General features: G+C 70.5%; 50 protein-coding genes and 1 pseudogene. 29 read left to right on the forward strand and 22 right to left on the reverse strand.

Annotated elements, in window-relative coordinates; translation table 11 throughout:
* Window positions 1–137 precede the first annotated feature (137 nt).
* From ABD366_RS04890 to ABD366_RS04935, 11 genes are all read right to left on the reverse strand, one after another.
* The gene (locus tag ABD366_RS04890; protein ID WP_324767061.1) at window positions 138–1,067 is read right to left on the reverse strand and encodes a hypothetical protein; all 930 of its coding nucleotides are present in this window, start codon (window positions 1,065–1,067) and stop codon (window positions 138–140) included.
* Window positions 1,064–1,912 (reverse strand): hypothetical protein, encoded by an 849-nt coding sequence (locus ABD366_RS04895; RefSeq protein ID WP_324767059.1) that lies wholly within the window; start codon window positions 1,910–1,912, stop codon window positions 1,064–1,066. Before ABD366_RS04895 ends, ABD366_RS04890 begins: the two co-directional genes overlap by 4 nt.
* The gene (locus ABD366_RS04900; protein WP_324767058.1) at window positions 1,909–2,646 is read right to left on the reverse strand and encodes a hypothetical protein; all 738 of its coding nucleotides are present in this window, start codon (window positions 2,644–2,646) and stop codon (window positions 1,909–1,911) included. Before ABD366_RS04900 ends, ABD366_RS04895 begins: the two co-directional genes overlap by 4 nt.
* A 246-nt stretch (window positions 2,647–2,892) precedes the next feature.
* Window positions 2,893–3,156 carry a DUF3099 domain-containing protein gene (locus ABD366_RS04905; protein WP_324767056.1) on the reverse strand — a complete coding sequence of 88 codons (264 nt, stop codon included), beginning with the start codon at window positions 3,154–3,156 and terminating at the stop codon, window positions 2,893–2,895.
* A 134-nt stretch (window positions 3,157–3,290) separates the two neighbouring features.
* Window positions 3,291–3,578, reverse strand: coding sequence for a DUF1416 domain-containing protein (locus ABD366_RS04910; protein WP_127832476.1), 288 nt, complete (start codon window positions 3,576–3,578; stop codon window positions 3,291–3,293).
* Between the two features lie 32 nt (window positions 3,579–3,610).
* A complete protein-coding gene (locus ABD366_RS04915; RefSeq protein ID WP_324767055.1) occupies window positions 3,611–4,456 on the reverse strand; it encodes a sulfurtransferase in 846 nt (281 codons plus the stop codon).
* A 144-nt stretch (window positions 4,457–4,600) separates the two neighbouring features.
* Window positions 4,601–4,681, reverse strand: a complete 81-nt coding sequence (locus tag ABD366_RS43435; protein ID WP_350203226.1) for a putative leader peptide — start codon at window positions 4,679–4,681, stop codon at window positions 4,601–4,603.
* A gap of 261 nt (window positions 4,682–4,942) precedes the next feature.
* Window positions 4,943–5,671 carry an LmeA family phospholipid-binding protein gene (locus ABD366_RS04920; RefSeq protein ID WP_324767054.1) on the reverse strand — a complete coding sequence of 243 codons (729 nt, stop codon included), beginning with the start codon at window positions 5,669–5,671 and terminating at the stop codon, window positions 4,943–4,945.
* A 522-nt stretch (window positions 5,672–6,193) separates the two neighbouring features.
* Complete coding sequence (locus tag ABD366_RS04925; RefSeq protein WP_324767053.1) at window positions 6,194–7,450, reverse strand: hypothetical protein; 1,257 nt, start codon at window positions 7,448–7,450, stop codon at window positions 6,194–6,196.
* A 5-nt stretch (window positions 7,451–7,455) separates the two neighbouring features.
* Entirely contained in the window at window positions 7,456–7,710 is a 255-nt protein-coding gene (locus ABD366_RS04930; RefSeq protein WP_324767052.1) for a MoaD/ThiS family protein, read from the reverse strand.
* A 35-nt stretch (window positions 7,711–7,745) separates the two neighbouring features.
* Window positions 7,746–8,570, reverse strand: coding sequence for an alpha/beta hydrolase (locus ABD366_RS04935; RefSeq protein WP_411293644.1), 825 nt, complete (start codon window positions 8,568–8,570; stop codon window positions 7,746–7,748).
* A 251-nt stretch (window positions 8,571–8,821) separates the two neighbouring features.
* Here ABD366_RS04935 and ABD366_RS04940 point away from each other — a divergent pair, with 251 nt between their 5' ends.
* From ABD366_RS04940 to ABD366_RS04965, 6 genes are all read left to right on the forward strand, one after another.
* Window positions 8,822–9,634, forward strand: a complete 813-nt coding sequence (locus tag ABD366_RS04940) for a winged helix-turn-helix transcriptional regulator (protein ID WP_324767050.1) — start codon at window positions 8,822–8,824, stop codon at window positions 9,632–9,634.
* Window positions 9,635–9,687: 53 nt separating this feature from the next.
* A complete protein-coding gene (locus ABD366_RS04945) occupies window positions 9,688–10,710 on the forward strand; it encodes a LacI family DNA-binding transcriptional regulator (RefSeq protein ID WP_324767049.1) in 1,023 nt (340 codons plus the stop codon).
* Between the two features lie 92 nt (window positions 10,711–10,802).
* On the forward strand, window positions 10,803–11,960 hold the full coding sequence (locus ABD366_RS04950; protein ID WP_324767048.1) for a S1C family serine protease: 1,158 nt from the start codon (window positions 10,803–10,805) through the stop codon (window positions 11,958–11,960).
* A 36-nt stretch (window positions 11,961–11,996) separates the two neighbouring features.
* Window positions 11,997–12,164 (forward strand): hypothetical protein, encoded by a 168-nt coding sequence (locus ABD366_RS04955; RefSeq protein WP_324767047.1) that lies wholly within the window; start codon window positions 11,997–11,999, stop codon window positions 12,162–12,164.
* Between the two features lie 46 nt (window positions 12,165–12,210).
* Window positions 12,211–12,945 (forward strand): response regulator transcription factor, encoded by a 735-nt coding sequence (locus ABD366_RS04960; RefSeq protein ID WP_324767046.1) that lies wholly within the window; start codon window positions 12,211–12,213, stop codon window positions 12,943–12,945.
* Window positions 12,942–14,360 carry a HAMP domain-containing sensor histidine kinase gene (locus tag ABD366_RS04965; RefSeq protein WP_324767044.1) on the forward strand — a complete coding sequence of 473 codons (1,419 nt, stop codon included), beginning with the start codon at window positions 12,942–12,944 and terminating at the stop codon, window positions 14,358–14,360. The genes ABD366_RS04960 and ABD366_RS04965 overlap by 4 nt, the downstream gene beginning before the upstream one ends.
* A 13-nt stretch (window positions 14,361–14,373) precedes the next feature.
* Here the strand turns inward: ABD366_RS04965 and ABD366_RS04970 are convergent, their stop codons facing one another.
* A complete protein-coding gene (locus tag ABD366_RS04970) occupies window positions 14,374–15,600 on the reverse strand; it encodes an LmeA family phospholipid-binding protein (RefSeq protein ID WP_324767043.1) in 1,227 nt (408 codons plus the stop codon).
* A 119-nt stretch (window positions 15,601–15,719) separates the two neighbouring features.
* Complete coding sequence (locus ABD366_RS04975) at window positions 15,720–17,645, reverse strand: 5'-nucleotidase C-terminal domain-containing protein (RefSeq protein ID WP_324767042.1); 1,926 nt, start codon at window positions 17,643–17,645, stop codon at window positions 15,720–15,722.
* A gap of 142 nt (window positions 17,646–17,787) precedes the next feature.
* Between ABD366_RS04975 and mshD the strand changes: the two genes are divergently transcribed.
* The 8 genes from mshD (at window position 17,788) to ABD366_RS05015 (ending at window position 26,260) form a co-directional block, all read left to right on the forward strand.
* Window positions 17,788–18,723: a mycothiol synthase gene (gene mshD, locus ABD366_RS04980; RefSeq protein WP_324767041.1), complete on the forward strand. Its 936-nt coding sequence runs from the start codon at window positions 17,788–17,790 to the stop codon at window positions 18,721–18,723.
* A 135-nt stretch (window positions 18,724–18,858) separates the two neighbouring features.
* Window positions 18,859–19,254, forward strand: a complete 396-nt coding sequence (locus ABD366_RS04985) for a GntR family transcriptional regulator (RefSeq protein ID WP_324767132.1) — start codon at window positions 18,859–18,861, stop codon at window positions 19,252–19,254.
* Window positions 19,251–20,147 (forward strand): ABC transporter ATP-binding protein, encoded by an 897-nt coding sequence (locus ABD366_RS04990; protein ID WP_324767040.1) that lies wholly within the window; start codon window positions 19,251–19,253, stop codon window positions 20,145–20,147. Before ABD366_RS04985 ends, ABD366_RS04990 begins: the two co-directional genes overlap by 4 nt.
* On the forward strand, window positions 20,144–21,145 hold the full coding sequence (locus tag ABD366_RS04995; RefSeq protein ID WP_324767039.1) for a hypothetical protein: 1,002 nt from the start codon (window positions 20,144–20,146) through the stop codon (window positions 21,143–21,145). The genes ABD366_RS04990 and ABD366_RS04995 overlap by 4 nt, the downstream gene beginning before the upstream one ends.
* 165 nt (window positions 21,146–21,310) lie before the next feature.
* On the forward strand, window positions 21,311–22,081 hold the full coding sequence (locus ABD366_RS05000) for an ABC transporter permease (RefSeq protein ID WP_324767037.1): 771 nt from the start codon (window positions 21,311–21,313) through the stop codon (window positions 22,079–22,081).
* Window positions 22,082–22,426: 345 nt separating this feature from the next.
* Window positions 22,427–24,874 (forward strand): RNA degradosome polyphosphate kinase, encoded by a 2,448-nt coding sequence (locus ABD366_RS05005; protein ID WP_324767035.1) that lies wholly within the window; start codon window positions 22,427–22,429, stop codon window positions 24,872–24,874.
* The gene (locus ABD366_RS05010) at window positions 24,855–25,820 is read left to right on the forward strand and encodes a CHAD domain-containing protein (protein ID WP_324767034.1); all 966 of its coding nucleotides are present in this window, start codon (window positions 24,855–24,857) and stop codon (window positions 25,818–25,820) included. Before ABD366_RS05005 ends, ABD366_RS05010 begins: the two co-directional genes overlap by 20 nt.
* Window positions 25,790–26,260 (forward strand): NUDIX hydrolase, encoded by a 471-nt coding sequence (locus ABD366_RS05015; protein ID WP_324767033.1) that lies wholly within the window; start codon window positions 25,790–25,792, stop codon window positions 26,258–26,260. The genes ABD366_RS05010 and ABD366_RS05015 overlap by 31 nt, the downstream gene beginning before the upstream one ends.
* Here the strand turns inward: ABD366_RS05015 and ABD366_RS05020 are convergent.
* Both ABD366_RS05020 and ABD366_RS05025 read right to left on the reverse strand, forming a co-directional pair.
* On the reverse strand, window positions 26,214–27,029 hold the full coding sequence (locus ABD366_RS05020) for a recombinase zinc ribbon domain-containing protein (protein ID WP_324767032.1): 816 nt from the start codon (window positions 27,027–27,029) through the stop codon (window positions 26,214–26,216). The genes ABD366_RS05015 and ABD366_RS05020 overlap by 47 nt on opposite strands.
* Window positions 27,030–27,059: 30 nt before the next feature.
* A complete protein-coding gene (locus ABD366_RS05025) occupies window positions 27,060–27,905 on the reverse strand; it encodes a recombinase family protein (protein WP_324767031.1) in 846 nt (281 codons plus the stop codon).
* Window positions 27,906–28,194: 289 nt separating this feature from the next.
* Between ABD366_RS05025 and ABD366_RS05030 the strand changes: the two are divergent.
* From ABD366_RS05030 to pstB, 5 genes and pseudogenes are all read left to right on the forward strand, one after another.
* Window positions 28,195–29,193 (forward strand): annotated as a pseudogene (locus ABD366_RS05030) (IS481 family transposase).
* 195 nt (window positions 29,194–29,388) lie between these two features.
* Window positions 29,389–30,519: a phosphate ABC transporter substrate-binding protein PstS gene (gene pstS, locus ABD366_RS05035; RefSeq protein ID WP_324767030.1), complete on the forward strand. Its 1,131-nt coding sequence runs from the start codon at window positions 29,389–29,391 to the stop codon at window positions 30,517–30,519.
* 117 nt (window positions 30,520–30,636) lie between these two features.
* Window positions 30,637–31,644, forward strand: coding sequence for a phosphate ABC transporter permease subunit PstC (pstC, locus tag ABD366_RS05040; protein ID WP_324767029.1), 1,008 nt, complete (start codon window positions 30,637–30,639; stop codon window positions 31,642–31,644).
* Complete coding sequence (pstA, locus tag ABD366_RS05045) at window positions 31,641–32,717, forward strand: phosphate ABC transporter permease PstA (protein WP_324767028.1); 1,077 nt, start codon at window positions 31,641–31,643, stop codon at window positions 32,715–32,717. The genes pstC and pstA overlap by 4 nt, the downstream gene beginning before the upstream one ends.
* Before the next feature lie 42 nt (window positions 32,718–32,759).
* A complete protein-coding gene (pstB, locus tag ABD366_RS05050) occupies window positions 32,760–33,536 on the forward strand; it encodes a phosphate ABC transporter ATP-binding protein PstB (protein ID WP_324767027.1) in 777 nt (258 codons plus the stop codon).
* A gap of 274 nt (window positions 33,537–33,810) precedes the next feature.
* Here pstB and ABD366_RS05055 read toward each other — a convergent pair whose 3' ends face one another.
* Together ABD366_RS05055 and ABD366_RS05060 are read right to left on the reverse strand one after the other, a co-directional pair.
* On the reverse strand, window positions 33,811–34,809 hold the full coding sequence (locus tag ABD366_RS05055) for an inorganic phosphate transporter (protein WP_324767026.1): 999 nt from the start codon (window positions 34,807–34,809) through the stop codon (window positions 33,811–33,813).
* A gap of 9 nt (window positions 34,810–34,818) precedes the next feature.
* Complete coding sequence (locus ABD366_RS05060) at window positions 34,819–35,439, reverse strand: DUF47 domain-containing protein (protein WP_324767024.1); 621 nt, start codon at window positions 35,437–35,439, stop codon at window positions 34,819–34,821.
* Between the two features lie 213 nt (window positions 35,440–35,652).
* On the opposite strand from ABD366_RS05060, the gene ABD366_RS05065 reads away from it, so the two are divergent.
* Entirely contained in the window at window positions 35,653–36,024 is a 372-nt protein-coding gene (locus tag ABD366_RS05065; protein ID WP_324767023.1) for a metal-sensitive transcriptional regulator, read from the forward strand.
* A gap of 40 nt (window positions 36,025–36,064) precedes the next feature.
* Here ABD366_RS05065 and ABD366_RS05070 read toward each other — a convergent pair whose 3' ends face one another.
* On the reverse strand, window positions 36,065–36,253 hold the full coding sequence (locus tag ABD366_RS05070) for a hypothetical protein (protein ID WP_324767022.1): 189 nt from the start codon (window positions 36,251–36,253) through the stop codon (window positions 36,065–36,067).
* Window positions 36,254–36,351: 98 nt separating this feature from the next.
* A complete protein-coding gene (locus ABD366_RS05075) occupies window positions 36,352–37,191 on the reverse strand; it encodes an SCO4651 family lipoprotein (RefSeq protein WP_324767020.1) in 840 nt (279 codons plus the stop codon).
* A 118-nt stretch (window positions 37,192–37,309) separates the two neighbouring features.
* On the opposite strand from ABD366_RS05075, the gene ABD366_RS05080 reads away from it, so the two are divergent.
* Together ABD366_RS05080 and ABD366_RS05085 are read left to right on the forward strand one after the other, a co-directional pair.
* Complete coding sequence (locus ABD366_RS05080; RefSeq protein ID WP_324767019.1) at window positions 37,310–37,465, forward strand: hypothetical protein; 156 nt, start codon at window positions 37,310–37,312, stop codon at window positions 37,463–37,465.
* An 86-nt stretch (window positions 37,466–37,551) separates the two neighbouring features.
* Window positions 37,552–39,123, forward strand: a complete 1,572-nt coding sequence (locus ABD366_RS05085; protein WP_324767018.1) for an FAD-binding oxidoreductase — start codon at window positions 37,552–37,554, stop codon at window positions 39,121–39,123.
* 286 nt (window positions 39,124–39,409) lie between these two features.
* Here ABD366_RS05085 and ABD366_RS05090 read toward each other — a convergent pair whose 3' ends face one another.
* Window positions 39,410–40,129, reverse strand: coding sequence for a phosphatase PAP2 family protein (locus ABD366_RS05090; protein ID WP_324767017.1), 720 nt, complete (start codon window positions 40,127–40,129; stop codon window positions 39,410–39,412).
* A 179-nt stretch (window positions 40,130–40,308) separates the two neighbouring features.
* Window positions 40,309–41,319, reverse strand: a complete 1,011-nt coding sequence (locus ABD366_RS05095; RefSeq protein WP_324767131.1) for a C40 family peptidase — start codon at window positions 41,317–41,319, stop codon at window positions 40,309–40,311.
* A 336-nt stretch (window positions 41,320–41,655) separates the two neighbouring features.
* Between ABD366_RS05095 and ABD366_RS05100 the strand changes: the two genes are divergently transcribed.
* The 6 genes from ABD366_RS05100 to ABD366_RS05125 all read left to right on the forward strand — a co-directional run bounded on the left by ABD366_RS05100 (window position 41,656) and on the right by ABD366_RS05125 (window position 49,469).
* On the forward strand, window positions 41,656–41,964 hold the full coding sequence (locus tag ABD366_RS05100) for a hypothetical protein (protein WP_188337772.1): 309 nt from the start codon (window positions 41,656–41,658) through the stop codon (window positions 41,962–41,964).
* A 239-nt stretch (window positions 41,965–42,203) separates the two neighbouring features.
* Window positions 42,204–43,016 (forward strand): DUF8175 domain-containg protein, encoded by an 813-nt coding sequence (locus ABD366_RS05105; RefSeq protein WP_324767016.1) that lies wholly within the window; start codon window positions 42,204–42,206, stop codon window positions 43,014–43,016.
* Entirely contained in the window at window positions 43,006–44,364 is a 1,359-nt protein-coding gene (locus ABD366_RS05110; protein WP_324767015.1) for an energy-coupling factor transporter transmembrane component T family protein, read from the forward strand. Before ABD366_RS05105 ends, ABD366_RS05110 begins: the two co-directional genes overlap by 11 nt.
* Window positions 44,361–45,920 carry an SCO6880 family protein gene (locus tag ABD366_RS05115; RefSeq protein WP_324767014.1) on the forward strand — a complete coding sequence of 520 codons (1,560 nt, stop codon included), beginning with the start codon at window positions 44,361–44,363 and terminating at the stop codon, window positions 45,918–45,920. The genes ABD366_RS05110 and ABD366_RS05115 overlap by 4 nt, the downstream gene beginning before the upstream one ends.
* A 49-nt stretch (window positions 45,921–45,969) precedes the next feature.
* Complete coding sequence (locus tag ABD366_RS05120; protein ID WP_324767013.1) at window positions 45,970–47,385, forward strand: ATP-binding protein; 1,416 nt, start codon at window positions 45,970–45,972, stop codon at window positions 47,383–47,385.
* 2 nt (window positions 47,386–47,387) lie between these two features.
* Window positions 47,388–49,469, forward strand: a complete 2,082-nt coding sequence (locus tag ABD366_RS05125) for a type IV secretory system conjugative DNA transfer family protein (RefSeq protein WP_324767130.1) — start codon at window positions 47,388–47,390, stop codon at window positions 49,467–49,469.
* 101 nt (window positions 49,470–49,570) lie between these two features.
* Here ABD366_RS05125 and ABD366_RS05130 read toward each other — a convergent pair whose 3' ends face one another.
* Entirely contained in the window at window positions 49,571–50,230 is a 660-nt protein-coding gene (locus ABD366_RS05130) for a TetR/AcrR family transcriptional regulator (RefSeq protein WP_324767011.1), read from the reverse strand.
* Between the two features lie 110 nt (window positions 50,231–50,340).
* On the opposite strand from ABD366_RS05130, the gene ABD366_RS05135 reads away from it, so the two are divergent.
* The gene (locus ABD366_RS05135; RefSeq protein ID WP_324767010.1) at window positions 50,341–51,867 is read left to right on the forward strand and encodes an MFS transporter; all 1,527 of its coding nucleotides are present in this window, start codon (window positions 50,341–50,343) and stop codon (window positions 51,865–51,867) included.
* The last annotated feature ends 86 nt before the right edge of the window (window positions 51,868–51,953 follow it).

Here is a 51,953-nt window from a genome sequence, read left to right on the forward strand (position 1 = left end):
GGAGAAGAAGGCCTCAAGCACGGGGTGCTCCTCGGTGAGCGGGATACATACAGAGCCGGGCCCCACTGTAGTCGGGTGGGGCCCGGCTCTCTCGATGAGGTCGGCCGGTGGGGTCGGCCACGGTTCGCCGCGGTGGGTCAGCCGAGCAGTTCGCTCTGCAGGGCGACGGTCTGCTGGAACGGCACGGCCGGGGTGCTGCCCTTCCGCTGCTGCGTCACCAGAGCCACCATGTCCCCGGCCACCAGGTACGCCTGCCGCACTTGGGCGGCGCCCCGCGGACTCGGCTCATCGAACGCGTGCACCGTGATGTCCGCGCCGTGCGCCTCCTCGGGATACTCCTGGTCGAGCTCCGCGCCCAGCGCCCCGGTCAGGTAGTGCTGCGGTATCGACCCGTTCGCCATGCCGTCGGCGACGGAGGCGGCCTGCGCCCCGGTACCGAAATGGAGCAGGAAGATCCGGGTGCGGGTGCCGTCCGGCATCACCCAGCCGCGGCCGGTGATGTGGCGCAGGCCCGCGTCGGTCAGGTCGGTGCCCAGCTCCTCACGCTCCTCGGCGTCGTACTGCGCGAGGAACGTCTTCGTCTCCACCCAGCCGTCGTCGCTGCGCATCCCCTTGTCGGGGCGGGCGCCCTCGGGCTCGGGCAGCACCAGGGCGCGGGGGTCCGCGTAGTGCGCTTGCGCGGCGTTGCGCTGGTCGAAGGGGCGCGGAGCGCCCTTCGGCAGGGCGGGCCGGGTGAGCACCGGGTAGTCCCAGCGGCCGTCCGACTCGGTCGCGAGACCGGGCAGGTCGGAGCGCTTCTGCTGGGTGAGCCCGTAGGCGGTGCCGCCCGCCGCGACGGCGAAGACGACGACCGCGGCGGTCCAGCGCAGCACGGCCCGCAGCACGCGCCGCTGCGGGGGAGCCGCCGACGGTTGCGACGGTGGCCCGGGGTCGTGTGCCGACGGCTGGTCGGCGGCCGGGTCGGTAGCCGGGACGGAGACCGAGGCTGCGGCCCGGTCGGTGACCTGGTCGGAGGCCTGGTCGGAGGCCTGGTCGGTGGCCTGGTCGGTGGCCTGGTTCTGGGTCATACCGCCTCCCCCACGTTGCCGAGACGGTCCAGCTGGGCGCGCAGCAGTTCGGCGGGTTCGCCGGACGCCACGAGGCCCTTCCCGTGGCTGAGGGTGAACGGGTCCTTCTTGGTGCCGTACGCCGAGAACGTGACCAGTACGTCGCCCCGGTAGGCGGAGCAGAACATCATTTCCAGCTTCTCCTCGGCGTCGCTGGGCACCACGTAGCAGTGCGCTTCCTTGTACCCCTTGATCGAGGGGCCCTTGCGGAAGACGCCGATCGCGTCGAGCGCGGCCGACTGCGAGCGGGCCAACGTCCGGGCCGTGCCGCTCCCCTTCATCCGGGACAGCGACGTCGTGACGACGATCCCGCCGCCGGCCAGGTCCGGGGAGGCGTACGAACGCATGGCCATGCCGGTGATCTTCTCCCGGTCGATCTCCCGTTCCATCCGTCGGCGCTGGGTCAGCGGCAGAAAGCGCAGCGCCTTCTTGCGCAGCGCGGTGGCCTCCTTCCCGGTGAGCTCCTTGTCGCTGCCGAACTCGTCCATGTCGGGCCCCTCCTCGTACCCGTCCGGGTAGGGCAGCAGCAGGTTCCCGACCTCCCGGTGCCCCGTCGCGGCGGCGGCGTCATGGCCACGGGAGGGGAACTGCCAGCGGGGCGTGCCCGGGTCCCGGTCCGCGGTCACCACCCGGGACGTGGTGACGCCGACACCGGTGCCGACGGCGCCCAGGACGAGCGCGGTGACGACGAGGCCCACGATCAGACGGCGCCGCCGTGAGCGCTCGGGCCGGGATGCGGGTGCTGCCGGCGGCTCAGGTCCCGCGAGCGGCTCGGCGTCGGTGACCTGCGGCTGGGTCTCGCTCACATCCGCTCCCACTGTGCGCGGGCGAGCTGCACGGCCCGCTTCTTGCCCACCGGCCGGTCGCCGGTGATCCAGATGTCCATCAACAGGTCCCCGCGGGCCGCGACCGCCTCGGCCTCGTACAGGCCGGACTCGCTGCTCCTCCGGCTGCCGACGTGGACGACGCCGTTGCCGGAGCCCGGGATGTATTCGGGGGTGCCCGCCTCGAAGTTCGAGTTCATCGCTTCCTGCTGTTCGAGCGCGGCGTCCCGGGTCGCAAGGCTCTCCACGTCGCGGTACTGCGTGAGCCGGATCTCGACGTCCAGACCGTTCTCGGTCCACGTCACGGTCGCCGCGCGCCGGAAGCCCGCTTCCAGCAGCTCGGAGAAGGCCCATTCGGGCCGCTCGTACGTCGAGGCGACGCTCTGGGCGTCCATCCAGGCGTTGTCGTCCATGCCGCCGGAGCGGTCGTGGGCGCCCTTGGGTGCGCGGAGCAACAGCCGGCGCAGGTCCCCGTCGGTGCGCACGACACGGTCCCGCGCGGCGGACAGCGGCTGCGGCTCGCCCTTGGCCTGCTCGATCGCCGGCTGGGACAGGGCCGGGAGCCGGTCGGGAGCGCGGTCGGCCTGCACGATGTACCCCGTGCACACCCCCGCGACGACCCCGAGCACGGCGGCGCAGGCAATGAGCAGGGTGGTGCGGCCCCGCCGGCGGGCCGGGCGGGGCGTTCCGGGTGCCGACGGCGCCGCCTCGGGCATCTCGGGTATCAGCTGTGGCGCCTCGGAAGTCTGTTGTGTCTGTTGTGGTGTCTCGGGCGCCGACTGCGGCTCCACATGCGGCACTTCAGGCGCCGTATGTGGAGTTTGTACGTCTTCCAACGGGTCCCCCCACGGAACTCGACGCGCGAATTCCGTATCCGCGCGCACAGGAGACCCACAAGAACGCGTGTGGGTTGCACGGAACTGGATAACGAAAGCGCCTCGGCCGTCCGAACGCCTCGATCGTCAGGGACGGCGCCGCTTCTTGCCGTCCAGTTCGTCCCACCACTCGTCGGACCGCGCGTCGCCGGAGGGGTCGTCCCACCAGCGGTCCTCGGGGCCGCGGCGGTTGGCGACGATGGCGGCGACGGGCGGGATGACCATGGCGACGACGCACATGGCGACGGCCGCGGGCACGGACCAGAGCCGCACCACGGCCCAGGCCAGCACGAAGAGGCCGATGCACAGCCCCATCATGGCGAAGTACAGATGCTTCCGCCGCGCGTACATACCTTCAGCGTAGGCCCGCCCGAAGGCTCGCGCGCAAGCCGAAGGGCCGCACCCCGTACCAGTGGCGTCCAACCCCCGGGGGTGCGGCCCTTCGACCGTTCGGTGCGCGTCGCATACGCGTCGCGGCGCCGCCGTCACACGGCGATCGCGACCTCCGCGAGCCCGCCGGTCTGCGCGACGACCGTACGGTCCGCCGTGCCGCCCGGGACCAGCGCGCGCAGGGTCCACGTGCCCTCGGCCGCGTAGAAGCGGAACTGGCCCGTGGCCGAGGTGGGCACCTCGGCGGTGAACTCGCCGGTCGAGTCCAGGAGACGGACGTAGCCCGTCACCGGCTCGCCGTCGCGGGTCACCTGGCCCTGGATCGTGGTCTCACCGGGCTTGATCGTCGAGGCGTCGGGGCCGCCGGCCTTCGCTCCACACATACGTAACTCCTAGGAAGGAAAGGTCAGTTGACTTACTTCGCGGCGCCGAGCTCGATCGGCACGCCGACGAGGGAGCCGTACTCGGTCCACGAGCCGTCGTAGTTCTTGACGTTCTCCTGGCCGAGCAGCTCGTGCAGGACGAACCAGGTCAGGGCCGAGCGCTCGCCGATGCGGCAGTACGCGACGGTGTCCTTGGCGAGGTCCACGTTCTCGGCCTCGTAGAGGGCCTTGAGCTCCTCGTCCGACTTGAACGTGCCGTCGTCGTTGGCGTTCTTCGACCACGGGATGTTGCGCGCGGACGGGACGTGACCCGGACGCTGCGACTGCTCCTGCGGGAGGTGGGCGGGGGCGAGGAGCTTCCCGCTGAACTCGTCGGGCGAGCGCACGTCGACGAGGTTCTTGTTGCCGATCGCGTCCACGACGTCGTCGCGGAAGGCGCGGATCGAGGTGTCCTGCGGCTTGGCCTTGTACTGCGTGGCCGCGCGGTCCGGGACCTGCGCGCCGTCGACCAGGTCGCGGGAGTCGAGCTCCCACTTCTTGCGGCCGCCGTCGAGGAGCTTGACGTCCTGGTGGCCGTAGAGCTTGAAGTACCAGAACGCGTAGGAGGCGAACCAGTTGTTGTTGCCGCCGTAGAGGACGACGGTCGTGTCGTTGGCGATGCCCTTCTTCGACAGGAGCTGCTCGAAGCCCTCCTGGTCGATGAAGTCACGGCGGACCGGGTCCTGGAGGTCCTTGGTCCAGTCGATACGGATCGCGTTCTTGATGTGGTTCTTGTCGTACGCCGACGTGTCCTCGTCGACCTCGACGATCGCCACGTTCTCGTTGTCGAGGTTGGCCTCGACCCAGTCGGCATCGACCAGGACGTCGCTGCGGCTCATGCTGTCTTCCTCCGGGGCAGTTGCGGCGGGGCATGGGTGGAACGGTGCGCGGAATGGGCGCGGGGTGACCCCGAGTCGCTTCGGTCTCGCCGACTCAAGGGGTCCGGGGAAGGCGGGGGCCGGCCGAGTGGCCGGAGTGCCCGCTCAGACAGTGCGACAGAGCATGGCGGCGACGCGGCACAGGTCTACTGCCCGCCGCTTCGTGAGGTCCGCCTGTCGCTTCATGCGTCCGATCGTAAGGACGCATCGGTGGCCGTGTCACCGCCATGTCGAATACTGAGACGCAATCATCCATATGCCGAGAATGATGAAGCCCCGGAGCCGCTCCCGCCGGGCTCCGGGGCCGCTTCGGCTCCGCGTGGTGCTGCTGTGTGGACGACGGTGTCTCGCAGTGCGGACGGGGCGTCCTGGACGGGGTCTTCCCCGTTCCCGCCCGAGCCGTACCCGCCCGAGCCGTACCCGCCCGCTTCCGTTTCCGTTCCGTCCCTACCCGACGAGGTCGAGGTTCGAACCCTTCACCGTGATCTCTACGCCGTCCTTGACGGCCTCGACGCTGTCCAGCTCGATCCCCGCCGGCAGGTTGTCGATCGCCTGCTGGAAGTCGGTGACGGCGCGAATCCGGCCCTCGGCCAGGTCGAGCGCGCCGGTCTTGGGCAGGCTGTCGGCGCGGGCCGAGACCTTGCCGTCGGTGACCTTGACGGTGCTGAGCACGGTCGGGTGCAGGGTGCCCACCGGCGTCTTCACGGTGACCGCGACCTTGACCTTGTCGCCGCCGCCGTACGACAGGCCGTCGATCTGGGCCGTGATACCGGGAGCGACCTGGGCCACGTCCTGCTTCTTCACGGCCTTCAGCAGCTCGTCGTAGGAGATCCGGGCGGTACCGGTGGCCGAGTCGGCCTTCGCCGAGCTGAAGCTGCTGTCGAACTTCACGCCGTGCATCTCGGCGTTCAGATCGGCGATGCGGATGCTTTCGCCGCCGCTCTTCGCGTCGTAGTCCTTGATGCCGATCTCGACGTCGTCCAGGCTGCCGCCCACGACCTGGGTGAGGAACGGGAAGCCCTTGATGTTCACGTCCGGGGTGTCGGCCAGGCCCTCGCTCGCGCGCACCTTGTCGGCGGCCTTGCCCTCGGCGAAGTTGACCGCGACGCGGTCGGCGATCACGAAGAGGCCGCCGATGATGACGACGAAGATCAGCAGTATTCGCAGTGCGCGCATGGCTCTGGAGGCTCCCCCACATCCGAATGTCCCCGGCGCTCCGTGTCCCCCCGCCGGGGGTGAATCCTGCGGCGAGCGTACGTGGCCGCTTTCGCGGGGGGTGGGGGTGGGCCGGGTTGTTCCCAAGTTGTCGATCAACGCGGGGGGTTGTGGGCGGGCCCGAGGTAGCGGTGCGGGTGCGGCCCGGTGGGGGTTGAGCGCGCAGTTCCCCGCGCCCCTGAAGGGAGTTGTGCGGGTGCGGCCCGGTGGGGGTTGAGCGCGCAGTTCCCCGCGCCCCTGAAGGGAGTTGTGCGGGTGCCGCCCGGCGGGGGCTGGTCGCGCAGTTCCCCGCGCCCCTAGGGGGCTTGCGGCTTCGCCGCAGCCCCATGAGGGCGCACCCCATGAAGGCGCACCCCATTACGACGCACCCTATGAGGACGCGCCCCATGAGATGGCGCACGTAGTGCGCATCTCAGGGGCGCGGGGAACTGCGCGAGAAGCCCCACCGGGCCGCGGCCGGGCGCGAAACCGCGAGACCCCGGGTCAGATGAGGGCGCGGCCCAGCAGATAGACCGCCGGAGCCGCCGCGGCCAGCGGAAGCGCCACGCCCGCCGTCATGTGCACGAAACGCGACGGGTAGTCGTACGAGGCGACACGATGCCCGACCAGCGCACAGACCCCCGCACCAAGACCCAGCAGCGCCCCACCCGTACCGAGGTCCGTCACCCCGCCGGCGGCAACCCCCGCCCCGGCGGCAGCGAGCAGCGCGACCACGACGGACGCGGGCGTGGGCAGCGGCAGCGCGCGGGCCACGACCGCGACGGCCACGGCGACCGCGCCGACGACGACCGCGTCCGGCTCCGCCGCGAGGAACCCCGTGGCGATGATGGCCAGCGCCGCCGAGGTGACCGTCGCCATCAGGCCGTACATCCGCTCGTCCGGCGACGCGTGCGAGCGGAGCTGGAGGACGAGCGTGAGCAGGACCCAGACGCCGAGCGTGCCGAGGATCGCGGCGGGCCCGTGCTCACGGCCGGCCGCGAGCAGCGCGATGTCGGCGACGACGCCGCCGAGGAAGGCGAGCGCGATGCCCTGCCGGGCGGGCCACATCCCGTTGAGCCGGAACCAGCCCGCGGCCGTGACGGCCTGGAGCAGCAGCAGCGGGACGAGCAGCCCGTACGAGCCGATGAGGGCGCCGCCCGCGAGCAGCACTCCGAGGACCGCCGTGAGCGCGGCGGGCTGGATGCCGGGCTCGATGACCGGCGAGCGCCCCTCGGCGCGGGCGCGCTGGGCGTCGGTGATCCGGGAGTTGCCGGTGGTGGTGGCGGCCCCGTACGACGGTTCGCCGGTCGAGGCGGCCGACGCGGGCTCGGGTTCACGCGCGGCGGGCGGCGCCGGAGCGGGCGTCGGGTCGAACCCCCACTCCCGCTGCTGGGCCGGCTGCGGCGCCCCGTCGGCCCCGCGCCCGTACTCGTACCCCTGCGGCGGCAGATAGGGCTGCTGGGCGGGCTGGGCCTGCTGGGCGGGCTGGGCCTGCTGGGCGGGCTGCACAGGCTGCACGGGCTGGACCTGGGTGTCCCACGTCTGCCCCTGCCACTGCTGCGTCTGCGGGTCCTCGTACTGCTGCTGCCCGTACTGCTGCTGGTGGCCCTGCGACTGTCCGTACTGCTGCTGGTGCTCCTGCTGTTGCCCGTACTGCTGCTGGGCGTAGGGATCCTGCGCATACGGCTGCGCGTACGGCTGCCCGTACTGGTCGTACTGCTCGTACTGGGGTTGCTGCGGATATTGCTGGTCGTTGCTCATCGGGGTCACCCTCCTGCGAACGGCGGGAGCACCTCGACCGTGCCGCCCTCGGCAAGCCGTACCGTCTCATGACCGCGGGTCCCCACGGGGTCCCCGTCGATCAGGAACGAGGAACGCTGCAGCACCCGCACGAGATCACCGGGGTGTCGCGTGCGGGCCGCCGTCAGAGCCGCGGCCAGGGTCTCCGCGTCGTACGGTTCCTCCGCGACGCCGGCGGCCGCTTTGGCCGCCGCCCAGTAGCGGATCGTGCCCTGAGCCATGTCAGCGGCTCCTCTCCTCGTGTGCGGTCGGCGTCCTATTGTGCGGCACCCGCGGCGGCGGCCCACGCTCCGATCCGGCCCAGCAGCGCATCGCTCGCCGCATGCTCCGCGTGCCCCATCCCGGGCTCCAGCCACAACTCGGCGCCGCCGTCCGCCGCCTCGGCCAGCATCCGGGGGTGGTCGACGGGAAAGTACGGGTCGCGGTCGCCGTGCACGACGAGCAGCGGTGTCGGCGCGATCAGCGGGACCGACTCGACCGGCGACAGCGGTACCGGGTCCCAGTCGTAGGGGTGGATACGGGTGCGGAGTCCGACCCGGCCGACCATCCGGCCCGTCGGCCGGGTCACCACCCAGTGCAGCCGCCGCATCGGGGCCGTTCCCCGGTAGAACCACCGCGCCGGGGCGCTGACGGCCACGACCGCGTCCGTGCGCGCTTCTGTGCGCCCCCTGTGCGACGCCGCGTGCCGCAGCACCACAGAACCACCCATCGAAAACCCGACCGTCACCACGCGCGCGTGCCCGAGGCGGCGTGCCCACGCGACGGCCGCCGCGAGATCGAGGACCTCCCGGTCGCCGACCGTGGAGCGCCCGCCGGAGCGCCCGTGCCCCCGGAAGGAGAACGTGATCACGGCCGCACGCTGCGCGAACACCGCGGCGGCGCGTCGTACGTGCGGCCGCTCCAGATCGCCGGTGAAGCCGTGCGCCAGCACGATCGCGGGGCCCTCGCCGGGCACGGGCCCCGGCTCGTACGCCGCGTCGATGGCGGTGCCGTCCTGTGCGCGGAGCATCACGCGTAGTGGTCGTTCAGTGATCGGCCGCACAGAAGATCCGCTCTTTTCATCTGCCGGACCCCAAGTCATGTGGGCTATTGTGCTGGGCAGAGGACTCGGGCAAAGCAGCCCCCGGGTCCTTTTGTGCTTTCAGGAGCGTCGCAGTCGAAGGCGCTGGGCCCGGGGCGCGGGCCCGCAGAAAGCATCACAGAGCACGACCCAGCACCACAGAGCACCACAAGCAGTGCCGCAAACGTCCTCGCAGGGACCGAGGAGGAACCAGACGTTATGGGCGAGCGAACCGTGCACGAACGTATGACGACCCCGGCAGGGGGGCCGCGATGAGTTCATTGCTGCTCCTGACCAACGCCCTTCAGCCGTCGACGGAGGTGCTTCCCGCCCTCGGCCTGCTTCTGCACAACGTGCGGGTGGCCCCCGCCGAAGGCCCCGCACTCGTCGACACCCCCGGTGCCGATGTCATCCTCATCGACGGACGCCGCGACCTCCCGCAGGTCCGTAGCCTCTGTCAGCTGCTGCGCTCCACCGGACCCGGCTGTCCGCTGGTCCTCGTCGTGACGGAGGGCGGCCTCGCCGCCGTCACCGCCGACTGGGGCATCGACGACGTCCTCCTCGACACCGCGGGACCCGCCGAGGTCGAGGCGCGCCTGCGCCTCGCGATGGGCCGCCAGCAGATCGTCGCCGACGACTCCCCCATGGAGATCCGCAACGGCGACCTCTCCGTGGACGAGGCGACCTACAGCGCGAAGCTCAAGGGCCGGGTCCTCGACCTGACCTTCAAGGAGTTCGAGCTCCTCAAGTACCTGGCGCAGCACCCGGGCCGTGTGTTCACGCGCGCCCAGCTGCTCCAGGAGGTGTGGGGCTACGACTACTTCGGCGGCACCCGGACCGTGGACGTCCACGTACGACGGCTGCGCGCCAAGCTCGGCCCCGAGCACGAGTCGCTCATCGGCACCGTGCGCAACGTGGGCTACCGCTTCGTCACTCCGGAGAAGCCGGAGAAGAAGGCGGAGAAGAACGCGGAGGACAGGGCCGAGCGGGCCGAGCAGAACGGGAAGGCGGCCACCACCGCGAAGACGGACGAAGCGGACAGCCCGCTCGCGGCGCGCGCCCAGGCCGTCTCTTCCGAGCCGTAGGAACGATCCGCACGCCCTGCCCAGGGCGGGGTCCATCCGCGTAGACTCCGCGCGTGGCCAAGGTGACTCGGGACGACGTTGCGCGACTGGCGGGTACTTCGACCGCCGTCGTGTCCTACGTGATCAACAACGGACCCCGGCCGGTCGCCCCGGCCACGCGCGAGCGCGTGCAAGCAGCCATCAAGGAGCTGGGGTACCGGCCCGACCGGGTCGCCCAGGCCATGGCGTCGCGGCGGACCGACCTCATAGGCATGATCGTGCCGGACGCGCGCCAGCCGTTCTTCGCGGAGATGGCGCACGCGGTGGAGCAGGCCGCGTCCGAGCGCGGAAAGATGGTCCTCGTCGGCAACTCCGACTATGTCGGCGACCGCGAGGTGCACTATCTGCGCGCGTTCCTCGGCATGCGGGTCTCGGGCCTGATCCTCGTCAGCCACGGGTTCAACGATCTGGCGGCCGCCGAGATCGAGGCGTGGGACGCCCGCGTCGTCCTGCTGCACGAGCGGCCCGAGTCGATCGACGACGTCGCCGTCGTCACCGACGACATCGGTGGCGCCCAGCTCGCCACCCGCCACCTTCTGGAGCACGGGAACGCGTACGTGGCGTGCCTCGGCGGCACCGCCGACACCCCGTCCGTCGGTGACCCGGTCTCCGACCACGTCGAGGGCTGGCGCCGCGCGATGCAGGAGGCGGGCCTCTCCACGGAGGGCCGGCTGTTCGAGGCGCCGTACAACCGCTACGACGCGTACCAGGTGGCGCTGGGTCTGCTGGCCGGGCCCGACCGGCCGCCGGCGATCTTCTGCTCCACCGACGACCAGGCCATCGGGGTGCTGCGGGCCGCGCGCGAGCTGCGGATCGACGTGCCGGGCGGGCTGGCCGTGGCCGGGTTCGACGACGTGAAGGAGGCGGGTCTGACGGATCCGCCGATGACCACCGTCGCCTCGGACCGCTCGGCGATGGCGCGGGCCGCGGTCGACCTGGTCCTCGACGACTCGCTGCGCGTCGCGGGCTCCCGGCGCGAACGGCTGAAGCTCTTCCCGTCCCGGCTCGTCGTCCGTCAGTCCTGCGGCTGCGCCTGACCCTCGCGTCTTTATTTCGGGCAAACAGGGTTCTGCCGGGACTCTCAGGGCACGCTCAGCTGGCTCTCATGTACGCGCCACACGCTTGTCCCATGACCGAGAGCTTCCGCCGCAGCGGCGAGTCCCCCCAGTACGGCACCGACAGCGCTGCCCCGCAGCAGTCCGCGTACTCCGAGAGCGCGTACCCTCCCCCGCCGTCGTACGAGCCCGTGGGCGTCGCTCCGGGGCAGACGGTGTGGCCGGCGGGCGGCGGCTCCGGGCACGGCGGCGACGACGGGCACACCGCCCGGTTCGCCGCGTACGGGCCCGAGCAGCCCCCCGCTCCTGTCGCCCCCGCCGCCGCCAAGAAGCGGAAGCGGCTGCGCGGGCCGGTCGGGCTGCTCGCGGCCGTGGCCGTCGCCGCGGCGGCCGTCGGCGGCGGCACCGCGTACGCCTTCCAGGAGCTGAGCGGCTCGGACACCACCGCCTCCAGCACCACCAGCACCACCGTCGTGCCCAGCAGCCAGAAGGGCACCGTCTCCGGTGTCGCCACGGCGGTCAGCCCGTCGATCGTCGAGGTCAACGCGACGCTGTCGTCCGGCTCCTCCACCGGCTCGGGCGTCATCACGACCAGCGACGGCGAGATCATCACCAACAACCACGTCGTCTCCGGCGCCTCGTCCATCAAGGTGCGCACGAGCGACGGCAAGTCGTACACCGCCGAGGTCGTCGGCACGGACGCCAAGAAGGACCTGGCGCTCATCCAGCTGAAGAACGCCTCCGGTCTGAAGGCCGCCACGCTCGGCGACTCCGACGGCGTCAAGGTCGGCGACCAGGTCGTCGCCATCGGCTCGCCCGAGGGCCTGACCGGCACCGTCACCAGCGGCATCGTCTCCGCCCTCGACCGCGACGTCACCGTCTCCACCGACGAGGGCCAGGAGCAGCAACAGCAGCAGGGCGGTGGCAGCGGGCAGTGGCCGTTCGAGTTCGGCGGCCAGGAGTTCAACGGCGACACCGGCTCGTCCACGACGACCTACAAGGCGCTGCAGACCGACGCGTCCCTCAACCCCGGCAACTCCGGCGGCGCCCTCATCGACATGAACGGCAACATCATCGGCATCAACTCCGCGATGTACTCCGCCAGTTCGGACTCCTCTGGTTCGTCGGGGGGCTCGTCGAGCGCGGGCAGCGTCGGCCTCGGCTTCGCCATCCCGATCAACACCGTCAAGGCCGACCTCGACACGCTGCGCGCCGGAGGCGCCGACAACTGACCGACCCCGTCCCGGGGAGAACCAGGAGGACCCGTCATGATCCGCACCGCACGTCACCCCGAGGCCCGTACCGGCCCCGCCGACCTCGGCCTCGCCCTCACCGTCGTCTCGGCGCTGCACCCGCCCGTCACGCGCGCCCCCGAAGTGGTGCCGGCGGCGACGCGCCGTGCCGTACGCGGCCGCCGCGCCGCCGTGCGAGGCTGAGAACCGGCCCTGCCCGCACCACCCATCGTTTAAGGAAGCGCAGCCCATGAGCCCCGCCGAAGGCGACCGCGACCCGCACCGCATCCTCATCGTCGACGACGAGCCGGCGGTGCGGGAGGCACTCCAGCGCTCCCTCGCCTTCGAGGGCTACGGCACCGAGGTCGCCGTCGACGGCGCCGACGCCCTGGAGAAGGCGGCTGCCTACCACCCGGACCTCGTCGTCCTGGACATCCAGATGCCACGCATGGACGGCCTGACCGCGGCCCGCCGGCTGCGCGCCACCGGGTCCACCACCCCGATCCTCATGCTCACCGCCCGCGACACCGTGGGCGACCGGGTCACCGGCCTCGACGCGGGCGCCGACGACTACCTGGTCAAACCGTTCGAACTCGACGAACTGTTCGCGCGGGTCCGCGCGCTGCTGCGGCGCAGCGGGTACGCGTCCGCCGCGGTCGGGGCCGTCGACGACTCCGACGTGCTCTCCTTCGGCGACCTGCGCATGGACCTGACGACCCGGGAGGTCACGCGCGGCGAGCGCACGGTCGAGCTGACCCGCACCGAGTTCACGCTGCTCGAGATGTTCCTGGCCCATCCGCGTCAGGTCCTCACGCGCGAGCAGATCCTCAAGGCGGTCTGGGGCTTCGACTTCGAGCCGTCGTCCAACTCGCTGGACGTGTACGTGATGTACCTGCGGCGCAAGACGGAGGGCGGCGGCGAACCCCGGCTCGTCCACACGGTGCGGGGCGTGGGGTACGTGCTGCGCTCCGGCGGGGCCGAATGAGCGGGATGCTGCGGCGGGTGCGCGGGCTGCCGTTGCGGTCGCGGCTGGCGCTGCTGGTGGCGGTGGCGGTCGCGGCGGCGGTGGCCGCGGTGGCGGTGACGTGCTGGTTCATCACGCGGAACCAGCTGTACGGCCAGCTGGACAACGATCTGCGCAGCCAGGTCGGCTCCCTGAACCAGAACCGCCAGGTCATCCCCATCCAGTCCTGCCCCGACACGGGCATGCGCGGCATCCCCGGCCCGACGATCCAGGTGATCAACTCCGACGGCACCGTCTGCACCCTGCGGGGCAAGTCGGCGATCCCCGCCCAGCCCTCCGACCTGGCCGTCGCCGACGGCACCTCGGACCAGGCGCTGCACACCACGGACGACGACAAGGGCAGGGCCATGCGGGTGCTGACGGTCCCCGTCACCGGCCCCGGCAACGAACGCGTCCATGGCGTCGCCGTCTCCCTCGCCAACCCGCTCGACGAAGTCACCAAACCGCTCACCACCCTGGCCTGGGTCCTCCTCCTGGTCGGCGGCATCGGCGTACTCGGTGCCACCGCCGCCGGCCTCTGGATCGCCCGTACCGGACTGCGGCCCGTCGACAAGCTCACGGACACCGTCGAACACGTGGCCAGGACCGAGGACCTGACCGTCCGGATCCCCGTCGAGGGCGACGACGAGATCGCCCGGCTCTCCGCGTCGTTCAACTCGATGACCGCTTCCCTCGCCTCCTCCCGCGAGCTGCAACAACAGCTGATCGCCGACGCGGGGCACGAGCTGCGGACGCCCCTCACCTCGATGCGGACCAACATCGAACTGCTCACCCGCAGCGAGGAGACGGGCCGCGCCATCCCCCCGGACGACCGCAAGGCGCTGATGGCCTCGGTGAAGGCGCAGATGATCGAGCTGGCCGCGCTCATCGGGGACCTCCAGGAGTTGTCCCGTACCGGACTGAACGGGAACGACGGCCCCCTCAAGGTCGTCTCGCTGCACGACACCGTCCGCACCGCCATCGAGCGCGCCCGGCTGCGCGGCCCCGAGCTGACGATCGAAGCCGAACTGGCCCCCTGGTACGTACGCGCGGAGCCGGCGGCCCTGGAGCGGGCGATCGTGAACCTGCTGGACAACGCGGTGAAGTTCAGCCCGGAGAAGGGCACGGTCGAGGTACGCCTCATGCGCGGCTCGCTCACCGTGCGGGATCACGGCCCGGGCATCCCCGCCGACGAACTCCCGTACGTGTTCGACCGGTTCTGGCGCTCCCCGACCGCTCGCGCGCTGCCCGGCTCGGGGCTCGGCCTGTCCATCGTGGCCCGCACCGTGGAGGCGAACGGCGGCGAGGTGGCGCTCGCCGCGGCGGACGGCGGCGGCACGGTCGCGGCGATGCGGCTGCCCGGCGCGCCGACACCCCCGCCGGAGATCATCCCCTGACCGCGGCAGGCTCTCAGTGGCCCACGCTGAGGCCCGCCCCCGACAGGTCGACGCGGATGCCGTCCTTCTCCACGGTCACGTCGCGCAGCCGTACGTAGCCGTGGTCGCCCGGCAGCTCCGGCAGCCGGAAGGCGAGGGAGAGGCGGTCGGCGAGTGCGGGGCGGGTGAGTTCGGTGAGGCCGTTGAGCAGGGACGGGTCGAGGCCGAGCTTCTTCAGGAGCCAGGGGTGGTCGAGCGCGATGTCGATCAGGTTCATCCCCATCAGGCTCTTCACGAAGCGGGGCGTACCGGTCACCTCGCTGACCTTCTTGTCGCCGCGCAGCGCCTGGCGGACGGCCGACTCCGGGACGCCGGCCCGGTGCACGATCGCGGGGATCGACAGCAGCCGCCTGGCCTTGTCGGTCTCCTCGGTGATCCGCCGCACGGACTTGGCAGTCAGGTGCAGCCCTTCGGTGGCGCCGGTGCCGGGCCGGTAGGTGGCGAGGTCGCCGATGGACAGTTGCATGCCGTCGATGTCGGTGGAGATGCCGGACGCGCCGAGGCGGCGGATCGTGGCGTCGGCCCGTACCCTCACCTCGCGCCCGGCGACCGGCAGGGTGCCGCGGGCCAGTACCCGGTCGCGGCCGTGGCCGGTGAACGTGACCTGGGAGGCGCCCAGTTCACGGTTCATGTCGGCGAAGCTGAGCAGCACCTCGCCGTGCATCGCGTCCACGTAGGCGCCGCTGATGCCGGTGAGGCCCGAACCCTCGATGCGTACGTCGCGGGCGGTGGCCGAGACCTTGGCGAGGGTGACGCGGTCGGCCGCGACATCGGGGACGGTGACCTTCATCTCGTCGACGCGGCGGTCGGCGAGCTGGGTGAGGAAGGGGAAGCCCTTGATCTCGACCTCGGGGGCCGCGGTCAGCTTCAGCTCCTTCTTGAGCTGCTGCGCGGCGCGGTTTTCGGCGTACAGGACGGCCCAGCGGTCGCCGAGGGCGAGGAACGCGACGAGGACGAGGACCGCGACCAGGCCCTTGGCGAGGAGCGGCAGCCCGGCGAACCGGTTGCGGCGGCGGCTCCGGCGCCCGCGCCCGTGGTCGGGGGGCAGCCATGCGTCGTCGGGGCCGGAGTCGTCCGCGAAGGCCGGCTCCTCGTGGAGGACGTCGTCGAGCGGGTTGTCCGCGAGGGCGGCCAACTCCTCATACGGATTGCGGGCGTTGGGGACGGAGGGGACGGGGGCTATGCGGTGGGGGGTACGCATCGGGTGATTGCACCACACACCCCCACCCTTCAGGCAAACAACCTTCACATACGCGGTGACCTACGACGGGTGGCCCACGGTCCACCGTAGGCCACCCTGTGTTTCCCTGCTGTGCCCGGCTACTTCATGATCGTGATCCGGTCCGCCTTCGGCGGTGCGATCGGGGCCGAGGCCGAGGAGTTGGCGGTCAGGTAGTCGTTGAACGCCTTCAGGTCGTCCGCGCCAACCAGCGGGTTCTTGCCCTGGCCGAGCGCCGCGAAGCCGTCGCCGCCGCCCGCGAGGAAGGAGTTCATCGCGACGCGGTAGGTGGCGCCCTGGTCGATCGCCGCACCGTTCAGCCTGATCGAGTCGACGAGGACGCGGGCGGCGCCCGTCTTCGTCATGTCGAGCGTGTACGTGAGCCCGGCCGACGGCTGGAGGATCTTCGGCGAGGCCTCGTTGCCGCCGCTGACCTGCTGCTGGAGCGCCTGGACGACCTGCGCGCCGGTGAGGTCGACGAGGTTGACCGTGTTGCTGAACGGCTGCACGGTGAATGCCTCGCCGTACGTCACGACCCCGTCGCCCTCGCTCCCGCTCGCCTTGAACACCAGGTCGGAGCGGACCCCGCCCGGGTTCATCAGCGCGAGCGCCGCCTTCGGGTCGAGGGACTTGGCGTGCGCGAGCTGCGCGTCGGCGATGAGGTCACCGAGCGGCTCCTCGGGCGTACCCGCGCCGCGGCCCGCGATGTCGGCCGAGATGTAGCCGACGGCCTGGTTCGAGACGGGCGCCGCGAGCTTGTTCCACTTGCCGATCAGCGCGGTCATGTCGGGCGCCTTGGGCTGGGTGCGCGTCACGACGTGGTTGGCCGAGGTGGGCAGCTTCGGCGCCCCCGCCCCCTTCGCCGACTTCGACTGCCCCGTCGACTTCGACTGCCCCGTCGACTTCACTGCCGTACGGACGATGTCCTTGGTGCGACGGTCGTAGGTGAGCGTCGTGTCCGTGTAGAGCTTCCCGTAGGAGGCCGCCGACGTGACCATGCGCGGGTTGCCGGACGGGTCCGGGATCGTACAGACGTACGCGTTATGCGTATGACCCGTGACGAGCGCGTCGACCTTCGGTGTGATGCCCTTGGCGATGTCGACGATCGGGCCCGAGACACCGGAGCCCGCACCCGGCGCGTCACAGTCGTAGTTGTACGAGGAGGAGGCCGGCACCCCGCCCTCGTGGATGAGGGCGACGATCGACTTCACGCCCTGCTTGTCGAGGATCTTCGCGTACTTGTTGACGGTCTCGATCTCGTCGTGGAACTTCAGGCCCTTCACGCCGTCCGCGGAGACGATGTTCGGCGTGCCCTCGAGCGTGACGCCGATGAAGCCGACCTTCACGCCCTTGTGCTTCCACACGTAGTACGGCTTCAGGATCGGCTTGCCGGTCTTCTCGTCCGTCACGTTGGCCGCGAGGTAGGGGTAGTCCGCGCCCTTGAACTTGCGGCCGTCCTCGTAGCAGCCGTCCTTGGGGTGGCAGCCGCCGTTCTGGATGCGGGCCAGTTCCGTGGCGCCCTCGTCGAACTCGTGGTTGCCGACACCGGTGACGTCCAGGTCGAGCTTGTTCATCGCCTCGACGGTCGGCTCGTCGTGGAAGAGGCCCGACAGCAGCGGGCTCGCCCCGATCAGGTCACCGGCGGCCGCCGTGACGCTGTACGGGTGCCCCTTGCGGGCGGTGCGCAGGGACGTGGCCAGGTACTCGGCGCCGCCCGCCTCGACCTGCTTCGTCGTGCCGTCGGCCTGCTTCTCGGTGACCTGACCGGACGACCCGGCCGGCGGCTCCAGGTTCCCGTGGAAGTCGTTGAACGACAGCAGCTGTACGTCCTGGTAGCGGCCCTGGTCACCGTGGTGGCCGTTCCCGGACCCGCCATGTCCGCCATGCCCGCCGTGGGCGGCGCCCGCGGGCAGCGCGGCCATCAGCGCACCGGCGGTGGCGAGCGTCGCGACGGCTCCGAGCGCGGCCTTGGCGCGGCGGCGGAGCGGGCGAGGTTCTGGTCTGCGTCCCTGAGGCGTGACGGGCATACGTCCCCCTGAAAAAAGCGGAAGGTGGGCTGCTGCTGTGACAGCCGGAAGCCTAGAGTCAACGCGCGTAGCGCAACAGGGGGTTGCTGGTTACGAGCTGGTTGCCGCCACCTGGCCACAGGTGCGCCGTACCCTCGTGTGCATGACCACCGACCCCGCACCCGCCGGCGTTCCGGCCTCCGCAGGACGCCAGATCGACACCCTCTCCACCCTGACCGACGCGCAGTCCGCCACCGTGCTCGCGCTGCTGACCGACGCCGCCCGCGCCGACGGTCAGCAGGCCGTTTCGGAGCAGGGCCGGCTCCAACTGCGCGGCGGCGAGCGCGAGGGCGTGCACCACCTGCTCCTCACGGTCGGCGGGGACCTGATCGGGTACGCGCAGCTGGAGGACACCGACCCGGTCGAGGCACCCGCGGCCGAGCTGGTGGTGCACCCCTCGCACCGCGGTCGCGGCCACGGACGGGCGCTCGGCGCGGCGCTGCTCGCCGCCTCCGGGAAGCGGCTGCGGGTCTGGGCGCACGGCGGGCACGGCGCGGCGCGGCACCTCGCGCAGGTACTCGGCCTGTCCCTGTTCCGCGAGCTGCGCCAGATGCGGCGCCCGCTCACCGATCTGGATCTGCCCGACCCGGTGCTGCCCGCCGGCGTCCGCATCCGCACCTTCGTTCCTGGTCAGGACGATGCGGCCTGGCTCGCGGTGAACGCGGCGGCGTTCGCGCACCATCCGGAGCAGGGCTCCCTCACCCAGCGCGACCTGGACGACCGCAAGGCCGAGCAGTGGTTCGATCCGGCGGGGTTCTTCCTCGCGTTCAAGAACGACGAGCTGGTCGGCTTCCACTGGACGAAGGTGCACGCCGAGGAAGGGCTCGGCGAGGTGTACGTGGTGGGTGTCGCGCCGGGCAACCAGGGCGGGGGCCTCGGCAAGGCGCTGACCACGACGGGCCTGCGCCACCTGGCCGCGGCCGGGCTGCCGACGGCGATGCTCTACGTCGACGCCGACAACAAGGCGGCGGTGAGCGTGTACGAGCGGCTCGGCTTCAGCACGTACGAAACGGATCTGATGTACCGCACGGAGTCCTGACCAGCGCCTTTACCGGGCCGGTGGGCCATTGAGGGCTTCGAGGGGGCGGCGTCGCTTGACGCCGCCCCTCTCTTGCATCACCCTTTAACTACTTGATTAGTGAAAGGGGGTACGCCAGTGGGCGAGCGAGAGTACGTGATCGAGTTCCGGATAGACCGCCACAGCGGCGTCGCCACCTACCTGCAGATCGTCCACCAGACCGAGCAGGCCCTGCGCATGGGCATGCTCGAGCCGGGCGACAAGCTGCCCACCGCCCGAGAGGTGGTCGAGGCGACGGCCATCAATCCGAACACCGTGCTCAAGGCGTACCGCGAGCTGGAGCGTGCGGGGCTCGTCGAGGCCCGCCGCGGCCTGGGCACGTTCGTCCGCAGATCGCTGGGCTCCGGGCCGGCCGACTCGCCGCTGAAGGCGGAGCTCGACGACTGGGCGAGACGGGCGAAGGAAGCGGGGCTCGACCGCGAGGACGTGGCAGCCCTGTTCGGCAACGCGCTGGCAGCGCATTTCAGCACCACCGACAAGGGGACTTCATGAGCACGGCCATCGAGGCGACCGGCCTCGTCAAGCGGTACGGGCGGCGCGGCGCCGCCGCCCTCGACGACTGCTCGTTCCGGCTGCCCACGGGCCGGATCAGCGCGCTCGTCGGGCCGAACGGGGCGGGCAAGTCCACCCTGTTGGCGATCGCCGCGGGCCTCATGCGGCAGACCTCCGGGCAGCTCGAAGTGCTGGGCGGCGTGCCCGGCGAGTCCCGCGCGAAGGTCGCCTACCTCTCCCAGGACAAGCCCCTGCACCCCCAGCTGTCCATCGCGGACACGCTGCGCCTGGGCGCCGAGCTGAACCCCGAGCGCTGGGACGGCGCGTACGCGGCGAAGATCGTCGAGCAGGGCGACCTCGACCCGAAGGCGCGGATCCGCTCGCTCTCCGGCGGCCAGCGCACCCGCGTCGCGCTCGCCCTCGCCCTGGGCAAGCGGCCCGAGCTGATGCTCCTGGACGAGCCGATGGCCGACCTGGACCCGCTCGCCCGGCACGAGCTGATGGGCACGCTGATGGCGGACGCCGCCGAGCACGGCACGACCGTGCTGATGTCCTCGCACATCGTGGCCGAGCTGGCCGACGCCTGCGACCACCTGCTGCTCCTGGGCGACGGCCGGATCCGGCTCGGCGGCGGCATCGACGACCTGACCCGCGCGCACAGCCTGGTCACCGGCCGTGGCGACCTCACCGGGCACACCGTGGTCGAGTCCCGCGCCTCGGGCCGCGGCACCACCGCCCTGATCCGCCACGACGGGCCCCTCGGCGGCGACTGGCAGGTGCAGCAACCCTCCCTCGAGGAGCTGCTCCTCGCCCACCTGCGGGCCACCGACGCCCCGGCCCTGCTCACCCCGGGCACCACCGCCCGCACGTCCGGTTCGGCGGTGTCCGCATGAGCACGACCCTCGAGCGACCCGACAGCGAGACCCGCACGCCCAAGCGCACCCTGCCGGGCCCGGACGGCCTGGTGTGGACGGTGCTGCGACTGCACCGCACGGCCCTGTGGATGTGGGTCGGCTACGTCGTCATCAGCGTCGGCCTGCTGCTGTGGCTGTGGGGGCCCGGATCGTCGGCCGCACGAGAGGCCTTCGACGCGTTCGGCTACACCGGGGCGCAGGACAACGCCTTTCACGGACTGTCCTCCACCCTCCCCCTCTTCGGCTCCTTCGACGCCGTCTTCTACAACCCGCTGTCGCTGACCCGGATAGCCTCCGTCGCCGTCGCCCTGTTCGCGGCCGGCCCTCTCATCGCCCGTGAACTGGAGTCCGGTACCGCCCAGTTGGCGTGGACCCAGTCCGTCACCCCGGCCCGCTGGCTCGCCACGAAGCTGATCGTGCCCGCCCTGTTCGTCGCCGTCGGCACCAGCCTGGTCGTCGTCCTGTACCGGATGGTGTGGGACGCCCGCGGCCACCTCCTCGTCGCCGGGATCGGCCCGCGCGACTTCGCCTTCTCGATCGGCCTGGCCACGGTGGCCGACGTACTGTTCGGCCTGGCGCTCGGCGTGCTCGTCGCCCTGCTCGTGCGCCGCACACTGCCGGCGCTCGCCATCGCCGGGATCGGCCAGTACTTCGCCGGCGCGCTGCGCGGCAACTCCTGGCCGTTCCAGGGGTGGCACCAGCAGCCCGAGCTCCCGATCCACAGCAAGGCGATCACCACCGGCGGCGCCGAGGTCAGCGACCCCCGCTGCTACCTGGAACAGAAGTGCCTCGACGAGCACCACATCGCCGGCTTCACCCGCGAGTACCTGCCCTCCCCCGACTACTGGCCCCGCCAGCTCACCGAGACGGGCATCCTCCTCGGCCTGACCGTGCTCGCCGTCGTCGCCGCGTTCCTCGTCCTGCGCCGGTACCAGCCCAAGCGCCCGAAGCCCGTCACGCAGGGAGCCGCCGCATGAGCACCGCACTCGCCCGCCCGACGGGCCTCACCTGGACGGTACTGCGGCTGCACCGGGTCGCCCTGTGGCTGTGGATCGCCTACGTCGCCGTCGCGGCCGGCCTGCTGCTGTGGCTGTGGGGGGCCGGGGACGAGCGCGCTCACCGGTCAGTGCGTCGCGGACTCCGTGAACTACTGCGACCCGACCGGCTCGGCCGCGCAGCTGTACCAGCGCACGCTCGCCGTCATCGACAGCTCCCTGGCCGCCGTGCCGCTGGGCGCCGCGGTGTTCACCGGCGGCGTGCTCATCGGCCGCGAACTGGAGCGCGGCACGGCCCAGCTCGCCTGGACCCAGTCCGTGTCCCCGGTCCGCTGGCTCACCGCCAAGCTCGCCCTGCCCGCGCTGGCCCTCACCGCCGGCACCGGCCTGCTGCTGGTACTGCGCCGTGCGGCCCTGACGGCCGCGCCGCAGCTCAGCAACAACGTCTGGTACGTCGCCGGATCCTTCGACGTCCTCGGGACGACCGTCATGGTCCTGCCCCTGCTGGGCCTGGCGGCCGGCGCGCTCGCGGCCCTGCTCCAGCGCAGGACGCTGCCCGCGGCGGGCTTCGCCGGCGTGCTGATACTGCTGCTCATGGTGTGCCTCGACGAGCTGCGCCCCCACCTGTGGTCCACCCGCACCCTCGTCAGCCCGGCCGATGAGGGCTACGGCGGCATCACCGGAGAACTCGTCGACGAGGGCGCCGTCACCTCCACGGGCGCGCACATCCCCGACCCGATGTGCGTCGACGACCAGCGGTGCCTCGCCGACCACGACATCACCGGCGTCTACCGCGAGTTCCACCCCGCATCACACTTCTGGCCCCTCCAACTGGTCCAAACAGCCACCATGTTGGCCCTGGCCGCCACCATCATCTACATCACATTCCGCATCCTGAAAAGAAGAACCACGACATAGGCCCCTCAGGGGCACGAGGACCGGCGCGAGCACCCCACCCGCACCCGTGGCCCCCCAAGGGCGCGGGTACCAGCGCGAGCACCCCCACGCCCCAGGGGCGCGGGGAACTGCGCGAGAACACCCACCCACCGCAGCCGGCCGAACAACCCCTCCAGGGGCGCGGGGAACTGCGCAAGACACCCCTACAGGCGGCCACCTCCACACCCCACCCGCCCCAGCGCGGCACAGCCACCCCCACCCCGGCGGCACATACACACACCCCCACCCACCGGCGGCGCCCCCGAAGACGCCCGCACGCCATGTCCCCGTAACCAACGATTCAGAACGCCTTGCGACCCTCACGGAATGCAGCCCCCCGCGCCCGAACCCGCGAAAGCCCCGCAGGGACCCGTCCCGCAGGGCAGGCTCCGTCTCGCGCCCGCGCTCTCCGATCGTCCCAGCGCGCCCGAGACGGCCCGCACGCGGAAGAATGGGGCCATGAGTCAGAACGCCGCACAGGACCCGACCGCATCCGCGCCGCCGGCCTCCACGCCGGCACCCGCGGCGCCGCAGCCCCAGCCGTCCGTGGGCTCACTGGCCGCGCACCGCCCCCAGCCGGTGGCGGGCGGCGACTTCGACCGGACGTCCGCGAAACTCGCCGGGATCGTCGCCGACATCGACGCGGACCCGGACGACTACGAGGACGAGTACGCGGGCCGGGACGGCGCGGAGCTGCCCCAGGGCCGCTTCCTGGACCGCGAACGCAGCTGGCTGGCGTTCAACGAACGCGTCCTGGAGCTCGCCGAGGACCCGAACACCCCCCTCCTCGAACGAGCGAACTTCCTGGCGATCTTCGCCTCGAACCTCGACGAGTTCTTCATGGTCCGCGTGGCAGGACTCAAGCGCCGCATCGCGACCGGCGTCGCCACCCGCTCGGCCTCCGGGCTCCAGCCCCGCGAGGTCCTGGAGCTGATCTGGAACCGATCCCGCGAGCTCATGGCCCGCCACGCCGCCTGCTACCAGGACGACGTCGCCCCGTCCCTGGCCGACGAGGGCATCCACGTCGTGCGCTGGAACGAGCTGACCGACAAGGAGCAGGCCCGGCTCTACACGCTGTTCATGCAGCAGATCTTCCCGGTCCTGACCCCCCTCGCCGTCGACCCCGCGCACCCGTTCCCGTACATCTCGGGGCTCTCCCTCAACCTCGCGGTGGTCGTCAGCAACCCCGTCTCGGGCCACCGTCACTTCGCGCGCGTCAAGGTCCCGCCGCTCCTCTCCCGCTTCCTGGAGGCCTCCCCGCAGCGCTACGTCCCCATCGAGGACGTCATCGCCGCGCCCCGCCACCTCGCCGAGCTGTTCCCCGGCATGACGATCGAGGAGCACCACATGTTCCGCGTCACGCGGAACGAGGACCTGGAGGTCGAGGAGGACGACACCGAGAACCTCCTCAAGGCGCTGGAGAAGGAGCTGATGCGGCGCCGCTTCGGGCCGCCGGTGCGCCTGGAGGTCGAGGAGAGCATCGACTCCGAGGTACTGAGCCTGCTCGTACGGGAGTTGAAGGTCAGCGAGGCCGAGGTGTACCCGCTGCCCGGCCCTCTCGACCTCACCGGCCTGTTCGCCCTGGCGGGCCTGGACCGGCCCGAGCTGAAGTACCCGAAGTTCGTCGCGGGCACCCACCGTGACCTCGCCGAGGTCGAATCGTCCTCCGCGCCCGACATATTCGCCGCGCTGCGCAGCCACGACGTCCTGCTGCACCATCCGTACGACAGCTTCTCCACCTCCGTACAGGCGTTCCTGGAGCAGGCGGCCAACGACCCGGACGTGCTCGCCATCAAGCAGACGCTGTACCGCACGTCGGGCGACTCCCCGATCGTGGACGCGTTGATAGACGCCGCGGAGTCCGGCAAGCAGGTCCTCGTCCTGGTGGAGATCAAGGCCCGCTTCGACGAGCAGGCCAACATCAAGTGGGCACGAAAGCTGGAGGAGTCCGGCTGCCATGTCGTCTACGGACTCGTCGGCCTGAAGACGCACTGCAAGCTCTCCCTCGTCGTGCGCCAGGAAGGCGACCAGCTCGTCCGCTACTCGCACGTCGGCACCGGCAACTACCACCCCAAGACGGCCCGCCTCTACGAGGACCTGGGGCTTCTCACCGCCAACCAGGAAGTCGGGGCCGACCTCTCCGACCTCTTCAACCGGCTGTCCGGCTACTCGCGCCGCGAGACCTACCGCCGCCTCCTCGTCGCCCCCAAGTCCCTTCGTACGGGCCTGGTCACGCGGATCGAGAAGGAGGTCCAGCACCACCGTGCGGGCCGCCCCGCCTACGTCCGCATCAAGGTCAACTCGATGGTCGACGAGGCCATCATCGACGCCCTGTACCGGGCGTCGCAGACAGGCGTCCCGGTCGACGTGTGGGTACGCGGCATCTGCGCCGTGCGCCCCGGCGTCGCGGGCCTGTCCGAGAACATCCGGGTCCGCTCGGTCCTCGGCCGCTTCCTGGAGCACTCCCGCGTCTTCGCCTTCGGCAACGGCGGCGAACCGGAAGTGTGGATCGGCAGCGCCGACATGATGCACCGCAACCTCGACCGCCGCATCGAAGCCCTGGTCCGCGTCGAGGACCCGGCCCACCGCGCGGCCCTCAGCCGGCTGCTCGAAACGGGGATGTCCGACTCCACCGCCTCCTGGCACCTGGGCCCCGACGGCAACTGGACCCGGCACGCGCTGGACAGTCAGGACCCGGCCGGGCGCCCGCTGCGGAACGTACAGGAGATGCTCATAGACGCCCGGAGGCGCCGGCGTGGCACAGCAACACCTTGATTCCGGTCCGGCCCACACCGCGGACTCCGTCCTCGCGTGTTACCTGCGGGCCCAGGCGACCGAGTTCCTGCGTGCGCTGCGGCAGCACGGGGAGAGCGGCGCGGCCGAGGAGACGGCGGGCGCGGCCCGCGCCCTGCGCCGCGCGGCCCGCCGCATCAGCGGCACGCTGCACACGTTCCGCCCGCTCCTGGACGCCGAGTGGTCCGACGGCCTGCGCCCCGAACTGGCGTGGCTGTCGGGCACCCTGGCCCAGGAGCACGCGTACGCGGACCGGCTCCAGCGGCTGAACGAGGCCCTGCACCGGCTCACCGCCGTGCACGGCAGGACCCAGCCGCCTGCGCCACGGACGGAGAAGGCGGCACCCCCCGCCCGCGAGACCCTCACCCTCGGCGCGGCCAAGGCGGCGGCCCTCCTCGACCGCCAGCTGACCCTCGCCAAGACCCGCGCCCACAGCACCGCGCTCGGCGCCCTCGGCTCGTCCCGCTTCCACGCGGTCGCGGACAGCGTCGCCCTGCTCGCCAGCGAGGTCCCGCTGCACGGCGGCGACCTGGAGCTGAAGAAGCTGGCCACGGCCGCCGAGAGCCGGCTCACCGAGGCCGTCGCCGCCCTGCACCACACCGGTCACCCCTACAACCCGGACGCCGACACCCCCTGGCACCACGTACGCCTCCTGCTGCGCCTGCACCGCTACGCCCAGGAGGTCGTCCTCGACGGGCCCGCCGGAGACGTACGCCTGAAGGAGAACGAGGCGGCGCACGCCCTGAACGCGCACCGCGACGCCGCCGAGGCCGCCGGCGCGGCGGCGCAAGCGGCCCGCACCCCGCGCATCGCCCCGGCGACGGCGTACGCCCTCGGCGTGCTCCACGCCGATCAGCGCCATCAGGTGGAAGCCGCCCGGATCGCGTTCCGGCAGGCATGGCAACGAGAGGCGGTGGGAACCCCGTGACCGTGCGCCACGAGGAAACGAACACCATCCGCGCCGCGGGCTGCGTCCTGTGGCGCCGCTCCGCGATCGACGACGGCCTGGAGCTCGCCCTGGTCTACCGGCCCAAATGGGCCGACTGGTCCTTCCCGAAGGGCAAGGCCAAGCGGGGCGAGGCCCTTCGGGAAACAGCCCTGCGCGAGGTGCTGGAGGAAACGGGTATGGCCTGCACTCTCGGCCCTCCCTTGCCGACGGCCCATTACCTGGACGCACAACGTCGCCCAAAGGAAGTTCGTTACTGGGCGGCCGAGGCAACGGCAGGGCGGTTCGCCCCGAACTCCGAAGTCAGCCGACTCGAATGGCTGGCTCCCGCCGCGGCGTCCGTCAAGCTGACGCACGACCGGGACAAGGCATTGCTCACGGCCTTCCTCGACACTCTGCGCGCGGTGGGAGAGGCCCGCTGAGCCCTCGCCACTCCACTTCGAGCAGGTCGGGATCGAAAGGAGCTTTGTCGCTCACGCCGGCCGGAATCGGCAACACGACCACGGAATCGAAAACCTGGGCAACCACTTCGCGTTGCTCGCCCAGTTCCAACTGCTCCCACCTGTCACGTCTCCAGCCTCGGAGCAGATTCCTCTTGGCTTCGGCTTCGAGGTGATCCCGCTCGTCCCGCACCAACGCTTCGATCCTGCCGTTCAGCGCTGTGAGCAGATGATGGACGTCGCTCCAATCAGCCTGACCCGACAAGATCGCTTCCTCGACGGAACGATGTTGGTGGCGTAGCTTGGCGAGCTTCTCCCTGCCTCGCCAGGGCGTGGTGTGGGCCTCGGTGTCGGTAAAGCACCTGTCGAGAACGGCGAGCAGAAGCCCCACGAGGTGCTCATCCACTGCGGCCGCTCGGCGGCCCACTCCCTTGCAATTGGCGTCCTGGCAGCGGTAGTAGTCACCGTATTTGGCGTTCTTTCCCGATGCTCTGTTACCGGTGAGCTTCGAGCGGCAGACTTCGTCCAGTTCGTTGACACGACCGCACCGAAGGGTCCCGGAGAAGAGATACCTCCGGGTGCGCAGCTCCGGCGGTTGCCGCTCGTCGTCCCGCTTCATGCCACGGTGCAGGCGATTCGCTCTGACGCCCGCCATGATGCTCTTCCACTGCTCGAAACCCACGCCGTCAGCTGCCTCGGCCGCGTGCTCCCATTCGCCGATCACCGGTTCGCCGGTCACGGCGTCCACCACGAGCGCACCGTTCAGTACCCGGCCTCCCCACTATGCCGGGTTGGTCACCATGCCCTTGACCGCTTGCTCCGTAAAGCGGTTTCCACGGGCCGTTCCGACCCCCTGCCTGTTGAGGTGGGCGGTGATGGCGCGCCAGGACCTGCCCGCGTTCCGCTGCTTGATCATTTCGATCAGGTGAGGCCACTCATCAAGATTCTTGTGCTTGTTGCCGAGCCGGAAAGGCTCCTTCGATGCTCCGAGCCAGCCGAATCTACGGGGTCCGCCATAAACAGCACCCTCCTCCGCCCTGTCCGCAGCGCTGCGGACCGCACGCTTGCTCATTGTCCTGATCTCGGCTTGAGCAGCACCGGCATGGCCGGGACCGCCCGATCCGGCCGGTCCGTCGTCCCCCACCAGGTTCAGCAGGGTCTTGTCTTCGATGAAGACCCCGTCGCCGACCATGATCAGCGCGTCTTTGAGGGCCACAAAGTCTTGGGGGAGGCGATAGACGCGTTCGCGCTCCACCGCGATACACCCGCTCAGCGGGATGCCTGTCTCTTCTTCGTGTCCGTGCGTAATGTCCTTGATCATCTGCGCGAACGCCGGACGGATGACATCCTGCTTGGCCGCTGAGAAATTGTTGTCCTCGTAATGCATCACGACTGCGCACTCATGCAGGCCCGCGTTACGGATGTTGGCCCGGTGCTGACGCTCGATCCCGATCCCGTCTCCTATGAGCCGGTCGGCAGAGATGCGAGCCATCGAGGCGACAGGTACACGTCCCGCAAGCCATTCCGCGACGCTGCCACCGTCATCCAGGTGGGCTCGTAGAGTCGGTGTCACGTAGGAGCGCGAGAAGGTCCTGGACGGGTCGGAGGGGCTTCGCGAGTTCAACATGGTCGGCACTCTATTTTCTCTGTGATCACGAATGTGACGAATTCCCGAAACACCCCAAGGGAAACGATTCGCCCCCCATGCCCCCGTGGACCCTCGCCACAGCCAGAGTGCTGGTCCGAGCCAGGAGTCGCCGGCCCTCGCCGTCCGTACTCCACAAGCAATCTGGCGTAATCGCTCCGTGACTAGGTGTATTTGTCACGAGCGTTGTTGACACTCGATAGGTCTTGAACATGGCGAAGGCCTCCGATGTGGTGGGAGCTGTCCAGGAACTCACCGCACGGAGGTCTTCGTGTCCTACCGTGATGCCCGGCTGACCGTCCTCGGTAGGCGCCTGCTGGTCGAACGGGTGCGCTCAGGTCGCCCAGTCGCCCACGTCGCAGCCGCGATGGGGAATCGGGCCACCACCCACAGGTGGATCCGGCGATGGCGGTCCGAAGGCGAGGCCGGCCTGCACGACCGCTCCAGCCGGCCGCGCACTACACCGCACCGGACCCGGCCGCCATCGAGACACAGGTCTGCGAACTGCGGCAATCCCGCAAACTGGGACCGGCAAGAATCGGCCCGGTCCTGGGCCTCCCCGCCTCGAACAGTTCACCGGATTCTGATTCGGCACGGACTCCACCGGCTGGCCTGGCTCGACCGGTACCCCGGTCCGCCGCTACGAGCGCGAATGCCCCGGCGAGCTGATCCATGTCGACGTGAAGAAGCTCGGCCGGATACCCGACGGGGGCGGCCACCGGATTCTGGGCCGCCAGGCCGGCCGGGCCACCCGCAGCCGGATGGGCTTCGACTACGTCCACTCCGCCGTCGACGACCACTCCCGGCTCGCCTACAGCGAGATCCACCCGGACGAGAAGGTAGCGACCTGCGCAGGCTTCCTCACCCGCGCGGCCGCCTTCTTCCACAGCCAGGGCATCACCCGCATCGAACGGGTCCTCACCGACAACGCCTGGGCCTACCGCAAGGGCCTGAACTGGAAGAACGTCCTCGCAGACCTCGGCGCGACCGGCAAGCTGACCCGCGCCTACCGGCCGCAGACCAACGGCAAGGTCGAACGCTTCAACCGCACCCTGCTCGACGAGTGGGCCTATTGCGGCCCTACACCTCAAACGACGAGCGCACACAGGCCCTGGCAGACTTCCTCCACGCCTACAACCGTCACCGCTGCCACACCGCACTCGGCGGACACCCACCCATCAGCCGTGTGAACAACCCTGCGGGTCAATGCAACCAGGGCCCTGCTGGTGGATCTCCGTGGCGTCGCGGAGATCCACCAGCAGGACCCTAACCACACCGCCCGCTTAGGTTCACCCTCCGTTCACCCACGGCCATCGGCCGCTTCACCTGTTCTGCCTAATTTCGGCCGTAGACGGTGAGCCCCCGCGACAAGGGACCCCCTCACCGTTGACTGAAACATCAGCAGACTTCGCACGCCGCCACAGACACACAAGAGGCCGGCGGCTCCTGGAAGGAACATCCGAAGGTGAAGCTTCAGCGCAAGAACCGGCTCCGCGCCCTCTCCGTCGGCGCTCTCGCCGTCTCCGGCGCCCTGGCCCTCACGGCGTGCGGCTCCGACGACACCAACAGCACCGGCGGCACCGGCTCCAGCTCCTCGGCCAAGGCCGGCAACATCAAGTGTGACGACGCCAAGGGCCAGCTCCTGGGCATCGGCTCCTCGGCGCAGGCCAACGCGATCGACGCCTGGCGCCAGGCCTACGCGCAGGCCTGCTCGGGCGTGCAGATCAACTACAAGCCCGACGGATCCGGCGCCGGCGTCACCGCGTTCAACCAGGGCCAGGTCGCCTTCGCCGGTTCCGACTCGGCGCTCAAGCCCGAAGAGGTCACCGCCTCCAAGAAGATCTGCTCCGGCGGCCAGGGCATCGACCTGCCGATGGTCGGCGGCCCGATCGCCGTCGCCTACAACGTCTCGGGCGTCGACAACCTCGTCCTGGACGCGAAGACCCTGGCGCAGATCTTCGACTCGAAGATCACGAAGTGGAACGACCCGGCGATCGCCAAGCTCAACCCCGACGCGAAGCTGCCGTCCACCAAGATCCAGGCGTACCACCGCTCGGACGAGTCCGGCACCACGGACAACTTCACCAAGTACCTCAAGGCCACGGCCGCGAGCGACTGGAAGTACGAGGGCGGCAAGGCCTGGCAGGCCAAGGGCGGCCAGTCCGCGCAGGGCTCCTCCGGCCTGGCCCAGCAGGTCAAGCAGACCGACGGCGCCATCTCCTACTTCGAGCTGTCCTACGCCAAGGACGGCGTGAAGACGGTCGACATCGACACGGGCGCCTCCGCCCCGGTCAAGGCCACCACGGAGAACGCCTCCAAGGCGATCGCCGACGCCAAGATCATCGGCACCGGCAAGGACCTCGCCCTGGAGCTGAACTACGCGACCAAGGCCGACGGCGCCTACCCGATCACCCTGGTCACGTACGAGATCGTCTGCGACAAGGGCAACAAGGCGGACACCCTGGCCGCCACCAAGTCCTTCCTGACCTACACGGCCTCCGAAGAGGGCCAGGCCGCCCTCGCCGACCTGGGCTACGCCCCGATCCCCACGGAGATCAACGCCAAGGTCCGCGAGACCGTCGCCAGCATCAGCTAGCCCGCGTGCGGGCCACCCCCACCAGCGGGTGGCCCGCACCGTCCGGTGCACCGCCGCCAGAAGTCCCGTACGCGACCGCGACAAGCGGCAGAGGGACTTCGCAGACCGGAGAACCCCATGGACATAGCCACACAGTCACCCGCGCCACCGGCGCCCGCCGATCGCCCGACCCCAGCCCAGCAGAAGCGCGCCGAACGCGGCGCCACCCGCCCCGGTGACCGGATCTTCCTCGGTCTCTCGCGCGGCTCGGGCATCCTGCTGCTGGTGATCATGGCCGCGATCGCGGTCTTCCTGACCTACCGCGCCTCGCTGGTCCTCTCGAAGAACGAGGGCAACTTCCTCACCACCTTCGAGTGGAACGCGACCGCGGACCCGCCCGTCTTCGGCATCGCCGTCCTCGCCTTCGGCACGATCGTCACGTCGATCATCGCCATGCTGATCGCGGTCCCGGTCGCCGTCGGCATCGCGCTCTTCCTGACGCACTACGCGCCGAAGAAGCTGAGCGGCCTCATCGCCTACGTCATCGACCTGCTGGCCGCCGTACCGTCCATCGTGTACGGCCTGTGGGGCGCCCTGTTCCTGGTGCCGCACATGACCGGCGTCTTCAGCTGGCTCGACGACTACTTCGGCTGGACCGGCATCTTCTCCTGGCAGGGCGGCGCCCCGCGCACCCTGCTCACCGTCGGCATCCTGCTGGCGATCATGATCCTGCCGATCATCACGAACGTCTCCCGCGAGGTCTTCCGGCAGGCCCCCCTGATGCACCAGGAGGCGGCCCTCGCGCTCGGCGCCACCCGCTGGGAGGTCATCCGCATGTCGGTGATCCCCTTCGGCCGCTCCGGTGTGATCTCCGCGTCGATGCTCGGCCTCGGCCGCGCGCTCGGCGAGACGATGGCCGTCGCCACGGTCCTCTCCCCCGACTTCCTGATCCACGCCAGCCTGCTCGACCCGGGCGGCGGCACCTTCGCGCAGAACATCGCCGCGAAGTTCTCCGAGGCCAACGACCAGGGCCGCGACGCCCTCATCGCCTCCGGCCTCGTCCTCTTCGTCATCACCCTGCTGGTCAACGGCGCCGCGCGCATGATCATCGCCCGCCGCAAGGAGTACTCGGGGGCCAACGCATGAGCCACGCGACGACGCCCGCGCCCGCACCCGCGAAGCGCCCCTCCACCCTCCGGGCCGCGCGCCTGCCCCGCTGGTCGCCCTGGGCCATCGCCCTCGGTTCGATCGCCGCGGGCTGCGCGATCGGCCTGGTCGCGGACCTGAGCAGCCGCATCCAGTGGGGCCTGCTCGCCGCCCTGATCTTCGTCCTCGGCACCTACGGCCTCGCCGCCAAGGTCGAGGGCAAGCGCCAGGCCAAGGACAGGACCGCGACCAGCATCGTCTGGGTCGCCTTCATCCTGGCCGTGATCCCGCTCGCCTCCCTCGTCTACGAGACCGTGAAGCGCGGCATCAAGGTCCTGGACCCGTACTTCCTCTCGCACTCGATGGGCTTCGTCACCGCGTACCAGCCCGGCGGCGGCATCTACCACGCGATCCTCGGCACCCTGGAGCAGGTCGGCCTCGCCACCCTGATCTCCGTCCCGATCGGCCTGCTGACCGCGATCTACCTGGTGGAGTACGGCCGCGGCAAGCTGGCGAAGGCCGTCACGTTCTTCGTCGACGTCATGACGGGCATCCCGTCGATCGTCGCGGGCCTGTTCGTCCTCAGCTTCTGGATCCTGATCCTCGGCTTCGGCTTCTCCGGCTTCGCCGGCTCGATGGCCCTGTCCATCCTGATGATCCCGGTCGTGGTCCGCTCCACCGAGGAGATGCTCAAGCTCGTCCCGAACGAGCTGCGCGAGGCCTCCCTCGCCCTGGGCGTCCCGAAGTGGCGCACCATCCTCAAGGTCGTCCTGCCGACGTCGATCGGCGGCATCATGACCGGCGTGATGCTGGCGGTCGCCCGTATCGCGGGCGAGACGGCCCCGGTGCTGCTGCTGGTCTTCGGCAACCCGCTGATCAACGGCAACCCCTTCGACGGCCCGCAGGCCTCGCTGCCGCTGTACATCTACCAGCAGTACGCGAGCAGCGGCGGCAGCGAGGCGGCGTACGACCGCGCCTGGGCCGCGGCCCTGGTCCTCATCGCCTTCATCATGATCCTCAACCTCGTGGCCCGCGGCGTAGCCCGCTGGAAGGCCCCGAAGTCCGGTCGCTGACGCGGCCATACGTAGCGACGCAATCGGAAGTGATCTGAACCCATGGCCAAGCGAATCGACGTAAGCGGTCTGACCGCCTACTACGGATCCCACAAGGCGATCGAAGACATCTCGATGACGGTCGAGCCCCGCTCGGTGACGGCCTTCATCGGCCCCTCGGGCTGCGGCAAGTCGACCTTCCTGCGCACCCTCAACCGGATGCACGAGGTCACCCCCGGCGGCCGCGTCGAGGGCAAGGTCCTCCTGGACGACGAGGACCTGTACGGCACCCACATCGACCCGGTCGCCGTGCGCCGCACCGTCGGCATGGTGTTCCAGCGCCCCAACCCCTTCCCCACGATGTCGATCTTCGACAACGTGGCGGCGGGCCTGAAGCTCAACGGCCAGTACAAGAAGTCCGAGCTCAGCGACGTCGTCGAGAAGTCCCTCAAGGGCGCCAACCTCTGGAACGAGGTCAAGGACCGCCTCAACAAGCCTGGCTCGGGCCTCTCCGGCGGTCAGCAGCAGCGTCTGTGCATCGCCCGCGCCATCGCGGTCGAGCCCGACGTGCTGCTGATGGACGAGCCCTGCTCGGCGCTCGACCCGATCTCGACCCTCGCCATCGAGGACCTGATCGGCGAGCTCAAGGAGCAGTTCACGATCGTCATCGTGACGCACAACATGCAGCAGGCGGCCCGCGTCTCCGACCGCACCGCGTTCTTCAACCTCGCGGCGGTCGGCCAGCCCGGCAAGCTCGTGGAGATCGACGAGACGGAACGCATCTTCTCCAACCCGTCGGTCCAGGCCACGGAGGACTACATCTCGGGCCGCTTCGGCTAGGGGCCGGCCGCCCTTGACCCGGACTCCTCGTGGCGCTGCATGGCGGTGCCGCCACGAGGCCTGAGAGCCCGCCCCGGTAGGGGCGGGCTCTCCCTGATTCGAGGGGGCTGAGGACCAGCCCCGCCCAGGGGCGCGGGGAACTGCGCGCTCAGCCACGAAAAAGCCGCGGACGCGTCTGCTCATGTACCGAGCAGACGCGTCCGCGGCTTGTCGTGGGTTGCTCGCGCCCACGCGGCGGAGCCGCATCGACACAGCCCCGCGCCCCTAGCGGCACCTATGCAAAGGCCAGCCAGACAATCCCGTACGAAGCGGCAGCGACAAGCGCCGCGGCCGGCATCGTGATGAACCACCCCACCACGATGTTCTTGGCGACCCCCCAGCGCACCGCGTTGACCCGCTTGGTCGCCCCGACACCCATGATCGCCGAAGTGATCACATGCGTCGTCGAGATCGGCGCGTGGAACAGGAACGCCGAGCCGAACATGATCGAGGCGCCGGTCGTCTCCGCGGCGAACCCCTGCGGTGGATCCAACTCGATGATCTTGCGGCCCAGCGTGCGCATGATCCGCCAGCCACCGGCATACGTACCGAGCGACAGCATCACCGCGCACACGATCTTGACCCAGACCGGAATCGGGTCCTCGAACGTCTCGTGGCCGCCGATGACGAGCGCCATGACCACGATGCCCATGGTCTTCTGCGCGTCCTGGAGGCCGTGGCCGAGCGCCATGCCGGCCGCCGAGACGGTCTGCGCGATCCGGAATCCGCGCTTCGCCTTGTGCGGGTTCGAGCGCCGGAACAGCCACATGATGAGCGTCATCACGAGGTAACCGACGACGAGACCGATCACCGGCGACGTGAACATCGGGATGACGATCTTGTCGAGCACCCCGGACCAGTACACGGTCGTGCCACCGGCCATCGCCGCGCCGACCATGCCGCCGAACAAGGCGTGCGAGGACGACGAGGGCAGCCCGAAGTACCAGGTGATGAGGTTCCACACGATCGCGCCGGCCAGGGCCGCGAAGAGGATGCCCATCCCCTTCTGTCCCTCGGGCGTCGCGATGATGCCCTCACTGACCGTCTTGGCGACCCCGCTGCCCAGGAAGGCACCGGCGAGGTTCATCACCGCGGCCATCGCGAGCGCCGCGCGAGGCGTCAGCGCACGGGTGGAGACGGAAGTGGCGATGGCGTTCGCGGAGTCGTGGAAGCCGTTCGTGTACGTGAATCCGAGCGCGACAGCGATCGTCACGATCAGGGTGAAGGTGTCCATGAGCCGGCCTCAGGACTCCTTCACGGCGATCGTCTCCACCGTGTTGGCCACGTGCTCGAAGGCGTCAGCGGCCTCTTCCAGCACATCGACGATCTGCTTCAGCTTCAGGACCTCCATGGCGTCGTACTTGCCGTTGAAGAGCTGGGCGAGCAGCTTGCGGTGGATCTGGTCGGCCTGGTTCTCGAGCCGGTTGACCTCGATCCAGTACTCGGTGAGGTTCGACATCGTGCGCAGGTTCGGCATGGCCTCCGCGGTCAGCTCGGCCGCGCGTGCCAGGACCTCGATCTGCTGCTCCACACCCTTCGGGAGCTCCTCGACCTGGTAGAGGACGACCAGGTCGACGGCCTCCTCCATGAAGTCCATGATGTCGTCGAGGGACGACGCGAGGTTGTAGATGTCCTCACGGTCGAACGGCGTGATGAACGAGGAGTTGAGCTGATGGAAGATCGCGTGGGTGGCGTCGTCACCGGCGTGTTCGGCTGCCCGCATCCGCTCCGCGATCTCGGCCCGGGCGGAGGAATCCGCCCCGAGCAGTTCCATCAGGAGCTTCGAGCCCGTGACGATGTTGTCCGCGGACGCGGCGAACATGTCGTAGAAGCTCGTCTCCCTGGGGGTCAGACGAAAGCGCACGTGGGGTCCTCGGGGTGTGCTGGATTCGGTCGCTGGATTCGGTCAGGCTGATGCTAGGCGCATCATCCGGCCACGGCTAACCGGCGTTCCCCCAGTGTCGCCCATCAGGCACAGTGATCAGCACGGGGTCCCGCGAACCGGCCGGAGCCCCGGAAAGTCCGGTATCCTATACCCGCAGGGGGTATGCGGATCCACTACGGGAGGTCGGACACGATGACCACGGACGCGAGCCAGACGGCGGCCGACGCCGCACCGACGCCCCCGGCCGAGGCCGCCGACATCGTGACCGACCACGACCGCGGCATCCACGGCTACCACCACCAGAAGGACGAGCACCTCAAGCGCCTGCGCCGGATCGAGGGGCAGATCCGCGGCCTCCAGCGGATGGTCGAGGAAGACGTCTACTGCATCGACATACTCACGCAGGTCTCGGCCTCCACCAAGGGCCTGCAGTCCTTCGCGCTCCAGCTCCTGGAGGAGCACCTGCGGCACTGCGTCGCCGACGCCGCCCTCAAGGGCGGTGACGAGATCGACGCGAAGGTCGAAGAGGCTACGAAGGCGATCGCGCGGCTGCTGCGCACCTGACGGGTTCCTCGGGCGGGGGCTGGGCCCGGGGTCCTTCTTCTCAGGTTCGGTCCTTGCCGTCGGAGCCGCCCGGCAGTGCCTCGGCGACTCGCAGCACCTCGTCGATCCGGTCCGCGCTGAGCCGTCCCTCGGGGACGGCGGACGCCGCGATGATCAATTCACCGCACAACTCGATCTCGGCGAGGGCGACGTGGTCCTGAACCGCCGCAACCACGGGAGCCACGCTCATCACCTCTTCCAGCCATCGTCGGTCGACTTCCCAGAGTAGGGAGCGCCCTACGGACCGCGCATGGCACGGAAGAACCATTTCCGGCCCCGGCAGGACCCCTATTTCGGATCCCTCTCCGCGACCTCGCCCGCGAAGATGTCCTTCTTGCGCGGCAGCCGGACGCTCGCCGGCTCGCCGAATCCGTAGAGCAGCGTCGTCGACGCGACCGCGATGTCCTTCTTCTCCTGCGCGTTGGCGAAGCTGAAGCGGTGCCGCACCTTGCGGATGAGGCCCTCGTCGTCGAGGTACACGTCGAACGGCACCGGCCCCTTGCCGAACCCTTTCGCCGCCGCGGCGATCGACCCCTTGTTCCCAGCGGACGCGGCCTTCGCCGCCGTGCCGAGATCGACGGTCCCCCGGTAATGGCGCGTCGGCACGCCCGCGATGTCGCTCTCGCCCACGTAACTCACCTTGCGTGCGCCGCGCAGCAGTTCGGCCGCGGTGAGCGGATCGGTGGCGCCGCCGGTGACCAGATTGCCGTCGGTCAGCGACGCGGTCTCGACCCGCACCCACTTGTCGGCGGGCACGCCCGCGCCGCGGTTCTTCATGAAGAGGGCGCCGGGGGCGAGGAGTTCGGTGATGGGCCGGTGCTCCTGCGCCCCCGCCGCGTCCTGCGGCAGCCGCACCTTCAGCTTGCCGAGGCCCTTGCGGTAGTCGTAGACCCCGGAGCCGCGGATGGTGACCCGGGTGCCACCGCTGGCCATCTCCATCGACGTACTCGCCTGCGAACTGCCCTCGCGGACCAGCCGGTCCGCGGCCCGGCGCACGACGTGGGCCGCGTCCGCGCTCCGCTCACCCGCCTCGGCCCCGCCGCCGCAACCGGCGGCGCACGCCATGATCCCCGCCGCGGCCACGGCCGCCGCCGCCCTCTTCGCCGGACGCCTGTGCTGCACCACCATCGCTTGTCTACCCCCAAGCCCGTCCGTGCGTATGCGGCCCCGCTATGCCCGGTTAACGACGGGTAGGGGCGGCCGTCACGCGAACGGGGGGTTTACATGTACCCGCTACCGTGGCCGGGTGGCACAGCAGCAGCATGAGCATGCGACGACGGTCGTGGAACAGGGCCGGTTCTGTCTGGCCCGGTGTACCTGCGGCTGGCGCGGCCCCGCGAGACGGGCACGCAGCAAGGCCCGCTCGGACGCCGACGACCATGTCGGGGCGCACACCGGGTAGCGGGAACCCGCGGCTCCCGGATCTCGTCTCGTTCCCGTAGGAAGTACGAGACCCGGGAAACAACCGGTGACCCAGGGAGACACGGGATGCAGCGGCGTACGTTCATATCGGCCACGGCGGCCGCACTCACCGCGGGCGTGACGTCCGCCTGCACCGCGGGCGACGGAGCCTCCTCGGCACCCGCGTCCGCGTCGTCGGCCCCGGTGCGCCCCACGAGCGCGAGCGCGTCCACGACGGCCCGCGCCGCCGCGAACCTCGACGCGCTGGCCAAGGACCTCGACGGCACCCTGACCCGCCCCGGCCAGTCCGCGTGGGCCGCCGCCCGCCAGCTCTACAACACCCGCTTCGACGACCTGAAGCCGACCGCCGTCGCCTATGCCGCCGGGCCCGACGATCTTCGTACGGCGCTCGCGTACGCCCGCGCCCGCAAGGTCCCGGTGGCGATCCGCAACGGCGGCCATTCGTACGCGGGCTACTCGTCGGGCGACGGGCGGCTGATCCTCGACGTGTCCCGCATGAAGACGGTCCGTGCCTCCGGCGGCGAGGCAGTGGTCGGCGCGGGCGCCAAACTCATCGACGTCTACCGGGGCCTCGCCGCCAAGGGCGTCACCATCCCGGCGGGCTCCTGCCCCACGGTCGGCGTCTCCGGCCTCACCCTCGGCGGCGGCCACGGCGTGGTCTCCCGGGCCTACGGCCTGACCTGCGACAGCCTGACGGGTGCCACCCTCATATCGGCGGACGGCAAGGAGCTGACCGCTGATCCCTCCACCAACAAGGACCTGTTCTGGGCGCTGCGCGGCGCGGGCAACGGACAGTTCGGCGTGGTGACCGAGCTCCGCTTCAAGACCCACCCGGCGCCGCAGGGCGTCTCCGCCTACATGACGTGGCCCTGGTCGAAGGCGGCGACGGTCCTCAAGGCCTGGCAGAAGTGGGGCCCGGACCAGCCCGACGAGATCTGGTCGTCGCTGCACGTGGCGAACGCGGCGGGCGGCCGCCCCACCATCTCGATAGCGGCCTTCTCACTCGGCACCTACGCCGAGCTCCAGAACACGGTCGACCGCCTCGCCGACGGCCCCGGCGGCCCCGGCCCGGCCACCTCCGTCTCGCTCAAGCGCCGTTCCTACGAGGAGTCGATGGAGGTGTACGCGGGCTGCTCCGCGTTCTCCTCCGACGCCCAGTGCCATCTGCCGGGCGCCACCCCGGGCCGCTCCCCGCAGGGCGCGCTGCAACGCGAGACGTACGCGGCGCACTCGGACTTCTTCGACCGCTCGCTGTCGGACGCCGGGGTGCGGGCGCTGCTCAAGCAGCTGGAGTCGGTGTCGGCGGGCGCGGGGTCCGTCGCGCTCACGGCGCTCGGCGGTGCGATCAACCGGGTCGATCCGACGGCCACGGCGTTCGTCCACCGCCGTTCGCGGATGCTCGCGCAGTACATCGTGTCGTGGCAGGCCGGGACGGCCGGCACCGCGGCCCGCGACTGGCTGAAAAAGGCCCACACCGCGATGCGTCCCCACGCGTCCGGGGCGGCGTACCAGAACTACACGGACGCGACCCTGACGGACTGGAAGCAGGCCTACTACGGCGCCGCGGCCGACCGCCTGACGAAGGTGAAGCGCCAGTACGACCCGTCGGGCTTCTTCAGCTTCCCGCAGTCGCTGTAGGGGCCGGCGGCCGCTGCCCCGCTGCCCCGGATGGAGCACGCGATACGCCCCCGGGTGGCCCTGAACCCCGGGCGGGGTTGCGCTGAACCCATGAACGCTTACCGAATATTCGCGGCCTGCGCCGCCACCGCCGCCGTCCTCATCCTGGGCATCATCACGGCCGCCGTCCTCCACGACGGGTCCGCCCACGCCGCGGCCGGCCCTCTCGCGGTGGTCTCCGGGGCCGTCGCCCTGGCCGCCGGCACGGGCGGCCTCGCCCTGATCCGCGGCGGCCGGGGGACGTCGTCTACGCCGCCAGGTCCCGCTCCTCGGCCGAACCGGCCGACCCCCGGGCCTCAGGAAGCTCCACCGCTCCCCGGGCCGGCGCCACAGTCGTAGGCGCCCACACCAGCCACGCGACCCGGGACCGCCCGATCGCCCGGGCCAGCGGCGTGAGCAGTGCCGACGCGAGCGGCGAGAGCAGCAGCGCGACGGCGGTGCCGAGCGCGAACCCGCCGATCACGTCGGTCGGGTAGTGCAGGCCCATGAACACCCGGCAGAAGCCCTCGAGCACGGCGAGCGCGAGCCCGGCCAGGCCGAGCTTGCGGTGGGCGATGAAGAGCGCGGCGCCCATGGCCATGGCCAGCGTCGCGTGGTCGCTGACGAACGAAAAATCGTTCTTCCCGGTCAGCAGGACCGTCAGCCCGTCATGGTCCTTGAACGGTCTCGGCCGCTCCACGAACGACCGGATCGGCACGTTCACCAACACCGCGGCGGCCGCGGCGAGCGGCGCCCACACCACGGCGGCGACGGACGACGCGGCGTCGTCGAGAGTGCCCCGTCTGCGCGCTCCCCACCAGCACCAGACCACGACGAGCACGAGCCCGAGCAGGATCCCGTACTCGCCGACGAACTCCATGGCCTTGTCGAACCAGCCCGGTGTGGAGTCGGTCAGCCCGTTGATGTCGTAGAGCAGGGAGACGTCAGGGTTCGACCCGGAACTCTCGAGTGCCTCGAGTCCAGCCATGGTTCAACGGCCCCTTCGTCTTCAGCCACCCCCGTGGTCTGTTTTTCCGGTTCAGCAAAAGGAACGCACGCTTCGACTCCCAACGTTCCTCACTCCACCGAATGATCACGCAGACGTTATCGAAGAGAGATGCAAACCCGCAGCTCAGGGCCGGGCGTTAACGGAGAGTTCAAGCCACGTCACACTTCGGGCGACTCGCTCGGAAGCGCTTGCGCGCCCGCCTCGGTGACTCGCGTCGCGCCGAAGTAGTCCGGCGTGTCCACCGGGTCGAACCTGATGACAGCGCCCGGCCTGGGCGCGTCGATCATGTACCCGCCTCCGACGTAAATACCCACATGCCGGATGGCGCGGCTGTTGTTCAGATCGTCCGAGAAGAACACCAGATCTCCCGGCAGCAGCTCGTCCCGCTTCGGGTGCGGCCCGGCGTTGTACTGATCGTTGGCGACGCGCGGCAGCTTGACGCCCACCGTCTCGTACGCGGCCTTGGTCAGCCCGGAACAGTCGAACCGGCCGCCCTGGTCCGCGGTCCCGTTCCCGCCCCACAGATACGGGGTGCCCAGCTTCTTCTGCGCGTAGTAGATGGCCGCCGCGGCCTGCTGCGAGGGCTGCACCCGCCCCACCGGCCGCGCGAAACTCTGCTCCAGGGTCGTGATCGTCTTCACATAGTTCTGCGTCTCGCGGTACGGCGGCACGCCCCCGTACTTGATGACGGCATACGCCCCCGCGTTGTACGCGGCCAGCATGTTCTTCGTCGCGTCCCCGGGCGCGTCCTTCACGTACGACGCGAGCTTGCAGTCGTACGAGGCCGCCGACGGGATCGCGTCGTTCGGGTCCCAGATGTCCCGGTCCCCGTCCCCGTCCCCGTCCACGCCGTGCGCGGCCCAGGTCCCGCTGATGAACTGCGCGATGCCGTACGCCTTCGCCGGCGACGTGGCCTTCGGGTTGAACCCGCTCTCCTGATAGAGCTGCGCGGCGAGCAGCGCCGGATTGATCGCCGGGCAGAGATTGCCCCATTTCTGCACCAGCGACTGATAGGCGACGGGCACGGCGCCCTTGGCGAGTCCTACGGCCCCCTGCCCCACCCCGTTCGTCAGGCTTCCGGCCGCCATGTACGTCCCCAGGACGAGCAGGCTCACGAAGCCGGTCCCCCCGGCGACGGCCGATCCCGCGACGATCCACGCCTTACGCACCGTCAACCGCCTCTCGCCGCACGGGAGTCCACCGACACTCCAGTCTAGAGCCGCCCCGGCCGTCTGACCCGCAGTTCACCGGCCCGAACCCCGCACGAGGACACCGCGACCCTTCATTGCCCGGCGTGACCAGGCGTGATACACAGAGTGACCATACGTTCCTTCGCATGCGGAACCGCCCCGCGAGGCGGCCCCGGCGATCGCGGGAGCGTACGAACTCGGCCAACGAATGGCGCCAAGTGTGCAGGCATCAGCGCCAATCTGGGTCAGAATGGGCCTGACCTCTGCGCTGCGGCGGGGGCGACAGAACTACCCACATGGGGCGGTGAGTTACACATGCTGCTGGCAGCCGAAAAAGGCGACATCACGACCATCATCGGCGGGATCGCCCCCGACTGGGGCCCGTTCGGGACCCTGGGCAACGAGGCACGCGTAATGATCGAGGTCGTGATGGCCGTGGCCATCCTGCTCTGCCTCGGCATCGCGATCTGGGGCGCGGCCAAGCAACGAATCGGAGCCACGGCCCTGCGCGACACCTTCAGCGCTGAACAGGGCAAGGGCCTGATCATCGCGGGCCTGACCGGCGTCTTCATCATCGGTTCCCTCGGCACGCTCTTCACCATCGTGTACGGCATGGCCGTCTAGCCCGGCGCCCGGAGCATTCGCCGACGTCCCGCGGCGAACGCCCCGAGTCCGTTTCGGTCCGGTCCCACCCGGTTACCCCTAATAACCCTCAACACCATCCGTCCCGTCGTGCCCACCGGCTGAGGTTGCGTCTCCCTGATGTCGAGTCACCACACCGCGCCCGCGCGGCAACCCGCACGGCTACCGTCGTATGCGGCGGATCCGGCGATTCAGCACGAGGTTGAGGGGGCGTGCGCGCAATGAGTCCCGACAACGGGCAGCACGACGACGTCTACGGCGGCACCGGGCAGACCCGGACGCGGCTCCCCGAGGGCTCGGGCGGTGACGGCTACGGCGGCGCCCGCAGACCCGGCCGCTCGCCGTCCCGGTCCCTGGTCACGGTGGTCGGCGTCGTGGTCCTCCTGATCGCGGCGATCGCCTTCGCGAACCGCGGCGACGACAGTGCCTCCGGCGGGGGCGGGCAATCGGGCTCGGGCCCCAAGTCCTCCCCCACGACCCCGACCGGCACGAAGCCGGTGGGGTCGGGGTTCGCGCATGATGAGCAGGGGGTTCAGTCGGCGGCGGCGAATTATGCGGTGCAGTTGGGCTCCGCCGACATGTTCGACAAGGCCAAGCGGGATCAGATCCTGCAGAACATCATCGTCGCCTCCCGTGTCGCCACCTTCGAGAGCGAGCTGGACAAGGCGTACACGGCTGACTTCAACAAGAACGTGGGCCTCAACGAGAACGGCTCCACCCCGCAGGGCTACACGTTCGTCTCCCGTACGACGCCGATCGGCACCAAGAGCACGACGTACGACAGCAAGGAGTCCACCGTCGAGGTCTGGTGCAGTGGGCTCCTCGGACTGGCCGGGGAACAGTCCACTAAGCCGGTGACCAACAGCTGGTTCACCATCACCATGAAGCTCGAGTGGTCCGGTGGTGACTGGAAGATCGTCGCGCACTCCCAGAAGGATGGCCCCGCCCCTGTCCCGGGCGACGAGCGGGCGTCCAACTCCGATGAGATCGCCAAGGCAGTCGAGGGGTACGGAGGGTTCACGTATGCCCGCTAAAGGCGCACTCCTCAAACTCACCGCGGCTGCGGCGACTCTGCAGACAGCGGTGATTCTGCTGGCCACCCGGGCCGTGGCAGCACCCGACCCCGACAACGATCCCTGCGACTTGATCCACGGCCCCGCCAAGCAGTACTGCGAACGCGGTGACAACAGCCGCAGCGGCACCAGCGGGACCACCGGCGGTGACATGCCCGACGGGACCGCCAACCCCCTCGACCCCCTCTCCAGCCTCGCCAAGGGCTGCGCAGACGCCGCGTCCTGGACCGTGGACAAACTGAGCGAAGCCGTACAGAAGACCGCAGAGGTCGACTTCACCAACCAGAAGTTCCTCCAGCAGTACGCCATCGTCTTCGCGGCGTCGGCCATCCTCACCCTGCTGCTGTGGCTGCTCGCCGTCGCCAAGCGCGCGGTACGCGGCGTACCGCTGTCCACCGCCGTCTCGGAAGCCGTCGGGTTCCTGTGGCTGACCGTGCTCGCCTCCGCGTTCACGCCGCTCATCCTGTACACCGTCGTGTCCGCCGCCGACGGCGTCACCGACGTCCTGGCCAAGGCGACGGGCAATCAGACGGACACGTTCTTCGGCACGTTCTCCGAGGCCCTCAAACAGGGCGACGACATCGGCGGCGGCCCGATCATGCTGATCGTCGTGTCGCTGGTGTCCATCCTCGCGGCCGGCGTGCTCTACCTGGAGCTGTATCTGCGCGCCGTGCTGCTGTATGTGGGCGCCCTGCTCGGCGTCGTCGTGTACTCGGGGCTCGTCGACAAGAACCTGTGGGGCCACGTCCGCCGCTGGGTCGGCATCATGGTCGCCATCATCCTGGTCAAACCGGTCATCGTGATCGTGCTCGGCCTCGCCGGGGCACTCTCCACCAGCGGCGACGGACCCGACTCGCTGGCCGCCGTCGTCTCCGGCCTCGCCATCGTGCTGCTCGCCATCTTCGCGAGCGGCATGATCTACCGCTTCGTCCCGGGCTTCGGCGACGAGATGGCCAACGTACGCAAGAACCGCATCATGCAGGGCGCCGAGGGCAAGGCCGCCGCCGCGTTCACCTCGCCCGCCTCGCTCGTCTCGCAGGGCATCAGGACCCACAGCGCCCGTTCGGACAGCGGCGGCGGCGGTGGAGGCGGCGCCAACCAGGCCCGTCCCGCCAACCCCGTGTCCGGCGGCGTGGCCGCGCACAGCACACGCCCGGCCGCCGGGGGCGGCGGCGGATCTGTCCCCTCCGCCGCACCCCCGCCCCGTACGAGTCCCACGAACACCCCGCACGCGGGCAACCGCGGTGGCGGGGGCAGCAATTCCGGCAGCAACCGCAACGGCAACCCGCAAGGAGGTGCAGGGCGTTGACGACCCAGTCCCACGTGTCCCCTCCGGTCACGCCCCGCCGTACATATCTGATCGGCCGCGCCCGGCCGAACGCGATCGTCGGCAGGAACCGTGAGTCCGGTGAGATCGCCCTGATCATCGGCGGGGCGTTCCTCGGCATGATGTGCGGGCTGCTCGTCCCTGTCCTCTCGATGCGGATCGTGCTGCTGATGGGCTTCCCGCTCCTCGCGCTCGCCGCGGTCTACGTCCCGTACAAGCACCGCACCTTCTACAAGTGGTTCGAGATCAACCGGAGCTACAAGCGGTCGCTGAAGCGCGGCACCGCCTACCGGTCGCGGGCGATGGAGGCCGGTGTCCGGTTCGACGGGCGCGAGGTCGAGGTCGGGCCGCCGCCGGGGATCGGGCGCCTCACGTGGCTCGCCGCCCCGTTCGGCCCGGACGAGATCGCCGTCCTGCTGCACGCCGACCGACGTACCGTCACCGCCGCCATCGAGATCGAGGGTCCGGGTGTCGGTCTGCGCGACTCGGAGGACCAGGAGGCGCTCGTCGACCGGTTCGGCACGCTGCTCAAGCACGTGGCGAACGGGGACGGGTTCGTGACCCGCCTCCAGATGCTCGCCCGCACCCTGCCCGCCGACCCGGACGCGCACGCCAAGGACGTGGCGATGCGCGGCGACGACCGCTCCCTGGGCTGGCTGCAGGAGTCGTACGACCAGCTGCAGTCCATGGTGTCGACCAGCAGCGAGCAGCACCGCGCCTACCTCGTGGCCTGCATGCACTTCACGCGCGAGCTGGCCGCCGAGGCCAACGCGATGGCGCGGGCCACCCGCCCCAAGGCCGGCAAGAAGATCGACCGGGACGCGGGGCTCGCCGTCGTCATGGCCCGCGAGCTGACCGACATCTGCTCGCGGCTCCAGGAAGCCGACATCCGCGTACGGCAGCCGCTCGGCCAGGGCCGGCTCGCCTCGCTCATCCACTCCATGTACGACCCGGACCACCCCATCGACCACATCCAGGCGATGACGAAGCGGAACGCCTGGCCTGCTGAACTCGATGCGATGGAGCCGACGTACTTGCAGGCCAAGACCCGCGAGTCGTCGACGCGCGCACCCTGGTGCCACGCCACGGCCTGGGTCAAGGAGTGGCCGATGACACCGGTCGGCGTCAACTTCCTCGCGCCGCTCCTCGTCCACACCCCGGACGTCATCAGGACCGTCGCCGTCACGATGGACCTGGAGCCGACCGAGGTCGCCATCGAGCGGATGCTGACCGAGAAGACCAACGACGAGGCGGAGGCGTCCCGCGCCGCCAAGATGAACCGGACCGTCGACCCGCGCGACATCGCCGCCCACGGCCGCCTCGACCAGCGCGGCGAGGACCTGGCCAGCGGAGCGGCGGGGGTCAACCTGGTCGGGTACATCACCGTCTCGTCCCGCAACCCCGACTCGCTCGCCCGCGACAAGCGCACCATCAGAGCCTCCGCCGGAAAGTCGTACCTGAAGCTGGAGTGGTGCGACCGGGAGCACCACCGGGCGTTCGTGAACACCTTGCCCTTCGCCACCGGCATTCGACGCTAATCCCGTGTCCCACAAGGCCAGAAGCAAGGTCAGAAGGTAGGCGCTGCTCATGCGGGATCCGTTGTCCCTCCTCACGGATGCCTTCACCTCCTTCCTGTTCGGGAAGGTGGAGACGACCCGGCTGCCGGTGCGCACGTCGACGGGGCAGGCCCAGGCCGTCTACCTGCCGACCGCGGCGCCCGGCCTCGGCGACTCCGGCGTGATCATCGGCCGTGAGGTGTACTCCGGCAAGGGCTACATCTACGACCCCTTCCAGCTCTACGGGCAGCAGCTGCCTGCCCCGCACTGGCTGGTCCTCGGCGAGTCCGGGAACGGCAAGTCGGCCCTGGAGAAGACGTACGTCCTGCGGCAGTTGCGGTTCCGCGACCGGCAGGTCGTCGTCCTCGACGCGCAGGGCGAGGACGGGGTCGGCGAATGGAACCTCATCGCGCAGGAGCTGGGGATAACTCCCATCCGGCTCGACCCGACCGCCGCGCTCGACATGGGCATCCGGCTGAACCCGCTCGACCCCGCGATCACGACGACGGGCCAGCTGGCGCTGCTCCGTACGATCATCGAGGTCGCGATGGGCCACGGCCTGGACGAGCGGTCCGGCTTCGCGCTCAAGGTCGCGCACGCCTACGTCAACGAGACGATCGTCGAGCGCCAGCCCGTCCTGACCGACATCGTCGAGCAGCTGCGCCACCCCGAGCCGGAGTCCGCCGAGGCGATGAACGTCGCCATAGAGGACGTACGTGCCTGGGGTCTGGACGTCGCGCTCGTCCTGGACCGGCTGGTCGACGGTGACCTGCGGGGCATGTTCGACGGCCCGACCACGGTCGGCATCGATCTGGACGCCCCGCTCATCGTCTTCGACCTGTCCCACATCGACCGGAACTCGATCGCGATGCCGATCCTGATGGCGATCGTCGGCGTCTGGCTGGAGCACACCTGGATCCGCCCCGACAGGAAGAAGCGCATCTTCCTGGTCGAGGAGGCATGGCACATCATCAACTCGCCGTTCGTGGCGCAGCTGTTCCAGCGGCTGCTGAAGTTCGGGCGGCGGCTCGGTCTGTCCTTCGTGGCGGTCGTCCACCACCTGAGCGACGTGGTGGACGGCGCGGCCGCGAAGGAGGCGGCGGCGATCCTCAAGATGGCGTCGACGAGGACGATCTACGCGCAGAAGGCGGACGAGGCGCGGGCGACCGGCCGGGTCCTGGGCCTCCCCCGCTGGGCTGTCGAAATCATCCCCACCCTCACACCCGGCATCGCGGTCTGGGACGTCAACGGCAACGTCCAGGTGGTCAAGCACCTCATCACCGAGACGGAGCGGCCGCTGGTCTTCACCGACCGCGCCATGACCGAGTCGTCCGACGCCTCGCTCGCCGACGACGCCCTGCACGCCGCCGAACTGGAGGCGGAGGAGCGGGCGGCGGCCTTCGTGGAGCAACGGCTCAGCGATACGTCCGAGTCCACGGTGGCGTGACGATGCGGGACGAGCGGCGGTACCGCGACGAGCGCGGCCGGGGTGTTCCGGACGGGCTGCTCATCGGCGTCCTGGCGTTTCTGCTGGGCATGACGATCATGGTGTGGTCGGCGACGGGGCTCGCGGGCCTCTTCGCCAAAGGGGCGTGGCCCGCGAACGTGACGTTCGGTCATACGCCGCTCGCCATCCGCTCGTTGATCGCCCGCCCGCACGACATCGCGGGCGCGTGGCCGAACACCCCGAAGACGGATCTCTCCGGGTACGGGCTCTTCTGGGGCCTGCTCATCGGCCAGCTGATGATCCTGGTGGTCCTGACCGTCTTCGTGGCCGGGACGGTGGCAAGGTGGCGCGCGGTACGAGCCCGCCGCCGTGCCGCCCCGCCCCACCAAACAGCTCTGCCCCAGCAGCCGGATGCCACGCCGTCGGCCATGCCGCTCCGGCACCCCGGGGCGGCCCCGCCGGTGACGCCGGTCCAGCACCCCGGGGCGGCTCCGCCGGTGACGCCGATTCAGCACCCCGGGGCGGCCCCGTCGATGATGCCGGTTCAGCAACCCGGGGCTGCACCATCAGCCATGCCGCACCAGCAACCCGGGGCGGCCCCACCGGTAACGCCGGTCCAGCACCCCGGGGCGGTCCCGCCGGTGACGCCGCTTCAGCAACCCGGGGTCGCGCCGTCAGCCATGCCGCACCAGCAACCGGCGGCTGCGGCGTGGGCGGCGCCCGTTCAGAACCCCGGGCCCGCGCCGGGCACCGGCCCCGTCGAGCAGGCGAGCGCGGCCGGCACGGCAGGTGAAACCCTCGTCGGCGGGCGGACCTCGGAGTTCCGCCCCGTCGAGCAGCCGCACGCTGCCGGCACGGCAGGTGAGTCCCTCGCCGGAGGGCGGACCTCGGAGTTCCGCCCCGTCGAGGCAGCACCCGGCCCCCAGCCGGTAGCAGGAGCGACCCCGGCCGCAACAGGGGCCTGGCACGCCGCCGGGGCCCAGCCCGCGCCCGGGACCGGGCCGACAGCCCCTGGGGCCTGGCCCGAATCCGGAGCCCCTGCTCACCCGGGCGCCCCCGCCCACCCGGCCGCGCCGACCCACCCGAGCACCCTCGCTTACCCGGGCACCTCAGCCGCACCAGGCCCCAGGCCGGCCACCGTGCCCGCCCCCCGCCCCGCGAAGGGCCTGCTTCTCGGGGCGCCGGCCGACCGGCATCCCCTCGCCGTGCAGGCGATCCGGGACGCCGAGGGCCCCGCGCTCGTCATCACCTCGGCCCCCAGGGTCTGGGAAGAGACCAAGGACGCCCGGGCCAAACTCGGCCCGGTCCTCCTCTACGACCCGACGCACCAGTGCGACACCCCGGCCCGGATGCACTGGAACCCCGCCACGGGCTGCACGGACAGAGCCACGGCGGCCACCCGCGCGGCAGCGCTCCTCGCCCCGATACGCCCCACGGCCAAGCTGGACTCCGCGGTGGCCGAGACCGCCGAAACGCTGCTGCGCAGCTACCTCCACGCGGCGGCCGTGGACGGCAAACCGTTCCGCCATGTCCACCGCTGGGCCCAGGGCACCCAGGTCCAGGACGCCGTACGCATCCTGCGCACGAACCCGAAGGCGGCCGCGGGCACCGGGGGCGAGCTGGAGGCGGCCCTCACCTCGCATCCGGAACGCCGGGACATCGCCCAGGAGTTGACGGCCCGCGCCCTGTCCGCGCTGTTCTCCGTGCACATCCGCGAGGCCTGCACCCCGAACCGAACCGATGCGCTCACCCTGGATTCCTTCGTGGACGAAGGGGGCACGCTTTATGTGGTCGGTGAACCCATCGAGGATCCGAAGGCGAATCCGGGCGCGATGCCCCTGCTGACGGCCCTCGTCTCGAGCGTGGTCGAGCACGGCCGCCGGATGGCCGAACGGTCACCCGCCGGTCGGCTCGACCCACCAATGACGCTCGTCCTGGACGACGTCGCGGCGGTGGCTCCGCTTCCCCAGCTGCCGGAGCTGCTGGCCATCGGAGCGGACCGGGGCCTGCCGACCCTGGCCCTGCTCCGCTCCCGCGAACAGGCCCGCAGCCGCTGGCCGGACGCCGAACTCCCCGCTGTATAGACCCCGTTACCGCCCGGCCGCACAACCACCCAGCCGCTCAGCCACTCAGCCACCCAGCCGCTCAGCCACCCCGCCGCTCAGCCGCTCAGCCGCTCAGCCGCCTACGACTCGTCCCGGACGGCATACAACCGCAAAAACGCGCGCACACCACTCTCCACCCGCGCATCCACCTCCGCCGCGGACATCGGCACGACCCCGAAGAACGTATCCACGGTGACCGATCCCGCGGTCAGCAGCGCGAAATACCGCGCCGCCTCGTGGGAGTTGGCCGCGTCGACGGCCAACAGCCCCCGCGCGCCCAGCTCGACGAACCTCTCGCGCACCGCCTCCGTCACGGCCCGCGGCCCGATCCGCTGCCATTCCTCGATGACATCCGCGGGCAGGTGTGGCCCCTCCGAGATGATCTGCCGGACGAGCAGCATGTGCGGAGCGTGCTCACCGCGCCGTCCCATCCATTCGCGGGCGAGGGCGGCGATGTCGTCCCCGATGTCCGTCACCTTGCCCAGATGCCGCTCGATGAGCGCGGTGTGGGCCGCCGTGACGCTCGCGGCGCTGTCCAGCAGCACCTCACGGAACAGGTTCTTCTTGCCGCCGAAATGGTTGTAGAGCGTGCGCGTCGAGACCCCGGCCTCGGCCGCGATCTCGTCGATGCCCGCCCGCGTATAGCCCTCGCGCCCGAAGACCGTACGCGCGCCACGCAGCAACGCCTGCCGCTTCTCCACCGTGCCCTTGCGCAGGCCCGGCCCGTCCTGTTCCGCCATCCCGCTCCTCCGTCGCCGCCCAGCCTAGGGCCCCGGTCCGGAGTCCCGGTCCGGAGACCTAGGTACAACGACCGTTGCACTAACTACAACCATCGTTGTACTTTACCGCCATGGCAACCGAACCCCAGGTTTCGGCGGTCCCCGCACCCGGTGGCCGCCGCCCCGCCTTCACCCTGCTCGTCGTCCTCCTCGGCATGCTCACGCTGCCGATGGCCATGTCCGGCACGACGGTGGCACTGCCCCGCATCGGCGCCGACCTCCACGCGAGCGGCGCGTCACTGCAGTGGGTCGTCGTCGGCTACTTCCTCGCCGCATCCTCGTTCATGCTGGTCGCGGGCGTGCTCGGCGACCTCTACGGCCGCCGCCGGATCCTCACGCTCGGCGCCGCCGTCTACACCGCCGGCACCCTGGCCTCCGCCCTCGTCGAGCACATCCTGCTCCTGGACGCGGCCCGCGTGCTCTCCGGCATCGGCGCCGCCGGCGTCATGGCCGGCGGCGGCTCCCTGCTCGCCGCGACCTTCACCGGCCCGGCCCGTACCCGCGTCTTCGCCGCGCTCGGCACCACGGCCGGCCTCGGCCTCGCCTTCGGCCCGACGTTCTCCGGCTGGCTCGTCGACGCACTCGGCTGGCGCGCCACCTTCCTGTCCTACGTGGCTGTCGGCGCCGTCATCCTCGCCGGCACCCGCCTGATGAGCGAGTCCCGGGCCGACGACCGGCCCCGCGTCGACAAGGCGGGCGCGGCGGCGTTCATCGCGGGCCTCGCCCTCGCCCTCTTCGCCATCACCCAGGGTTCCAAATCCGGCTGGACGTCACCCGGCACCCTGCTCCCCGCCGCCCTGGCCCTGGCCCTGCTCCTCACCTTCGTCCGCGTGGAGCAGCGCATCACCCGCAGCGGCACGGGCCGCCCGATCCTCGACCTGCAGCTGACCCGCAACCCGGCGTTCCTCGGCTGGGCCGTCGGCTCCTTCGGCCTGGGCGCGGGCACCACCGGCGTCCTCACCTTCCTGCCGACCTACCTCCAGGGGGTCAACGGCTCGACGGCCCGCGCCGCCGGACTGACCCTCCTCCTGATGACGGTGCCGGTCCTCGCCCTGCCCCCGCTCGGTGCCCGCCTCGTCAACCGGGGCGTACCCGCCCGCCACCTGCTGGTTCTCTCCCTGCTCCTGATCGCCGCGGGCAACGCCTGGCTCACCACCCTGCACCCCGGCATCACCGCCGGCGCCCTCGCAGGCCCGCTGCTCACCATCGGCGCGGGCCAGGGCCTGTCCATCGGCATCATCGACGCGCAGGCCATGTCGATGGTCGCCCCGTCCGAGGTCGGCATGGCCTCCGGCTTCCTCAACACCGTGCGCGGCGGCACCGGCGCCATCATGCTGACGATCTTCGGCGCGCTGCTGGTCGCCTCGGTCGAATCCCGGACCGGCTCGAGCCAACTGGCGGCCCGGGTCACAGCGGGCACAGGCGGCCACGCACCGGAATTCACAGCGGCCTGGCACGTCACGCTCTGGACGGTGACGGCCCTCCTGACAGCCCTGGCAGCCCTCGCACACACCCTGCTCACCCCCAGAAACAGGCCCACACCGCTCACCAGGCCCCACCTCACCAAGCCCCACCTCCTCAATCCCCTCCGCTCCTAAAGCCCCTCCCCTCCTCAAGCCCTCCGCTCCTCAAGCCCTCCGCTCCTCACCCCCCCCCGCTCCTAAAGCCCCTCCCCTCCTCAAGC

This window comes from Streptomyces kunmingensis (genome assembly GCF_039533535.1).
Taxonomy (GTDB): Bacteria; Actinomycetota; Actinomycetes; order Streptomycetales; family Streptomycetaceae; genus Streptomyces; species Streptomyces kunmingensis.

What these genes read in the sequence shown, in the direction of transcription:
- ABD366_RS04890 (WP_324767061.1), bottom strand. Translation starts at nt 1,067, where the DNA reads ATGACCCAGAACCAGGCCACCGACCAGGCCACCGACCAGGCCTCCGAC.
- ABD366_RS04900 (WP_324767058.1), bottom strand. Translation starts at nt 2,646, where the DNA reads ATGCCCGAGGCGGCGCCGTCGGCACCCGGAACGCCCCGCCCGGCCCGC.
- ABD366_RS04905 (WP_324767056.1), bottom strand. Translation starts at nt 3,156, where the DNA reads ATGTACGCGCGGCGGAAGCATCTGTACTTCGCCATGATGGGGCTGTGC.
- ABD366_RS04910 (WP_127832476.1), bottom strand. Translation starts at nt 3,578, where the DNA reads ATGTGTGGAGCGAAGGCCGGCGGCCCCGACGCCTCGACGATCAAGCCC.
- ABD366_RS04915 (WP_324767055.1), bottom strand. Translation starts at nt 4,456, where the DNA reads ATGAGCCGCAGCGACGTCCTGGTCGATGCCGACTGGGTCGAGGCCAAC.
- ABD366_RS43435 (WP_350203226.1), bottom strand. Translation starts at nt 4,681, where the DNA reads ATGAAGCGACAGGCGGACCTCACGAAGCGGCGGGCAGTAGACCTGTGC.
- ABD366_RS04920 (WP_324767054.1), bottom strand. Translation starts at nt 5,671, where the DNA reads ATGCGCGCACTGCGAATACTGCTGATCTTCGTCGTCATCATCGGCGGC.
- ABD366_RS04925 (WP_324767053.1), bottom strand. Translation starts at nt 7,450, where the DNA reads ATGAGCAACGACCAGCAATATCCGCAGCAACCCCAGTACGAGCAGTAC.
- ABD366_RS04930 (WP_324767052.1), bottom strand. Translation starts at nt 7,710, where the DNA reads ATGGCTCAGGGCACGATCCGCTACTGGGCGGCGGCCAAAGCGGCCGCC.
- ABD366_RS04935 (WP_411293644.1), bottom strand. Translation starts at nt 8,570, where the DNA reads ATGACTTGGGGTCCGGCAGATGAAAAGAGCGGATCTTCTGTGCGGCCG.
- ABD366_RS04940 (WP_324767050.1), top strand. Translation starts at nt 8,822, where the DNA reads ATGAGTTCATTGCTGCTCCTGACCAACGCCCTTCAGCCGTCGACGGAG.
- ABD366_RS04950 (WP_324767048.1), top strand. Translation starts at nt 10,803, where the DNA reads ATGACCGAGAGCTTCCGCCGCAGCGGCGAGTCCCCCCAGTACGGCACC.
- ABD366_RS04955 (WP_324767047.1), top strand. Translation starts at nt 11,997, where the DNA reads ATGATCCGCACCGCACGTCACCCCGAGGCCCGTACCGGCCCCGCCGAC.
- ABD366_RS04960 (WP_324767046.1), top strand. Translation starts at nt 12,211, where the DNA reads ATGAGCCCCGCCGAAGGCGACCGCGACCCGCACCGCATCCTCATCGTC.
- ABD366_RS04965 (WP_324767044.1), top strand. Translation starts at nt 12,942, where the DNA reads ATGAGCGGGATGCTGCGGCGGGTGCGCGGGCTGCCGTTGCGGTCGCGG.
- ABD366_RS04970 (WP_324767043.1), bottom strand. Translation starts at nt 15,600, where the DNA reads ATGCGTACCCCCCACCGCATAGCCCCCGTCCCCTCCGTCCCCAACGCC.
- ABD366_RS04975 (WP_324767042.1), bottom strand. Translation starts at nt 17,645, where the DNA reads ATGCCCGTCACGCCTCAGGGACGCAGACCAGAACCTCGCCCGCTCCGC.
- mshD (WP_324767041.1), top strand. Translation starts at nt 17,788, where the DNA reads ATGACCACCGACCCCGCACCCGCCGGCGTTCCGGCCTCCGCAGGACGC.
- ABD366_RS04990 (WP_324767040.1), top strand. Translation starts at nt 19,251, where the DNA reads ATGAGCACGGCCATCGAGGCGACCGGCCTCGTCAAGCGGTACGGGCGG.
- ABD366_RS04995 (WP_324767039.1), top strand. Translation starts at nt 20,144, where the DNA reads ATGAGCACGACCCTCGAGCGACCCGACAGCGAGACCCGCACGCCCAAG.
- ABD366_RS05005 (WP_324767035.1), top strand. Translation starts at nt 22,427, where the DNA reads ATGCAGCCCCCCGCGCCCGAACCCGCGAAAGCCCCGCAGGGACCCGTC.
- ABD366_RS05015 (WP_324767033.1), top strand. Translation starts at nt 25,790, where the DNA reads ATGGCAACGAGAGGCGGTGGGAACCCCGTGACCGTGCGCCACGAGGAA.
- ABD366_RS05025 (WP_324767031.1), bottom strand. Translation starts at nt 27,905, where the DNA reads ATGTTGAACTCGCGAAGCCCCTCCGACCCGTCCAGGACCTTCTCGCGC.
- pstC (WP_324767029.1), top strand. Translation starts at nt 30,637, where the DNA reads ATGGACATAGCCACACAGTCACCCGCGCCACCGGCGCCCGCCGATCGC.
- pstA (WP_324767028.1), top strand. Translation starts at nt 31,641, where the DNA reads ATGAGCCACGCGACGACGCCCGCGCCCGCACCCGCGAAGCGCCCCTCC.
- pstB (WP_324767027.1), top strand. Translation starts at nt 32,760, where the DNA reads ATGGCCAAGCGAATCGACGTAAGCGGTCTGACCGCCTACTACGGATCC.
- ABD366_RS05055 (WP_324767026.1), bottom strand. Translation starts at nt 34,809, where the DNA reads ATGGACACCTTCACCCTGATCGTGACGATCGCTGTCGCGCTCGGATTC.
- ABD366_RS05065 (WP_324767023.1), top strand. Translation starts at nt 35,653, where the DNA reads ATGACCACGGACGCGAGCCAGACGGCGGCCGACGCCGCACCGACGCCC.
- ABD366_RS05070 (WP_324767022.1), bottom strand. Translation starts at nt 36,253, where the DNA reads ATGAGCGTGGCTCCCGTGGTTGCGGCGGTTCAGGACCACGTCGCCCTC.
- ABD366_RS05075 (WP_324767020.1), bottom strand. Translation starts at nt 37,191, where the DNA reads ATGGTGGTGCAGCACAGGCGTCCGGCGAAGAGGGCGGCGGCGGCCGTG.
- ABD366_RS05085 (WP_324767018.1), top strand. Translation starts at nt 37,552, where the DNA reads ATGCAGCGGCGTACGTTCATATCGGCCACGGCGGCCGCACTCACCGCG.
- ABD366_RS05090 (WP_324767017.1), bottom strand. Translation starts at nt 40,129, where the DNA reads ATGGCTGGACTCGAGGCACTCGAGAGTTCCGGGTCGAACCCTGACGTC.
- ABD366_RS05100 (WP_188337772.1), top strand. Translation starts at nt 41,656, where the DNA reads ATGCTGCTGGCAGCCGAAAAAGGCGACATCACGACCATCATCGGCGGG.
- ABD366_RS05105 (WP_324767016.1), top strand. Translation starts at nt 42,204, where the DNA reads ATGAGTCCCGACAACGGGCAGCACGACGACGTCTACGGCGGCACCGGG.
- ABD366_RS05110 (WP_324767015.1), top strand. Translation starts at nt 43,006, where the DNA reads ATGCCCGCTAAAGGCGCACTCCTCAAACTCACCGCGGCTGCGGCGACT.
- ABD366_RS05120 (WP_324767013.1), top strand. Translation starts at nt 45,970, where the DNA reads ATGCGGGATCCGTTGTCCCTCCTCACGGATGCCTTCACCTCCTTCCTG.
- ABD366_RS05125 (WP_324767130.1), top strand. Translation starts at nt 47,388, where the DNA reads ATGCGGGACGAGCGGCGGTACCGCGACGAGCGCGGCCGGGGTGTTCCG.
- ABD366_RS05130 (WP_324767011.1), bottom strand. Translation starts at nt 50,230, where the DNA reads ATGGCGGAACAGGACGGGCCGGGCCTGCGCAAGGGCACGGTGGAGAAG.
- ABD366_RS05135 (WP_324767010.1), top strand. Translation starts at nt 50,341, where the DNA reads ATGGCAACCGAACCCCAGGTTTCGGCGGTCCCCGCACCCGGTGGCCGC.